The following is a 56,416-nucleotide window of genomic DNA, read 5'->3' on the forward strand; positions in this document are numbered from 1 at the left end:
ATTTTATAGAAGGGAGTCGGTAAAAATTTATAAACCGAACCGATTCTAAAATTGAATAGTGCAGAAATGAAGCTTATTTGATTTTAAAACTTGAAGAGGCTTTATCAAAATGAATAAGATGACTGGGGAAAAGATCATTAAAAGCTTCAGAATTGATGAGATCCAGAGGTTTTCCAAAAAGAGCTTTTTTATCCTTCAGAATAAGTAGCTTGTCGCATAGCTGTAATGCCAGGTTGATCTCGTGAGAAGCAAACAGAATGGCTTTGTTGGTCTCACGACTAAGTTGTTGTAATAATTTTAACACATAAGCTTTGTGATAAAGGTCCAGGTGAGTGGTGGGTTCATCTAAAATTATAAGTGAGGTGTCCTGAGCCAGGGCCCGGGCGATTAACACTTTCTGAAACTGCCCGTCACTTAGTTCATGGCATTTTTTGTTCTTTATATCTTCAATATTTACCAGCCTGATGGCGTGCATCACCTTTTTAAGGTCCTTTTTGTTCAGTCTTCCTATCCAGTTGGTATATGGTTGCCTGCCAAGAGCCACCAGTTCCAGTACGCTAAGATTTTTTGAGATCAGCTGTTCTGTGAGTACCAGACTGATGTTCTTCGAAAGCTCGGAAGCATCGGTTTTTGACAAATCACTTTCAGATATAAACACCTTTCCTCTAAGTATTTGCTGTATCCCACTTAAAGTTCTTAATAAAGTGGATTTTCCTGCGCCATTGACCCCAATTACCGCTACAAGCTCACCTTCTTTTATTTCAATATCGATTCCTGAAACGATGATATGGGTGTCATTTTTCTTTCGGTAACCTATGCTCAGGTTATCGGTTTTCAAAACGATATTTGAAGATTCGGTACTCACTTAAAAATTAAATTTTCTTTTCCTTACCAGAAGCCATATTACTACGGGAGCTCCAATCAGCGAAGTTATCGCATTTATGGGTAAACTGAATTCACTTCCCGGAAGTTGTGCGATGATATCACAGATAAGCATTAAGATCGCACCACCAAATATCACAGCCGGAACCAGAGTTACGTGGTTGGCTGATGGGATTACCTGTCTTACCAAATGGGGAACGGCCAGACCAACAAAGGCAATAGGCCCGGCAAAAGCCGTGATACTCCCAGCCAGTAAACTGGTTGCAATGATGATCATAAAACGGTTCCTTTTGATATTCGTTCCTAGGCTTCGTGCGTATTGTTCCCCCAGCAACAGGGAATTCAGATTCTTTATGCTGCCAATACTGATCAAAATTCCGATAATCCAGAACAAACCAAGGATAATAACTTCATTCCAGCTGAGGTTTCCAAGGCTTCCGTAAGACCAGAAAACATATTGCTGCAGCTGCGATGCAGGACTGAAGTATGCCAGAACGCTAACTATAGCAGCTGTAAGACTCGCAAACATCAATCCTATGATAAGTATTGCCATCGTATCTCTTAAGCGGATAGAAGCCAGGATAACGGCGAATAGAACCAGTAAACTTCCCAGACTTGAAGCTATCACCAGGCTCCATTTGGATAATAGGATAGCAGCGAAGGAGGCTCCAAATATTGATGCTCCCATAAAAACGAGAGCGACTCCCAGACTTGCTCCACTGCTTAATCCAAGCACATAAGGGCCTGCCAGCGGATTTCTGAAAAGGGTTTGCATTAAAAGTCCGCTAACCGCTAAACCAGATCCGGTTATGATCGCTGTAATTGCTTTCGGTAGCCGGTAATTAAGAATGATATATCGCCAGGTATCCTTATCAACCTCAAATCCCAGCAGGGCAGAGGTGACATCGGCAACCGGGATATTTACCGAACCTAAACTGATATTGAACAGTCCGGTGAGAATTACGGCCAGAAACAATATGATAAGCGCGAAAGTATATTTTCTCTGACTCAGCATTATTTAAGCGGTTTGTAGAATACCGGTTTGTGATCATTTAAAAGGTCTGGGTGAAATATTGAAATAAGGTCTTTCAAAATAAGATCCGGCCTTTGCGGACCAAGCTCATAAAATGTGATTCCGCCCGTTTCGCCGCTTGAAAGACTTACACTGTATACGTTCTTATCCCTTACAGCTTTAAACCTTTTATAATGTTCAGATTCATTGTAAAGTTGCTCGTAAGAGATGAATTGACCAGAACTCACCCAGTATTTGGCGTCTTCAGCTTTTTCCAGCACACTTTCAAAGGCAAGAGATAAACTTCCGTCCCCTTCGGTGTCTGAATAGAGGTAATCGGCATTCGCATCTTTTATAAACTGTGCCTGCCATGAATTTCCATAAGGCATATACCATTTGTCGTTGTACATGGATCCTGCAATCACCGTTGGCTTTTCTTCACTGGTTGCTGCCAGTTCCTTTGCACTCAGGTATTCATTTTTTATTTCCCTGAATATTTCCCCGGCTTTTTTTTCCTTTCCGAATAAAGCCCCAAAGAATTTTATCCATTCAGCCTTTCCTAAAGGCGTTGATTCGGTCCAGTCTCCATTATAAATAACGGGAATCCCGGTTTTCTGAATGGTCTCAAAACTTTTATTCGATGCATTTATAGCGAAGCCAATAACCGCATCTGGCGAGAGGTCTATAAGGACTTCGGTGTTTATATTTTCATTCTGGCCCAGTTCCGAAATTTCTCCATTATTAATAAGCTTCCGGGTTCTTTCTGAAGAGATATAATTAAGGCCGGGAAAACCTACTAACCTCTCTTCTTCATTTAAAGCTTCCAGAGCAGGAATATGCGTTGTAGATGTAACCACGATGTTTTTCACGGGAACTTCAACTTTTTGATCATATTTCAGCTTTTCCGGAATTTCAGCATTCTTTTCAGAAAGAAGGTATATGAAGGGATCCTCTGCTTCCGGCCAGGGAGTGTTCACCTTCAAAATGCTGTAATTTTCGAATTTGATGATACTAAATCCTTTTGCATCTTCAATTTCAACTTTCTCGCCTTTCTCAACTTGTGGCGATTCAGTCTTTTTTGAATTTTGGCAGGAAACGAATCCCAGAATAAGAAATATGATAACTATTCTTTTCAAAACCGGTTGTTTGGAGTTCAAAAGTAAGATTATTTAACTTTTTGATCTTACTGCTAAACATATTTGTTTATTTTCGCATTGAAATTTTGGTTCAGCGCCGATTTATTTCTGCGTGGATTAAAAGGGAATCAGGGGAAGTACGATTTAGGAATTTGGAAGTACGAATTTTTCAAATAACTGAATCGCCTTATAAGAAAATTGGAATTTGTAATTCTAATTTCTTAATTCTACTTCATAAGCCTGAGCTGTTCCCGCAACTGTACGCTTTGTCCGCCCGTGGCGGATGGCTGCAATAATTCTTCAAACCACTGTCTGCCTCCGGTAGATGGGAAGGTGAATTGCAGTACGCAAGCCAGGAGACCTGCCTGAATTTCAAACTAGTATCGAGTGACTTTCGGGATAAAGGTCGGCAGATTATGAACAGAAACTTATACCATCTTATTTTCATCCTCTTTTGTTGCTGCTATAGTGCGGTGGCCCAGACTGATTCCATTAACTGGCTTGATGAAGTTCGTTTAAGCGATGTAAAGCTGAAACAGAATTCGGAAGGTCAGTTTGTAAAAGAGCTTGGGGATTCGCTGATCCGTCAGAATGAGCCTTTGCTTACCACTTTATTAAAATTCAATTCTCCTTTCTTTTTCCGGGAAAATGGATACGGAATGGTATCCTCAGTATCGGTGCGTGGAACGGGAGCAGCACAGACAGCTTTGGTTTGGAACGGGATCAATATCAATTCCCAGTTTACCGGACAGACCGATTTTAATACCATCAATACGCAGGTTTTTGATAATATAAGTCTAAGGCCGGGTGGTGGGAGTGTGGTTTATGGAAGCGGAGCCATTGGCGGCACCATTCATCTGAATAATGATTTTAGTTTTGAAGAAGAGCGGGAGAATTATCTGCAACTGGGTTATGGTAGTTTTGACACTTATCAGGCCAATTATAATGGCAGTTTTTCCAATGAAAAGACCAGTTTGAATATCGCTATTTCCGGAATCAGTTCAGAAAATGATTATAAATACCTCGGCACCGATAAGCAGAATGAAAATGGTGATTTTTACAATGTTTCCCTGAACACTTCCCTGGCCGGATGGCTGAATGATGCAAATATTCTGAAGTTCTATTCGAATTATTATCAGGGAGATCGTGGTTTTTCGGGGACTCTGAATCTTCCATCCAACAGTAAATATGAAGATAGAAATTCAAGAAATCTGTTTGAATGGAAATCCTTCCTGGGAAGTTTCACAAGCAGTCTGAAGCTTGCCTGGATACGGGAAGAGTTCAAATATTATGAGAACAGGAATTCTGATAATTTCAGTTTTGGGGAGGCTGATACCGGGATCGTGAAATATGATCTGGGATACGAGGTGTCTTCTCACATCAAACTGAATTTCATTGCCGATTATACCAATATTAATGGGGGAGGTTCGGGTATAGAAAATGCAGAACGAAGAGTCGGAGGATTTTCGGGTTTGTGGAGTCATGAGTTGGGTAAATTGAATTATGAGCTAAGCCTACGGCAGGAACTAACCGATAATTACGATTCTCCTTTACTGTTTTCAGCCGGTGTCAATTTTCGGTTTTCAGAAAATTATCTTCTTCGCATTAATACATCCAGGAATTTTAGGATTCCTACTTTCAATGATCTATTCTGGCAGTCAGGAGGAAATAGGGAACTGGATCCCGAAACTTCATTACAAGGAGAGATCGGAAATGAGATCAGGTTTCAGAACTTTCAGTTCAATCTTACGGCCTATTTCATGGATATTGATGATCTTATCCGTTGGATCCCGGGTGAAGATGGTATGTGGCGCCCTTTGAATACTTCCAGTGTACATAATTACGGAATTGAATCATTCGCCAGCTGGTTTACGAATATTGGTCAGAATCCCATACGAATAAGCGGAAATTATGCATTTACCCGATCTATAAATCAGGAAAGTGACAAACAACTGATTTATACTCCGCAACATAAACTTACATTTTCTGCGGGTTATGAAATTGGAGATCTGTCTTTTTCTTTACAATCTCTTTATAACGGAAGTATCTATACCTCCTCAGACAACAAGTACGAGCTGGATTCTTATAAACTTGTCAACCTGGGAGCAGGATATGCGATCACCAAAACGCCCGAAACAAGACTGGAATTTCGGGTAAATAACCTTTTTAATGAAAAATACCAAAGTCTGCCTTCCCGTATTATGCCCGGAAGGTCCTTTAATACATCACTAACTATCAAATTTTAACTATGAATTATAAGCACTTATTACTATCCTTTGTTTTCCTTTTTAATTCCTGTGAAAAGGATACCGATTGTTGCCCAATGCTCGAAGAAAAAGCCGAATTCCAGTCTGGTATCCTTATCCTGAATGAAGGAAATTATGGACGTGGCAATGCTTCCGTTAGCTTTATTGACAGTGATATGGAAGAAATGCAGAGCAGTATCTTTTTTAATATTAACGGCCGTGATCTTGGAGATACTGCCCAGAATATCAAAATGCATGAAGAATTTGCAATAATAGTTGTGAATGCGTCCAACAAGTTAGAGATCGTAAATCGATATACTTTTGAAAGCATCGCCACGATAGATGTTGAACTTATGAATCCGCGCTATGCAGAAGTGGTAAACGATAAGATTTACGTTAGCAACTGGGGTGACGGGATGGATCCTGATGATGATTTTGTGGCTGTTTTTGAGCTTTCAGATTTTTCATTTCTAAAGTCGATTTCCGTGGCTGAAGGTCCGGAAAAAGTTCTGGCTGCTAATGATAAAGTATTTGTGGCCCATAAAGGAGGTTTTTCTTATAACAATATAGTTTCTGTTATTAATACTCCGAATAATGAAGTTGAGACTGAAATAGAGGTGGGGGATCTTCCCAATTCAATGGTACTGGAAGGAAATGACCTCTGGGTTTTATCAGGTGGTAAACCGTCATATGCAGAAACAGAGACAGCGGGGAAACTTTCCAGGATCGATATTACTAATAATCAGGTTACGGAGGAATTTGATTTTCAGGACAGGAGCCTTCATCCCGATAATCTGAACCTGGAAGGAAATAATGCTTACCTAACCATTGGAAAAACGCTATTTAGCTATGATATGAATACGAAGCAGCCAACTTCTGAATTTAAACTTGAAGAGCCGGCATTTTTATACGGTTTTGGGATCCATAACGGGAAAGTATATGTAGCATCGCCAAATGCTGATTTCACCGGAGATGGTACACTTTATATTTATGATCTGGTGAATGGTAATTTATCCGATCAGTTTTCTGTAGGTGTGAATCCCAATGGCATTTATTTCAATGATTAATTAATAATAAACCCCCACAAAAGCGGGGGTTTATTTGTATTCAGTTCAGGATTATTCTTTTCCAAAGTTTACTCCCGGTTTTTTATCTTTAAGTAAGGGGAGGTCGTCTACATACATTCTTTGATAAACTGGATCGTTAGAGTTGCCGTCATAAGGTAATTCAGAAAGTATTCCTTTTTTCTCGAATGCCTGCTGTAGCCTTGTATTGCTTTGAATATCATTAAGGGCCAGAGCAAGAAGAGGCTCCGATGGATCGCCTAATACACCATAAGTACTAACATACTCCTGCTGTTCAATATCCGGGATCAAACCATCAGGGTAAGCTTCTCCATCTTTATTGGTAGAAGTATATATCAATGGCTGAATTGCATACTTATGATCGGGGTTTACATTTTCTTTAGTCCAGTAAGGTACGTCACCATCATACAATGTAACCGAAGCCTGTACTTTACCAACTGTCTTGGTGCCAACATGTATTACGTCTATATGGGACGCCAGTCCATTTATCACAAGTTCACTGGCAGAAGCCGATGATGCGGTAGCAATAATATATACCTTATCCAGGTTAAGACTATTTATAGGCATAGGAGTGTGATCTTCATGTCCCGGATCTGATTCATCTCCGTCAAAAATCATATCATCAAACTTATCCAGGAGTGCCTCCGGATTCTGACTCTCATACGCTGCCTGCCAATCACTATTCCATTGCTGCCGAATAAGTACTTCACCTTTAAACTGTCCAGTAATCATACTGGCCAGATCTACTGCTGACGTTACTCTTCCACCAGGGTTATATCTTAAATCTAAAACTAGCTCAGTTACACCATCAGCTTTAAACTGTCCAAATGCATCATTCAGCTCCTTATCAAAATCGTGAGTAAATCTATTGTACATTAGGTAACCAACATTTATTCCATCAAGATCTATAGTTTTAGCAACCAGGATAGGATTCTCGGTTAAGGTTACTTTGGTCAGTGTGACAGTTTCATTTGTACTTACAACCCCATTTTCCTGGATTTCTCCATAGGTTAGATTCAGGGTTTCATTTGACAATAATTGATTAATATTACTGGAAGTGAATTTTGTTCCATCTACTTCAGTAAAAACCATACCTCTTTTTATTTCTTTTGCATCGGCTGGGGAACCAGGAACAACATATCTAACGGCAATGAACCAGTTGTTACAGGTTTCGCAAACCGGTCCTGCCCCTATATTCATTCCAGTAGTGGTACGGATGCCTGAAAAACTATTTTCAAGAGCTTCATAATCATCAACCATAAAACTGAATTCATCTACATCTCCATACTTATAAACTAAGCCATCATAAAAAAGATCTTCTGGATTGTTCCAGTCTTCTAAATAAGAATTTAATTCTGCTTGTGTAGTGAAATAATCATCTTGAAGAACCTCTACATTGTCTTTATAGAGATAAATAAAGTTCATCCCCTTCCAGATAAAATCTTTGATTTCCAATTCCAGATTATCCTTAGGTTCTTCTCCGGTTACCGGGCTGTCATCTACATCATCCTTGGAACATGAGACCAATATTCCTCCGGTTAGAATGAACAGTAGTAAATATTTATATACTTTCATAAGTTAAAAATGGGTTATAACAATTTTTTTTCTAAAAATAGCTACAATCTTATAATTTAAAAATTAATTGTAACAAAACTGTTTATGACTCGTCGTAAAGTTGAGAAGGTTTCATAAACCAACCAAAAACCATATGAAAGAACGCACCTTCCTGAATATTATAGATCCTGTTAAGGATAAGATGTATCGCCTGGCGCTAAGGTTACTTACGTCTAAAGAAGCGGCCGAAGACGCCACTCAGGAGGTTATTCTTAAACTATGGAGCCGTAAGGAAAGAATCAAGCATTATGCCAATGTAGAGGCATTTGCTATGACGGTAACCAAGAACTACTGTCTGGACCAGTTAAAATCCAAACAGAATAGCCATTTACGGATAGTTCATCAGAATTATCAAAGTCATGCGACATCGCTACAAACCAAAGTGGAATTGAGTGACGAAATGGACTGGTTGCAAAAGATCGTTGAAACCCTGCCTGAGCAGCAGAAGATGATCTTTCAATTAAGAGATATTGAACAATATGACTATGATGAGATTGCAGAGATCACGGAAATGAACCAGACGGCTATCCGTGTGGCTCTCTCCAGAGCGAGAAAAGCAATCAGAGAAAACTTAATAAAGAAACACAATTATGGAATTAGCTAAAATTGAAAAACTGCTGGAGCGCTATGAAGATGGTAAGACTTCACTGGCTGAGGAAAATTTACTCAGAGAGTATTTCCTAAATGAGAATGTGCCGGAGCATTTAAGATCCTATCAGCTTATTTTCATGTTTTCAGCAAACCAGAAAAAAGAGACAATGCAAAGCAATCCCGGGATCAAATCACATAAAAACCGTAGAAAATGGTATTCCTGGACCTCTATCGCCGCCATTCTCATCGTCGCCTTAGGTGTGTTTTTCTTTAATGATTCGTCACGAATGCTTAATGATAATGATTTAGGAACAATAAGTGATGAAGAACTGGCGCTGGAAAAGACAAAAGAGACCTTAAATATGGTTTCCCAGCTGATGAATGAAGGAACTGCAAACCTTGCGTACCTTAAAGAATTTAATAAGACTACAAACAAAATTTTAAAAACTGATTAATACTAGAAACTATGAAAAGAATAATAATTATATTTCTTATAGGTTTTTCACCTGTGATGAACTTCGCGCAAAATTTTGCTAAATACGAAGAATTATCTGGCGTGGATATGTTCACGGTATCTCCACAGGCCTTTAAAATGGCCAATAAAATAGAACTGGGGGATGATCCTGAATCTTTAGCATATAAAAAATTGATCGATGGGTTGGAACAGATAGAGATCTATAAGACCAGCAAACCCGAAATTAGAAAAATGATGTCTAACGATGTTAACTCCTATCTTGGCAAAAAACCTTTTAGTGAATTGATGAGTGTAAAAGAATCGGGAAACACCATTAAATTCTATTTTGTTGCAGGGAGCACTGACAATTACGTGAAGGAATTACTGATGTTCTTGGAGGGTGAAGAGGACGGTGAACCTATATCTTTAATCTTTAATATTAAAGGAAATATCAATCTTTCGCAATTGTACAAATTAGCCGAGGACCTTAAAGTTCCCGGTGCCGAAGAATTAAAAAAAGCCAATAAAAAATCATAAGCCATGAAAACTATTAAACTTTTACTTGTATTTATCCTTGTGGCTGTGTTTTCATCCTGTGATGACGGAAAATCGCTTCAGAAATATTATGTGGAAAACCAGGAGGATACAGATTTTCTGGCTCTTGATGTCCCGCCAAGTATGTTCGCAAATCTTGAAGCCCTTGATGAAGAGCAGAGAACTACTATGGAAAGTATCAAGAAGGTTAACGTACTTGCTTTAAGGGCAGATCAGCATCCAGAAAAATTCCAAGAGGAAAAGGCCAGACTGGATGAGATTTTTCAGGACGAAAGATACCAGTTATTGATGAAGTATGGCGGAGGTAACCGGAAGGCTGAAATGTATTTTACAGGTGAAGATGATGCTATAGACGAACTCATTGTGTATGGATATGACGATGAGAAAGGCCTTGGACTCGCACGGGTACTAGGGGAGAATATGAACCCCGAGAAGATCATTAAACTGATGAAGTCTCTGGATAAGGATGATATTAATATGGAAGGGATTAAAGGACTTGGCGGGATCCTTGAAGATGAAATTGATAAAAAGGAAGACTCCGTAAAAATGGAGGTGAAAAGTGAAACAGGAGTTGATACTGTTTCTACTGAAAAAGATGCTACTATTAAAGAGTAGATTTAATTAGTTGAAAGTAAAAAGCCCCTTTTAGGGGCTTTTTTAATTTATATCCCTGTATAATTCTGAGGAGTTATTTCATGTAGTTCCTTCTTGATATTGTCTGAGACATCAAGCTGATCTATAAATTCTGAAATACTTTTTTCTGTAATCCTTTCATTTGTTCTGGTGAGCCCTTTCAAGGCTTCATAAGGATTTTTATATCCCTCTCTTCTAAGAATGGTCTGAATGGCTTCTGCAGCTACAGCCCAGTTGTTCTCAAGATCCTCGTTCAGTTTGGCCTCATTCAGTAATAGCTTGTTTAATCCTTTGAGGGTGGATTTGAAAGCGATGATCGTATGTCCAATAGGAACACCAACATTCCTTAACACCGTACTATCTGTTAGATCTCTCTGAAGACGGCTTACAGGAAGTTTTGATGCCAGATGTTCAAATATGGCATTTGCTATTCCCAGATTCCCTTCACTGTTCTCAAAATCAATTGGATTGACCTTGTGAGGCATGGCTGAAGAACCGATCTCACCTTTTTTGATCTTCTGCTTGAAATAATCCATTGAAATATAGGTCCAGATATCCCTGTCCAGATCTATAAAGATGTTATTGATACGCTTAAGGGCATCGAAAAGAGCAGCCATATGATCGTAGTGCTCAATCTGGGTGGTAGGGAAGGAGTGATGTAATCCCAATTTATTCTCCACGAAATTCTGCCCGAATTGCCTCCAGTCAGTTTCAGGGTAGGCAACCTTGTGAGCATTATAATTTCCGGTTGCTCCGCCAAATTTAGCGGCATGCGGAATTTCTTCCAGTAATTTGATCTGTTCTTTAATTCTTACTACAAATACGTCGATCTCTTTCCCCAGGCGGGTAGGGGACGCCGGCTGGCCATGTGTTCGGGCGAGTAATGGAATATCCTTCCACTGAGAAACCATTTCTTCCAGTTTCGCCAGGATTTCATTTAATGCGGGTAGATATACATCGATGATCGCATCTTTAAGGCTTAATGGAATAGCTGTATTGTTAATGTCCTGGGAGGTGAGTCCGAAATGAATGAACTCCTTTGAAGTTTCCATTCCAAGTTTGCCAAATTCCTCCTTCAGGTAATATTCAACAGCCTTTACATCGTGATTAGTTACCTTTTCGATCTTCTTTACTGCCTGCGCGTCAAGAGACGTAAAGTTTTCATACAGCTCCCTGATCTTGGAAAAGTTTTCAGGATCAACATCTTTCAGCTGAGGTAAACCCTGCTCATACAAAGCAATGAAATATTCAACCTCTACTTTGATCCGGTATTTTATTAGTGCTTCTTCACTGAAGTAGGCCGAAAGTTTTCTGGTTTTGGACCTGTAGCGTCCGTCTATGGGTGATACTGCCGATAGGGATGTCATGTTCTATTTTTAAAAATTAAAACAGTAAAGATACCGCTTCAAAATTTACTATAAAACTCCTCCTGCATTTTCATGATGTACTTGCTTTTGATAGGCTGAAAATATGAGCAGTACCGTTCCTCTTTCCGATTCTCAGACCTTGTTATTTCTGTTCAGGAGTCTTTCTACAATTTCTGGAACCCCTTCTACTGCCTTCTTTTCAATAATTTCAAGATTGCCGCTTTCGGTGATGTTTGGTCTGGGGTCAATAAAATAGATGGGAATACTGGGAGGAGCAAAATCTACGAGACCCGCAGCGGGATATACCTGCATTGAAGTTCCTATTACCATGAGTATATCAGCTTTTTTGGTTATTTCGGCAGCCCGCTGGAACATAGGTACAGCCTCCCCGAACCAAACCACATGTGGACGTAACTGGGAATTATGTTCGCAAAAATCACCTATGCAGATATCTTTTCGCCAGTCCATCACAAGGTCCTCATCGAAAGTGCTTCGGGCCTTTAATAACTCTCCATGCAGATGGGTAACGTTTTTACTTCCGGCCCTTTCATGCAGATCGTCTATATTCTGAGTGATTATTTGAACATCAAATCTTTCTTCCAGTTTTACCAGAGCCTTATGAGCATCATTGGGTTTAACTTTAAGCAATTGCCTGCGTCGCTGATTGTAAAAATCCAGCACCAGTTCTTTGTTTTTTGCCCATCCCATAGGGGAGGCTACTTCCATAACATCATAACCCTCCCATAATCCATCGGCATCCCTAAAGGTCCTTATTCCACTTTCGGCGCTTATACCGGCTCCTGTTAACACGCAGATCCTTTCCATATTATTTTAAAGCTTGGACAAAAGTTAATTAAAATAAGATAAACGGTTTTATTTTGATATAAATGGTAACGTGAAGTTAAAGTTAGCCGAAATACAAGGATTTTAGCAAAATTTTCACGCAACAAAAGCAGGGAATTGCCAACTTAGAAAGGAACTTTAATTATGAAATATTATGAAAATGAAGAGAGTATTCTTAATGCTGTTGAGTATTGCAACCCTGGTTGCATGTAGTGATGACGACGATGGAACTACCCCACCATTCGAAGGAGATTCAGAGGTGTATGAACTTAATGCCATAGGTGATTCAGGAGTGTCGGGAGATGCAACTATCACAGAGAATGAGGATGGTTCGTTCGTAGTAGAGCTTGATCTCAATGGTACTTCAGAAGGAAATATGCACCCTGCCCATATCCATTTTAATTCTGCCGCAGAAGGTGGAGGAATCGCAATTAGCCTGGAACCTGTAGATGGAGCTACCGGAATGAGCACCACTACCATTAGTAAAATGGATGATGGGACCTCTATTACCTATGACGAAGTAGTGAATTTTGATGGATATATCAATGTTCACCTAAGTGCTGATGCTCTTCAAACCATAGTAGCCCAGGGAGATATTGGGGAGAATGTGCTCACCGGTGAATCTGTGACCTATGATCTTAATACCAAAGATGTTGAAGGAATAAGTGGTACAGCTACTTTCGAAGAAAGAATAAGCGGAGAAACCCTTATCACTCTGAACATTGAAGGGACTCCCGAAGATGGTTCTCACCCGGCCCACATACATATGGGATCTGTAGCTGATGCACCGGGAGCTATTGCCATTAGTCTAAATTCGGTGGATGGAGCTACCGGTATGAGTATGACGGCCATTTCAGAAACTGATGCGGAAGCAGCGATTACCTATGATGAGCTTATAGTATATGATGGTTATATTAATGTGCACCTAAGTGCTGACCAATTGGATGTTATTGTTGCCCAGGGAGACATAGGAGCAAATGCCGGCAGCTAATCCAGTAATAATTTAATTTTAAAACCCGGCCGTACGCCGGGTTTTTATATTTTTACACTCCTATGATCAATGAGAAACTACTACATTATCTTCAGGATTATCTAACACCAAGAAGAAAAGCACTTTTCGAAAAAGTACTTACAGAGCGTACCAATCATATTACGCTCGTTTGCCAGGATGTCTATCAACTTCATAATACCAGTGCTGTAGTAAGAAGTTGTGATGTCTTCGGTATCCAGAATCTCCATGTTATAGAAGAGAAATTTCCGCGAAGAATTGATAAGGAGATTGCTATGGGTGCTCAAAAATGGGTAGACATTAATCGGTATAATTCAGCCAGGGAATGTATAAGTAGTTTAAGGGAAAAAGGGTACAGGATCGTAGCCACGAGTCCACATCATGATTCCCATTTGCTGGATGATTTTGATATCAGTTCCCCTGCAGCTATTTTCTTTGGAACGGAAAAAGAAGGTCTATCAGATGAGGTACTGGAACAGGCAGACGCTACCGTAAAAATCCCAATGGTTGGTTTTACTGAAAGCCTGAATATTTCGGTCGCGGCAGCCATAACCCTGCATGTACTTACTCAAAAGCTTAAAAAGTCTGATGTAGACTGGCGTTTGAGTGAAGAGGAAAAGGTCCAGATAAGGATGGACTGGACCCGGAAAACTATAAAAAATTCCGATCAGATCATTGAACGCTTTTTGAATCAGTAATAATTTGTAACTTTTTACCGCCCATAATGCCAACCAAATGACATTATTCTTTTATCTGATTATAGCCGTAATAACCTTCTTTGCCTTCTTGCATGCATGGGCGAGGAAAGATTATGACGTGAGCCGTACCGTAGTGATCAATAAGCCAAGGGAAGAGGTTTATAACTTTGTAAGACAGTTAAAAAAACAGCCTTTATGGAACCCCTGGTTTTCCAGAGATCCTGAAGCCGTTATGAAATATAAGGGGGAAGATGGAAAGGTAGGTGCAAGTTTTTATTGGAAAGGGAATAAAAAGGTAGGCGAGGGCATACAGAGAATAGTAAAAGCCAGACAAGGACGAATCTTTGAAACCAAGATCCTTTTTATTAAACCTGTAAAGGTAAATGCGCTTACTTACATTGGAGTAAAGGAACTGGAGCCGGAAAAGACCAAAATGGTGTGGGGCGTGAGGGGTCATCTGGCATTTCCCCTAACCATAATCAGCCTGTTTCATTCTCCCGAAAAAGAACTGGGGAAAAATTTTGAGAAAGGCCTTAAGAATCTAAAAAAGATACTGGAAGAGCGTTGATCAGTTTTTCTGAAGTACTTTATACTCTTCATAACAGCTGCTAATCGCATCAAGTATCTGCAGATCGTTGGCTGACCTCATAAAATCTTCTGAATAATTACAATTATTAAGGATCTCATCAATCTCTGCACGGTTAACCTGAAGCAACGCCATTAAGGTTTCACGGTCAAATTTGTTCCTTAAAAGCTCCCTGATATTCTGATCCTGTTTCATCTGGCGAAGCTTTTTCATCTGGCGTGGCCTGTTCCCGAATATGTTATAAACCAGATCGGCAGGGTTTGATAAGGAACTAAGTGCTTTTGTAACCGCGCTTGGAGAGGAATCTCCTCCTTCGTAACCCGTATTAAGACCCGAAATACTGTATCGCCTGTTATCATAGATAGGAATATTCTTGGCATCGATCTCCAGATAACCCGTAAGGTTCATAGAGTTAACCGTTACTTCTTCCAGCGCGAAACCAAGTTCGGTCATTTTAACCTTCACGTTTCCATACTTCAGCCAGTCGTTCGTAACTCTTACTCGTATAGATCTAAATCCCAGATATGAAAAGTACAATGTATCATTTACGGTAGCCTGGAGTCGAAATTCGCCGTTTTCGTCAGTCACCGCACCTTTAACCTGGTTGAGGTTTACAATATGAACATTCTCAATGGGCTTATCGTTTGCGGCATTCATAACAGTTCCTGAGACCACATCCTGAGCCGATAGATATCCCGAAAAGAGAAGAAAAAATATTAAAAAGGTCTTTTTCATAACAACTGGGCCTAAAAATATAAAATCCTCATAAAAACAATGCCAAACTTATGGATTTAAGTTTGGCATTTATTTATTTGATTAAGCTTTTGCTCTTCTTCTTTTTATAGAATTTTCAATATTCTTATTCCTGCTGCCTTTTCTGCCTTTCTTCTCCCTTTTCTCAGAACCTTTTCTTTTCCCGAAATTGCCCTTGTCATTATAGCTTTTAGGACTACCGTCTCTTCTTCCTTTACGCTTTCCGCGCTTTCCTTTTTTGTCTGAACTCTGGTCCTTGGTAATCTCTACATTCACGAACCTTCCCTGGTGTTGAAATTCTGTAAAGGTTGCCAGAACGAGTTCTGAATGTGTCTCATCTGTATTAAAGAAGGAGAAGCTTCCTTTTACATCTACCTTAAAGACATCGTCCCTTCCAAGATTAAGTGTTTCCTTAAGGAAGTCTTTGAGGCTTTGCCAGTCAAAACCGTCTTTGGAGCCAACATTGATGAAATATCTTGTATTACCTTCAGAAACCTCCGGTCTTCCTCCTGCAGCCTCAGAACTTAGATCTGGAGCTTTTTTATAATAATTATTAAAGCGCGTGAATTCTACCGAAAAGAACTTCTTAATGAGTTCTTCTTTTGAAAATCCTTCAAGTACCTCATTGATGGCTGGTAAATAAGGATCTATATCGTGGTTGATCTCCGTTTTTCGGATATCGTTCGCCAGGTGGAAAAGCTGAATCTTGCAGATTTCCATACCGTCAGGTATTTCCTTTTCCTCGAATTTCTGCTGGATTATCTTTTCTATGGTTCTGATCTTTCTAACTTCACTTTTAGAGATGATAACCATGGATACCCCATTTTTACCGGCCCTACCAGTTCTACCACTTCGGTGAGTATAGGTTTCAATCTCATCTGGCAGCTGATAGTTGATAACATGTGTGATGTCATCAACGTCTATACCTCTTGCAGCAACATCTGTCGCGACCAGCATCTGGATCTGGCGGGTTCTAAAACTTTTCATTACCAGATCGCGCTGATTCTGGCTAAGGTCCCCGTGAAGTGCAGCGGCATTATAGCCGTCTTCGATAAGCTTTTCAGCGACTTTTTGGGTATCTCTTTTTGTTCGGCAAAAAATGACCGAGAAGATATCTGGATTAGCATCTGAAAGCCTTTTTAAAGCTTCATAACGATTACGATGGTTAACCAGGTAATATTCGTGAGAAACGTTCTCAGCACCAGTATTCTTTGAGCCTACGGTTATTTCTACAGGATTGTTCATGAATTTTGAAGCGATTTTAGCCACTTCTTTCGGCATGGTAGCAGAGAACAACCAGGTCTTCTTTTCTTTGGGAGTATGAGACAGAATACTTTTGATGTCTTCATAGAACCCCATGTTAAGCATTTCATCTGCTTCGTCGAGTACACAGTAGTCTATAGAAGAAATATTCGCAAGGTTTCTTCTTATCATATCCTGCATCCTTCCGGGAGTAGCAACGATGATCTGTGCGCCTCTCTGAATGGATCTGGCCTGTTCTGTAATGCTGGCACCACCATATACGGCAACAACGTTTACAGATCTTTTGTACTTTGAGTAGTTTTTAAGCTCATTAGTGATTTGCAAACACAATTCACGGGTTGGTGAAAGTATTAATGCCTGTGTTTTTTTTGAATCAGGATCTATTTTCTGAATAAGTGGAAAACCAAAAGCAGCGGTTTTTCCGGTTCCTGTCTGCGCAAGCGCTACAAGATCGGTTTCCTGCTCTAATAAGATTGGTATTGATTTCTCCTGGACTTCACTTGGAGTTTCAAAGCCCATGTCGTTAATGGCCTGCAACACGTCTGTGTCCAGTCCAAGTTTTTGGAATGCGTTCATTCGTTTTTATGTAAGTATTCGATTATGATATGTAAGTGTTACATAAGAAGCGAATCGACATACTTAAACCTAAACTTCCAGCAACACATCCTCACCCTGAGGAATTTTTCAAGCGGCAAATGTACACTTTTATTTCTGGTTTCGAACTTTTTGATGATTTTTTAAATTAAAAACCTGAAATTCAAATTATTAATATACACTTGTCGTTGAGGGGATCTAGCTTACACCTCTTGTTTACTGGGATAAATATTCAACCAGTGCTCTAAAGGCTCTAGCCCGGTGACTTATTTTGGATTTTTCTTCCAGATTCATTTCAGCAAATGTCTTATCGTAACCTTTTGGTAAAAATACAGGATCATAACCAAAACCGTTGTTACCTCGCTTTTCATTGATAATACTACCCTCACAAATCCCTGTAAAAAGATTCTCATGCCCATTCAGCTTTAATGCGATCACAGTTTTAAAGCGGGCGGTCCTGTCATTGCGCTCTTCCAGCTGATTAAGCAATTTGCTGATATTGGCTTCATCATTCTTCTCATCTCCGGCATACCTGGCTGAATATACCCCGGGAGCGCCGGCCAGGGACTCCACCTCAAGGCCTGTGTCATCGGCAAAACAGTCATATCCGTAATGATTTCTAACATATTCGGCCTTAATGATTGCGTTTTCATCAATCGTGTCGCCGGTCTCTTCTATATCCTCTTTACAGCCTATATCATCAAGCGACAGTAGTTCTATATGCTCCGGAAGCAGGCTTCTTATCTCGATAAACTTGTTCTTATTATGGGTAGCTAAAACTAATTTCATAGACTTTGAATTAACGGTGGTGATATGGTTCGTTCTTTAAGATAGTGAAAGCTCTGTACAACTGCTCTGTAAAGAACAGTCTTACCATTTGATGGGAAAATGTCATTTTTGAAAGAGAGACCCTGGAATTGGCCCTGTTGTATATCTCATCTGAGAAACCATAAGGGCCGCCAATCACAAAGACCAGTCTTTTAAGGCCTGTATTCATTCTCTTCTGAAGATATTCTGAAAAGCTTTCAGAGCTAAATTGTTTTCCATTCTCATCCAATAAAACGATGAAATCTGAACTTTCTATTCCAGAAAGTATGAGTTCTCCTTCCCTGGATTTCTGCTGATTCTCATCCAAGTTTTTGGTCTTTTTGAGATCGGGGATAATCTCAAACTCAAATTTGATATAATGCTGAAGCCTTTTCGAATAGATGCTGATAAGCTCCTCAAGTTCCTTTTTATCTGTTTTTCCTATACAGACTAATTTTATGGTCATCCCGTGATTTTAGTACAGACTTTACTACATTTACAAAAATAAGCAGAGAAAATGATCTCACCGGAACAATTCGAAAAAGAAATTGAAATCATAATAAAAAACGCGATCAGGGAAGATGTTGGAGACGGAGATCACAGTTCCCTGGCCTGTATCCCTAAAAATGCCATTGGCAAAGCCAAACTACTTGTAAAGGATGAGGGAATCCTGGCAGGGGTTGATTTCGCCCGTAAGGTTTTTCAATATGTGGATCCAGAGATGAGAATGGAAGTATTGATGAAAGACGGGGATCCGGTAAAACGTGGCGATATCGCTTTTTTTTTGGAAGGTTCTTCGCAGAGTATACTAAAAGCTGAAAGGCTGGTGTTAAACGCAATGCAGCGAATGAGCGCAATAGCAACGAAGACTGCTGAGTTCGTTAAAAAACTTGAAGGCACCCGTACCAGGATCCTGGATACAAGAAAAACTACGCCTGGGATTCGCGCTTTGGAAAAGTGGGCGGTTAAGATTGGTGGAGGAGAGAATCATCGTTTCGCATTGTATGATATGATCATGCTAAAAGATAATCATATAGATTTTGCGGGGGGAGTGACAGAAGCGATAGAAAAGACAAAGGAATACCTGAAGCAAAATGGACTTGAGCTTAAGATCATAGTCGAGGCTCGAAACATGGAAGAGATAAGGGAGATCTTAAAATCTGAAGGTATCTACAGGATACTTATAGATAACTTTAGTTATGAAGAAACGCGTAAGGCTGTTGAACTTATCGATGGGAAGTGCCTTACTGAGTCCAGTGGAGGCATAACCCTAGAAACTGCGAGAAATTATGCCGAATGTGGTGTAGATTTTATCTCTAGCGGGGCCCTTACGCATTCTGTACACAATATGGATCTTAGTTTAAAAGCCGTTTAAAATGGCTCCAAAAAAAGCGATTCAATCCAAACTCGATGATTTATCTGCATGGTGGAAAAGAGAAACCAAGAAGATAATTCTACCCGGACTGGAAGGATTGTCGCTTTACAATCTCTGGATAATTTATTGGGGCGGAATCATTAAAGGAACATTTTCAACCCGTGCAAGTTCTATCGCATTCAGTTTTTTTATGGCGATCTTTCCTTTCCTGCTTTTTGTGCTTAACCTAATTCCGTATATCACCTTTATAGATGATTTTCAGATCGAGTTTCTTTATTTTGTGGAAACATTGCTGCCCCCTAATACTTCAGACTTCTTTGGGGATATATTCTATGATATAGCGAATACGCCCCGGGGTGGTCTATTATCAGTAGCTTTTGTGCTGTCCATATTTTTAATGACCAATGGTGTTAATGCGATCTTTACAGGTTTTGAATTCAGTTATCATACCCGCACCAACAGGTCTATTCCCAGACAATATGCCGTTGCGGTGGGAGTTTCACTTATACTGGCACTGTTGTTGCTTATATCTGTGATAGGAGCGGTTTATATTACCTATGCGATTAATGACCTGGGAGATTTAGGGATCGTTAATCCAAATGGTTTTGGCGCCGGCCTCATAAAATATCTTGGATTTATAATATTGATCTATACCGCTGTTGCAATTTTGTATTATTTTGGAACGCGGGAAGCAAGGCAGGCAAAGTTTTTTTCAGTAGGAGCATTGTTTACGACTCTGCTTATATTGATCACAACTTTTTTTTTCAGTTTATATATTACCAATTTTTCAAGCTATAATGAATTATATGGATCTATTGGAGCACTTTTGATACTGATGTTTTACATCTGGCTTAATTCCAATATGCTTTTGCTGGGTTTTGAACTCAACCTTTCTTTAATAAAATTGAAAAAGAAATTTAAATAACTTTAACCGAACTTAAACCTTAAAAAAATGAAGAAATTAATTTTCATGATGATCGCCCTTGTGGGGCTGAATTTTGCCTCTGCTCAAACCAAAGTAGGTGGAGTAAACCTTCCTAACCAATTGAATTTCCAGGGCCAGGACCTGCAGCTTAACGGAGCAGGAGTGCGGGAAAAATTATGGATAGATCTCTATGCCGGTGGGCTTTACCTTTCTGAGAAATCCTCAGATGCCTCGGCAATAATGTCGGCAGATAAGCCTATGAGCATAAAACTACATATAGTTTCCAAGCTTATTTCGAGTGAAAAAATGATTGACGCGGTAAATGAAGGTTTTGAAAATTCAACTAATGGGAACACTAAACCTTTAGCTCCCAAAATTGAAAAATTTAAAAGCTTTTTTATGGAAGAGATCAAAAAGAACGATGTTTTTGATATAGTGCACCTTCCAGCCAAAGGGGTGGTCGTTTACAAGAACAATAAAGAACTTGGAACAATTGAGGGTATGGATTTCAAAAAAGCGCTTTTTGGAATTTGGCTGTCAAGCAAACCGGCCGATGATGATCTTAAAGAGGCCATGCTAGGAAAATAAACCAAATGAAAAAGACCCTACTCTCCATATTAATTTGTTTTCTTACTGGATTTTGCCTGAATGCCCAGCAAGTATTGGGTAAATGGGAGAACACCAATCCCCAGGGAAAAGTGAACTCCATCATAGAGATCTATAAGAAAGGAGATAAGATCTATGGAAAGGTGCATCGAATCATGAATGAGGAAGACCGTGACAGGTTATGTACGGAGTGTGAAGGTGAGCTCAAAGATGAACCTATAGAAGGTATGGAGCTTATGCGAGGTCTCAAAAAGGAAGGTGATGAATATACCGGAGGGAAGATCATAGATCCTAAAACCGGTAAAGAATATCGTTGCAAGATCTGGCTCGATGAGGATAATCCGGATGTTCTAAAGGTGAGAGGTTATCTGGCATTTTTCTATAAAACCAAAGTTTGGCATAGGGCCGAATAATATCTAAGATATTTAGAAGCTGTTTTTAAAGTTCTTACTTTGCTTTCAAATAATTCAGGAATATTTATTTTTGGATTGAAAGCTATAAAATAAGTTACTTTAAAAGCAGCTTTTTTTATTGCATAAACCAACCAGTCTTAAATGCCATATTTCGCCGATCTTATTTTACCATTACCTCTGGAGAAACGCTTTACCTATAGTCTCACCCCAGAGGAAGCCGGGTTCATTCAGCCGGGAATGCGCCTTGCCGTACAATTTGGAAAGAACAGGATATATACTGGAATTGTGGCTGAAATTCATCAAAATCCACCGGAGCTTTATGAGGCTAAACCTATACATCAGATCCTGGATGAGAAGCCTTTGCTTACTAAAGAGCAACTTGCCTTCTGGAAATGGATAGCTTCTTACTATTTGTGTGCAGAAGGAGATGTGATGAGAGCAGCTTTACCAGGGGCATTTTTACTGGAAAGCGAAAGTATCGTTAAATTAAGGAAAGATGCGCAGCCGGAGACAGCAGAGCTTAATGATGATGAATACCTGGTGATAGAAGCTTTACAGCGACAGTCATCCATGAAGATCCAGGAAGTTGAGCAGCTTCTGGATAGGAAAAAGGTTCTTCCGGTACTAAATAAACTGGTGATGAAAGATCTTGTAGATCTTAATCAGGAGATCTACGAGCAGTTCAGGCCTAAGGAAGTAAGATATGTGAAGTTGAACCCGGATTATGAACCCGAACCTGAAATGCATCGGTTGCTCGACGAGCTTTCCCGCGCACCAAAACAAAGAGAAATTCTGCTCAGCTACTTTTCTATCACAGCTAAATCTAAAAAGGCTCTGAAGACCAAAAAACTGCTTGAAGAATCGGGGGCTAGTGCAGGGGTTTTGAAAAGCCTTATCGATAAAGGAATATTCGAGGAATTCTATCAGGAAACCGACAGGATTAACTTTACCGGTGAAATTTCAAATCATGAGATTAACCTGAATAAAATTCAGCAGCATGCGTTTGATGAAATTCAGCAGAATTTCAAGGAAGATAAGGTTTGTCTTCTCCACGGGGTCACGTCTTCAGGAAAGACAGAGATCTATATAAAGCTTATTGAAGAAGCCGTAAACCGAGGACAGCAGGCATTATATCTATTACCTGAAATTGCACTTACCACGCAACTTATAAAACGTCTTCAGGATTATTTTGGGGATAAGGTTCTGGTGTATCATAGCAAATATTCCCTGAACGAAAGGGTGGAGATTTACAAACATGTTCTAAATAATTCAGAAAAAGGCAAGATAATAATAGGTGCAAGGTCCTGTATCTTTCTTCCTTTTCAGGATCTGGGATTGATTGTTGTTGATGAGGAACATGAATCCACATTTAAACAGTTTGATCCAGCTCCTCGTTACCATGCACGTGATTCGGCGGTGGTACTGGCAAATCTGTTTAAGGCCAGTATAGTTCTTGGTACGGCTACACCTTCTATAGAGTCTTATTTCAACGCAGAGCATAATAAATATGCTCTGGTGGAACTCACCCGCCGCTATGGTAATGTTTTGATGCCTGAAGTTGAAATTGTAGATATCAAGACCGCCCACCGTAAGAAAAAAATGACTGGCCATTTTTCCGAAAGATTACTGGCAGAAATAAAAGAAAGCCTTAAGGAAGATGAGCAGGTGATCCTTTTTCAGAATAGAAGGGGTTTTTCTCCTATTATGGAATGCAATACCTGCGGGCATTCTCCTCAATGTCCTAACTGTGATGTAAGTCTTACTTATCATAATCATAACAACCAGTTACGTTGCCATTATTGCGGTTATCATATGGCCATGCAAAATCAGTGTATGGCTTGTGGGAGTAATGAAATTACCACAAAGGGCTTTGGAACCGAACAGGTGGAGACGGAGTTAAAAGCATTGTTTCCTAAGCATAGTATTGCGAGAATGGATCAGGATACTACCCGGGGAAAGTATGCCTACGAAAAGATAATTGCGGCTTTTGAAGCTCATGAGACAGATATTCTCGTAGGAACCCAGATGCTTACAAAAGGCCTGGATTTCAGGAAGGTGAGTCTTGTAGGGATTATGAATGCTGATAATCTTTTGAACTTTCCAGATTTCAGGGCTCATGAAAGGAGTTTTCAATTAATGCTGCAGGTTGCGGGGCGTTCCGGCAGGACAAAAAAACGTGGAAAGGTACTTATACAGACCTTTAATCCACATCACCAGATAATTCAGCAGGTTTCAACCGGGGCCTATACCGAAATGTATAAAGAGCAACTTGAAGATAGGTATCAGTATCAATATCCTCCTTATTATCGCTTGATACGGTTAACCCTAAAATGCCGGGATTTTTCGAAAACGAATGAAGCGGCAGACTGGCTTGCCAGGGCTCTTGAAAATGTTTTTGACCGGTATGTCCTGGGTCCTGAATTCCCACCTGTGGCCCGAATAAGAAATGAATATTATAAGAATATTCTTATCAAAATCCCTCAAAAACAATCCCTGGGAAAGACGAAGAAAATGGTGCAGAGAATACTTAACAGTTTCAGGGCTATTGGGGCTTACAGAGCGGTAAGGGTAATAGTGAACGTAGATCCACAATAAAAAAGCCATTCATGGGAATGGCTTGAGATTCTATATAAAGGTGTTAGTTCTATTCCTGGCTGGCGCTTAAGGCTTCTACCAGATCATTTTTCTTATGTCGGCTTAGCGGTAGTTTTTCCTTATCTATTTCTATGTTCTTACTATTATAGCGCTCTATCTTATCAAGATTTACAATATAGGATTTATGGGTTCTTAAGAAACGATCACTAGGAAGTTGTTTTTCAAAAGATTTCATGGTTGCTAGAACCACAAAATTGTCTTTTTCAGTCACAAATTTCACATAATCCCCAAGTGCCTGAATGTATTTTAGTTTACTAAGGAAAACTTTGCGATTTTTTAGATTGCTTTTTACAAAGATAAAATCATCGTCTTCCGGTACCGGTGTCTGATGTTTCAGTTTATACAGATTCACAGCCTTACTCACAGCGTTATTAAACCTTTCTTTCGTAACTGGTTTATGAATATAATCAACTGCGTCATAATCAAAGGCTTTGAAGGCATATTTCGTTTTACCGGTTACGAATATAATCTGTGGTTTATTTGGAAGGTTATCCAAAAGTTCAAAGCCTGAAAGAATTGGCATTTCTATATCCAGAAAGATAAGATCTGTTTCAGTATCAAGAAGGCCGTTTTTGGTCTCTATGGCATTGTTGTATTCTGCTACCAGCTTTAGGTTAGGATGATCCTTGATTAATTTTACGATAGAAAGCCGTTGAAGGCTAGAATCATCTACGACAGCACATTTGAGTAAAACTTCTTCCACGGTTTTTTAGTTAGGCATTAACAATATTACTCATTAAAAATAAGAAATACAAGGTAAAATATTTTTTCACCGATAAAAATAGTGTTTTATCCTTCTTAATAGGCTTTGAAATATCAATTAATAATTCTATTTTTAATGAGTAATATTGTTAATGCCTAACTAAAAAACCGTGGAAGAAGTTTTACTCAAATGTGCTGTCGTAGATGATTCTAGCCTTCAACGGCTTTCNGACTTCCAGGCAATGTGGTTTCATTTTAATTAAGTACTTTCGTATTTGAAATTTTTGAAATCCGATTGGCACCGCTTAAACCTCTTCCTAAAAATATTTTTGCACCCGATTTAATTTAAAGTAAATTTTTATGAACAATTATGAAACTGTTTTCATCTTGAATCCCGTTTTATCTGATGAGCAGATAAAGGAAACAGTTAAGAAATACGAAGATTTTCTTGTTTCGAAAGGGGCCGAGATGGTAGCTAAGGAAGATTGGGGGCTTAGAAAGCTTGCTTACCCAATCCAGCACAAAAAGAGTGGTTTTTATCACTTATTCGAATTTAAGGCTCCCGGAGAGGTGATTGAGCCTTTGGAACTTGAGTTCAGAAGAGAAGAGCGAATGATGCGTTATCTTACCGTTAAGCTAGATAAGCATGCGATCGCCTGGGCTGAAAAAAGAAGAAAACGTAACAAGGAAAAAGCGTAATCATGGCAACATCTATTGAACAACAGGCAAAAGGAAAAAAAGACGGAGAGATCAGGTATCTTACTCCTCTTAATATAGAGACCACCACAAAAAAGAAGTATTGCAGATTCAAAAGATCTGGGATCAAGTATATAGATTATAAGGATCCGGATTTCTTGATGGGCTTTGTGAACGAGCAGGGTAAATTGTTACCTCGTCGTTTAACAGGAACTTCTTTAAAGTACCAGAGAAAAGTGGCTACAGCCGTTAAACGTGCGCGTCACTTGGCATTAATGCCTTACGTAGGTGATTTATTAAAATAAAAAGAGGCAGTTATGGAAGTGATACTTAAAAAAGACGTAGATAACTTAGGATTTACTGATGATGTAGTAACTGTGAAAAATGGTTACGGTAGAAATTATCTAATTCCTCAGGGATATGCTGAACTGGCAACTCCTTCTGCAAAGAAAGTTTTAGCAGAAACTTTGAAGCAGCGTGCCTATAAAGAACAAAAACATATCGATGAGGCTAAGAAACAGGCTGAAAAACTTAACAATCTTGAGATCAAGCTTACTGCTAAAGCTGGTGCAGGAGATAAGTTATTCGGTTCCATTACCAATGGAGACCTGGCCGATGCTCTTGCAAAAGAGGGTGTTGAGATCGAGAAGAAATATATTAGCATCGCAGGTGGAAACATCAAGCGTTTAGGCCAGTACGAAGCAACTTTGCGTTTTCATCGTGAAGTGGTTTCCAACTTTAGCTTTGACGTTGTAGGCGAAGCCTAATTCATTTTACTCATAGCAAAAGCCTGCTCATTTTTTGAGTGGGCTTTTTTTATTATAATTCAGTATGAAATACGCAAGATTAACCAAGGAGCAGTTTGAAGAAATGCATCAGGAATTCATCAATTTCCTGGCAACACAATCTATCACTGCCGATGAATGGGAGAAGATCAAAAAAGAAAAACCCCAGGTGGCCGAAGAGGAAATGGATATATTCAGCGACCTTATATGGGAAGGAGTGCTTACTAAAGTTGAATATCTAGAGCATTTTTCGCCAAACCAGATATTTCTGTTTCAAATTACTGCCGCTACAATAAACCTTATTGCTATAAAAGTTGAAAATGAGGCTATTGATATTACTACCCGTGAAGGTTATAGCTGGTTGCAAAATAACCTAATGGATGACTCAGTAAATATCTATACCTCCACGAAGGCAATGAGCGACGATCGCAATAAAGATATTTTTGCGCTTGTCAAGCAGGGAGCTAACATTACAAAAGGTGAGCTATACCGCTATTTTGAAAACGTAGTTCAGGACTAATAACTAGTCAATTTGAAAATTAGACAATTTGAAAATGGATCTATAATTTAATAAACGAATTAAGCAATGAAGCTATTCTTAATTTGATGCGCATTAAAAGAGAAAAGCCTTTCCTTAGAAATTCACTTTCAAATCTTCAAATTGGTAAATTTTCAAATTAGTTTATTCATAACGAAGCGATTCGATAGGATCTTGCTTCGCTGCTTTTGCCGCCGGATAACTTCCTGCAAGAATGGCTACAAGGACCGTAATGCCGGTAGCCCATAACATCGCTTTCCACGGAGTAGTGAAATTGAAATCCAGGGAATTTGATACTATAAAGCCAATAGTGATTCCAAGGATTATTCCCAGTATACCACCGAGCTGCCCAATCACAAGTGTTTCGAGAAAGAATTGAGTGGCTATCGTATTTTTCTTTGCTCCAAGAGCCTTTCGTACCCCAATCTCACGGGTCCTCTCTGTTACCGTTACCAGCATAATGTTCATAAGAGCAATGGAAGAACCAAAAATAGTAATGATTGAAATGATCCATGCGGCGATATTTAGCGCGCCGGTGATCCTTAGGATGCGATTGATTAGATCATCGCTGCGTTCGAGTCCGAAATTATTTTCCTCCTTTGGACTGAGCCCGCGAATGTTTCTGAAGGTGATAATAGCCTCATCCATGGCCGCGTCCAGTACTTCCTTGTCTTCAACCTTCACGCTCAGGCTGTAATTTATATTAGGCTGCGAAAAAAGAGAACGTGCATGCTGGATGGGAATAAATACACGAAGATCCTGATTGTTGCCAAAAGTACTTCCTTTTGATTCCAGAACCCCGATCACTTTAAATTTGGCTCCCCGAATGCTTATCATTTTATTAACCGGGTCAAAGCCTTTAAAGATCCCATCCTTAAAATCGGAGCCTATCACCGCAACGTTGTTGTTATTCTCAATATCAAAAACATTAAATTCCCGGCCACTTTCAACTTCAAGACCTGAATTTTCCAGATAATATTCATTAACCCCCATCACCGAGATCTCAGGGTCAGTCTTTTCGTTCTCATATTTAATTTCTGCCGTGCTTGTTCCGGTAAATGAAATGGCTGTTTCTGTAAAAGGGAATTCGTACTTTTCTTCAAACTCCTTTACTTCCCTATAGCTAATAATAGGATTGATCTTTCGCTCTTCATTTCCGAAGCTACGGGTCCGGAATTCATAACGCTGGAGATTGAAAGTATTGGCACCCATGGAGGCAAAATCCTTGCTGATGGTATTTTCCAGTGCAGCTACCGCACTTAGAATACCCACAAGGGCTGTTATTCCAATTGCGATGATTAGAACGGTTAGAATGGTTCGTAAGGACTGGCTCCTTATGGAGTTAAGCGCGATCCTGATATTTTCCCGAAAGAGTGAAAACATGTAGCTGATTTTCGATCCTACCGGTTAGACTATAAAATTAGAACTTTGTTACTTAAAATTTCAAATTTGTTTGGGTTCGCTTAAAAATTAAGATATTTGCATTCCTAAATGGCAAATCAGCTTAATACAGATCATGGCACAAAAACCATCCATACCAAAAGGTACAAGGGATTTTTCACCGGAAGAAGTCGCAAAGCGTAACTATATTTTTGAGACCATTCAAAAGGAATTCAAAAGCTTTGGTTTTCAACCTATTGAAACTCCAAGTTTTGAGAATTCTTCTACTCTTATGGGTAAATATGGCGATGAGGGTGATCGGCTGATTTTTAAGATTCTTAATTCTGGGGATTTTCTAAGAAAAGCCGATAAGGATGCATTAGCTCAGAATGACAGTTTAAAGCTGACTCCATCCATAAGTGAAAAGGCACTACGCTATGATCTAACGGTCCCATTTGCCCGGTATGTGGTACAACATCAGAATGAGATCGAGTTTCCATTTAAGCGCTACCAGATCCAGCCGGTATGGAGAGCTGACCGGCCTCAGAAGGGAAGGTTCAGGGAATTCTTTCAGTGTGATGCCGATGTTGTAGGTAGTAAAAGCCTTTGGCAGGAAGTTGAATTTGTTCAGTTATATGATTCTGTTTTCAGTGCACTGGGCCTTCAAGGGGTGACCATAAAAATCAATAATCGAAAAGTGCTTTCTGGTTTTGCGGAAGTGATCGGAGAAGCGGATAAGTTGATAGATTTCACGGTAGCTCTTGATAAACTTGATAAGATAGGCGAGGAGGGAGTTAAAAAGGAAATGCGTGAGAAAGGCATTTCTGATGAGGCTATCAGTAAAATTCAGCCAATATTTAATCTTCAGGGGTCTTTTTCTGAAAAGATCAACGGATTAAAATCAATACTTGAAACTTCCGAAAATGGAAGAAAAGGAATTGAAGAACTTCAGTTCATTCAGAATGCCATTGAAGAAATGCCTCTCAAAATAGCCAAATTAGACCTTGATGTTACCCTGGCAAGAGGACTGAACTATTATACAGGTGCGATCTACGAGGTAACCGCGCCTGAAGCTGTGAAAATGGGTTCTATAGGCGGAGGTGGCCGCTATGATGATCTTACGGGTATTTTTGGCCTGAAAGATATGAGCGGTATTGGAATTTCCTTTGGTCTTGACCGTATCTATCTGGTACTTGAAGAACTTGGTCTTTTCCCTGAGACCGTTATGCATAATACAAAAGTTCTTTTTATCAATTTTGGAGAGAAGGAAGCCATGTATGCCATGAAAGCAGTAGAAAAACTGCGTAATGAGAATATTGTCGCAGAACTCTATCCCGATTCGGCTAAAATGGGCAAACAGATGAAATATGCTGATAAAAGGGATATTCCATATGTGGTCCTGGCAGGAGAAGAAGAAATGGGCCAACAAAAATTCACCTTAAAACATATGAAGTCCGGAGAGCAATCCAGTCTTAATCTGACTGAGCTGAAGCAAAAACTTAGCGGCTAGGAAGCGATGGTTATTTGGTTATTTTAATTATCAAATAGTTAATCTTCTGATTATCATTCATATATTTACTTATTCATGGTAGCTAATAGCTGATTATTATCATGTTCCCAGATCTTTTTTAAATCTATCTTAGGGTAAAAAATCTGGAATATGGCGGCTTCAAATAACGTAAAAAGCTTTTTTGAAGAAATAGGGGATATCGCTTATTTCACAGGTCGTTTTTTTCGCGAGGTATTCAAGCCTCCCTTCGAATTCCAGGAATTATTGCGACAGTGCTATAATATGGGGAATCGCTCTATGTTACTGGTAGGCGTTACGGGATTTATTCTTGGTTTGGTTTTCACCCTCCAGTCCAGGCCTACATTAATGCAGTTTGGAGCAGAATCCTGGATGCCCTCGATGGTGAGCATTTCTATTGTCAGGGAAATAGGACCGGTAATTATAGCTCTTATCTGCGCCGGTAGAATAGGTTCCGGTATAGGGGCTGAACTGGGTTCCATGAGGGTTACAGAGCAGATCGACGCTATGGAGGTCTCCGGGACGAATCCATTTAAATTCCTCGTGGTTACCCGAATTGTGGCTGCAACCTTAATGTTACCATTATTAATTCTTTTGGGAGATGCAATAGCTCTCGTGGGTTCTGCACTGGTCGAAAACATTAAGGGGGAAGTTTCATTTTTATTGTATTTCAATCAGGTATTTGATTCTTTGAAATTTTCAGATATTATCCCTGCTACGATCAAATCCTTTTTCTTCGGCTTTGCTATAGGATTGGTTGGTTGTTACAAGGGATATTATTGTTCCAAAGGAACAGTAGGGGTAGGAGAAGCTTCAAATGCTGCAGTAGTTTATACCTCAATGCTTTTGTTTGTGATCGATTTTATAGCTGTTTTTGTAACCGATATTTTCTTTGGAATCTGATGAATAAGAAGAACAGCATATCACCCATCCTTGAGATAAAAGATCTTAAAAAAACTTTTGGAGGGAACGAAGTTCTTAATGGCTTTAATCTGGAGTTGTATAAGGGTGAGAATCTTGTGGTTATGGGGAAATCGGGAGCTGGAAAATCGGTAATGATAAAATGTCTGGTAGGTCTTATGCGGGCCGATAGCGGAAGTATAAAAATAAAGGATCAGGATATAACAGAACTTAGGCAGGAAGACCTCGATATATTACGTACTCATATAGGTTTTTTGTTTCAGGGAAGTGCTTTATATGATTCGATGACGGTTCGGGAAAATCTCCTTTTTCCTTTAAGACGACATAAGAAAAGACTCCAATTAAAGGAAAGGTCTGAGACTCTTGTTCGTGAGGCCCTGAGCAATGTAGGTTTGGAGCATACCGTAGACCTCATGCCTTCTGAATTATCAGGAGGTATGCAGCGCAGGGTCGCTCTGGCAAGAGCCCTTATCCTGAAGCCGGAGATCATATTATATGATGAGCCTACAACGGGACTGGATCCAATTACTTCCAAGGAGATCATTCAGTTAATGAGGAGTGTACAGGATACATATGATACGTCATCACTAATTATAACTCACGATGTAGATTGTGCCAGAGTGATTTCCAACAGAATGATATTGCTGGTGGACGGTATTAATTATGCCGAAGGAACCTTTTGGGAGTTATCAAGTTCTAAAGATCCAAAGGTTCAGGCTTTTTTTAAAAATTGAGTATCATGGAAAAATCGACTTCACAACGAATAAGATTAGGTGTTTTGGTGGTTTTAGGTACACTGGTACTTGTCGCAGCACTATATTACATAGGTAACAGGCAACACCTTTTTACAAAGAACATTCCTGTTTTTGCGGAATTTGAAAATGTAAATGGTCTGCAAATAGGAAACAATGTCCGTTACTCCGGTATCAATGTAGGGAATGTAAGTAAGATTGAGATGCTGGCGGAATCTCGTATTCTGGTTCAGATGATGGTGGAGGAGTCTACCGGAAAATTCATAAAAAAAGATGCTATTGCCACAGTTGGAACAGACGGTCTGGTTGGTAGTATGGTTGTGAATATTTTGCCTGGAAAGGAGGATTTAGCCTCAATTAAACCTGGAGACACCATAGCCTCTTACAGCCGGATTGGTGCCGATGATATGCTTTCTACCCTTAATGTCACCAATGAAAATGCCGCTCTGCTTACTTCAGACCTGTTGAAGATCACCAATAAGATCCTTGAAGGGAAAGGTACACTTGGAGTCCTGGTAAGCGATTCAACCCTTGCTAAAAATATCAGACAGACGCTTGTGAATCTACAGGAAACCAGCAGGCAAACAACTATCGCAATGAAGAAAATAAACAGGGAGCTCAGTCAGCTTAATGTTGAAGAGAGTCTGGCAGGAACCCTGTTCAAAGACACGGTCACCCGCCAGAGAGTTGAGAACATTATTGTGAAGCTGGATTCCACAAGTAGTAATCTAATGAGCGTTACCCAGAATGTAGAATCCATGATAAGCCGGATAGATAATGGGGAAGGGGCCCTGAATTATCTCACTCAGGATACCGAGTTGGTACGCGACATTGATACTACTTTGTTCCATATAAAACAGTCATCTATTAAGCTGAATGAAAACATGGAGGCATTACGGCATAATTTTCTGTTCCGGGGATATTTTAGAAGACTTGAACGCCAGGAACGGAAAGCAATGAAGAAAGCTATGAAAGATTAAAACTCCGGAGTTGAAGGTCTAATTATGAACTTACTTTATTAAGTACATCCATCTCTTCAGAACTTAATTCCGTTCTAATTGCCGCCTGAAAAGATTTCAGATGTTCAGGTTTGGTAGCACTTGCAATTGGGGCCGTGATGCCAGGGCGCTGCATTATCCACCTTAGGGCCACTGCTGCCTGAGAAATATTATGATGACTAGAAACATCTTTTAGTGCCTGCAATACCTCTTTGCCTTTTTCATTAAAATACTCCTGCAGGAATTTTTCTCGGTCCCTTCCCTCAATATCTTCTTCGGTACTGTATTTCCCCGTAAGGAAGCCACTTGCTAGTGAGAAATAACTGGTCACCCCCATATTGTTCTCATGACAGATTTCCTGAAGTTTTCCTTCAAATTTATTTCTTTCCATAAGACTGTATTCGGGTTGTGAAACCTCATATTTTGGCAGATTTTTATTTCTTGAAGCTTCGAGAGAAGCTTCCAGTCTTTCGGCGGATATATTGGAAGAGCCAATATACCTCACTTTACCCTGATCTATCAGTGTTTGATAGGCTTCTAGTGTTTCTTTCACCGGTGTTTTATCATCATCCCAGTGAGTAAAATAAAGGTCAATATGATCTGTTTGAAGACGTCTCAATGAATCTTCTGCAGCCTTTAAAATGTAATCTTTTGAAATATCCCTTCCATCTTTTCCAGGATTGGAACCAACTTTGGTTGCGATTATCATTTTATCGCGATTGCCACGCTCTTTCATCCATTTCCCTATAATAGTTTCAGATTCACCTCCCTTATTTCCAGGAGCCCAGTGGGAATAGGAATCGGCCGTATCTATCATATTGATCCCCATATCAAGCAGCTGATCAAGAAGTTTAAATGAATCCTTCTCGTTAACCGTCCATCCAAAAACATTGCCTCCAAAAATGATGGAAGGTGCTTTTAATTCAGTATTTCCTAAAGTTTTATAATTCATTGCTGAAGTCTTTTCTCTTAAAATAATAAATCATTAGAGAGCACCATTTGATTTAGGATTTTTTAACTCTTAGAGTTACGGAAGAAGTTGCTGAAGGTTAAAGTTACGTTGAATTTTAATAAAGTTTGGTTAATTGATTGCCTCAGGTGTCTTTAAATTTTGTTCTTCAACATGCTTCTTTCTACTTTTAGAGTATTCATATTAAATAAGTTAACTAGCCAATATTTATGGATGAGATAATAGACCACCCGGAGAAGGGAGCGAGATCTTCTGAAAAAGAAGTTGTAATAATTACAGGAAGCAGTGGGCTTGTAGGTTTTCCGCTTATTGAAAAGCTGGCTCATAATTACCGTGTGGTGGGACTGGACAGACTGGGGCCACCATATCCACCTCTGCAGGCAGAGTGTGTGAATTTTGATATTACTGATGAGAAGGCCATTGATGCAGCTATGGAACGTATCAGGTATGGGTACGGAAGTAAGATAGCGTCTGTGGTCCATCTGGCAGCCTATTATAGTTTTAATACTAAAGATAGTCCGGGTTACGATGAGATCAACGTAAAAGGTACCCGAAAATTTCTAAACCAGTTACAGGATTTTGAAGTAGACCAGTTCATATACGCGAGTTCTAATCTTATATATAAACCTACTGAACCTGGCAGGAAGATCCACGAAGATTCCCCTGTAGAGGCTAACTGGGGTTATCCGGAATCAAAGATCGTTACAGAAGAGCTAATTAAGGAAAACAATAAGGATATTGATACGGTTTTCTTAAGGATCGCGGGTGTTTATAATGAAGAGGGACATTCCATACCAATAGGACAGCAAATCAAACGTATCTATGAAAAAGAACTGGTGAGTCATTTTTATTCTGGAGATCTTAATCACGGAAATGTTTTCGTTCACCTGGAAGATGTGCTGGACGCGGTTTTAAAAACTGTTGAAAGGAGGAATAAACTTCCCCATGAGATAGCTATAAATATTGGGGAATCCAATACACCTACCTATAATGAGCTTCAGGAAACCCTGGGGAAATTAATTCACGGGGAAGAATGGGAAACCTATGAAGTGCCCAAGAGCATTGCAAAAGCTGGAGCCTGGGTACGGGACCTTGTTAGCGATCCCTTTATAAAACCCTGGATGATAGACCGTGCAGATGATCATTATGAGCTTGATATCAGCAGGGCAAAGGAATATCTAAACTGGGAACCAAAGCATAACATAATGGATACTCTTCCCATTATCATTGAAAACCTGAAAAAGGATCCCGAAGCCTGGTATAAGAAAAACAATCTTAAATATGAGTAAAGATGTAAGTTTGATACCGCCGGGATGGGATTATAATCCTGCTACCTGGTCACAAAGGATACCTATCGTTGTTCTGGCGATGATCGGTTTTTTTATTGCCAGCTACCTCGCCCTGTATCAGCTTAATATCATTTCAGATGTATGGGAGCCTTTTTTTGGAGATGGTAGTGTGACTATTCTTAATTCTAAGGTTTCCCATGTGCTTCCTATTCCCGATGCAGCTCTTGGAGCCTTTGGATATCTGGTAGATGCGGTTACAGGGGTCATTGGTGGTACAGGACGATGGAGAAAGATGCCCTGGATCGTGATAGTTTTTGGACTGGCAGTGGGGCCGCTGGGATTTGTTAGTGTTATGCTGGTAGTATTTCAGCCTGTGCTGTTCTCTGCATGGTGTACTCTTTGCCTTTGTTCTGCCGTGATTTCCATAGCTATGATTGGACCCGCAATGGATGAAATGCTGGCCAGTCTGCAATTTATGCAACGCGTAAGAAGGTCTGAAGCTTCTACGTGGAAAGCCTTTTGGGGAGTACAATCTGAAATTGAAAAAGTGAACTGATATGTGGCCAAGAATGATAAATACTATTTTAGGATTATGGCTGATGATCTCGCCTGGTATATTCCAGTATTCATCAGCAGCGGCAGATAACGGCCATATTGCAGGTCCCATAATCGTTACATTTTCTATCGTGGCTATATGGGAAGCAACCAGGGTGGTGCGTAAATGGAATTTTCCCGTGGGTATCTGGCTTCTGGCAGCTCCATGGATTCTGGGATATGAAAATACCCTCGCCATTGTAAGTGATATGAGCGTAGGAGTACTGGTCTTGATCTTTGCCTCCATACCGGGAAAGATCGAAAAGAGCTATGGCGGGGGATGGTCTTCTTTATGGCAGAAAAATCCTGAACATATTCAGAAATCAAAACAGAACTGATTTAGGCTAAGTTTAAAGGTTTTTACCAGTGCCTTAACAGGGAATAGGTTTGATTTTGGGTATTTTAAGTCTAAACCAAAAAATTTGGAGTTATGAAAATTTTTATTTTGAAGGTCTTTATATTTCTATTTTCAGTAAACCTGTTTTCTCAAAAGACGGCTGAAAAATTCACCCTTTCTCCCGCGGGATTTGAAGATTCGGTTATTCGTGAATATCCGGGAAAAACTGACTCAGAACTTTTTCTTGCTGCAAAAATGTGGGCAGAATTCACTGTTTCTAATCCTCAGGAAGCACGAACTAGGGAATTGAAGGATCAGTATCTTGAATATCATGTTTTTGTACCCCAGGCCTTTGCCATAAATGATGACGGCGATGAATATACCTGGGATGCTATGTTTGATGTAGCCTTCAGGTTTGCGAATCAGAAGATCCGGTATGATGTTGAGATCGTGGAGATCACCAGTCCCGGAGCACCTGCATTTCAAATAGTAGGCGGACCTAAGGATTGGGCATTCTATGCGAATAATAATCAACCTTATCCTTTGACCTCAGAAGCCAGAAAGGTGCTGGAGGATATTGTAAATGATTTTATAAGAGGAGTTTCTTCTTATGTGAATCGTGATGCTGAGATACCGGAAAGAGGAAATTAACCAATCTGTTAAGATATAGTCAAACTCCCTTCAGTTTTGAAGGGAGTTTTTTGTCCTATTATCTTGAAGCATTGGTAAATAGAAGAAAATATCGGTATTGTTTAGGATTCAGCTGAACTATCGGCAACACCTTTTACTCTCTCGGCAGTATCAGATTTTGAAAGACTAAGTCTTATTGTACCGTCTGTTTCAGCTTTAAGATCGTGTGGAATGGCCCCTTCAAGATAGACCAAATCTCCTTTCTTAAGCTCATGTATTTCTCCTTTCACGCCAAAGCTAATATGACCTTCAAAAATTTCAACTACAATAGGGTAGGGTGTAGAATGTTCTTTCATTACCTGTCCCTTTTTCATTGCAATCCTGATTTCCCTGCTGGTATCTGTATCCATTAAAACCTTTACAGCGGGTTTATTCTCATTATATTCAAGTTCCTTTATTAATGAAGCATATTTCATAAGTACATGAATTAAGTTATTATTTAGAATGATTCTTAATTATGGTAAAGCTAAGAGGTTGCATACAGTAATTCTATGATAAGAATCAGTTTTTGAAAAAAACATCAGGATTGGAGGGAATCTAAATTAAAAGGTTTTGTAATATTATCCTGTACAGAAATTTTTGAGATTTCAATGATGGAATATCTAAGCCTGGCAAGAGTTATTCACGTACTTGCGGTGATTTTATGGATAGGAGGTGTGGCAATGGTTACTACGGTCATTATCCCGGCGGTAAAGAAAATGAACTCACCAAAAGAACGTATGGAAACCTTTGAAAGGATAGAGGGTAAATTTTCATTACAAGCCAAGATTACCACGCTTCTTACCGCGCTAAGCGGTTTTTTCATGTTGTATGTCATGGATGCCTGGGAACGTTTCCTGTATGTTCAGTTTTGGTGGCTTCATGCAATGGTTCTTGTATGGCTGATTTTCACTGTAATCCTATTTGTTCTGGAACCTTTAGTTCTGCATAAACTGTATAAGAAGCATGCCATTAAAAACCCGGAGAAGACATTCAATTTTATTCATCGTGCCCATTGGATCCTGTTAATGGTAAGTTTGTTAACTATCCTGGGAGCGGTTGCCGGTAGTCATGGCTGGTATTTGGTTTAGAAGCCGTTCACTTTGCCATTATGCAAGCCAGAACTGATCTTTCCAGTCATCTTCACAAAAATTACCGTCTTCATGATGTTTTTTAATTTCCTCAAGTTGCTCTGAAGAAGCGGTTTTCTGAATTTCATTGAAAAGAACCCTTTCCTCGAACTTGATATGAAGGTCCAGTTCTTTTTCTATCTTCTTTAATAGCTTGTGAAGGTCTGATCCCTGTTCAAATAAATTTTCCAGGCGCCGGTGTTCTTCCAGTGCACGTTTTACCAGATCGTGGTTATTGCCCAGGATTGGGAATATATATTCTTCCTCAGCTTGAAAATGGGGATCAAGATAGTTCAATTTGAACCAGTCTGCATAAGCCTTGATCCGGTCGGGATCTATATTCAATTTAAAACCCTGTCGAATCTTCCAGCATAGAAGTAATCCATAATGATGTTCCCGGCTTAGTGGCTGAAGTGCTTCGTGACGTTTAATTGGTTTTCCCATTGGAGTTTTTTAAGAAAAATAAAAATGACAAAACTTTCCTGGCTTGCATATGAGGAATATCATCAAACGCCTAATCCTTTATCACTAAACTGGATCTGGAATTTAGAGTTTCAGGAATAAAAAAATCCCTTCAATTCTGAAGGGATTTATCTTGTAGCGAGACCGAGATTTGAACTGGGGTCCGCCTCTGGCGGATATGAATCCGACTTTTATTTATAGAAAGGTAAAATTTCTCTTCTGATGAATGATCTGCCTTGTCCCGATTTTAGAAACTTTTCTCTTTTAATAGAGTCGGCTTTTGTATTATTAAATTCTACAAGAATTACTTTCCAGGGTCTATATTTTATTGTGAAGCCTTTTTTGGCAAAGTGATTATGAGAGGAAAATCGTTGAATTAAAGAGGAAGTGTATCCGATATAGATCTTATCGAACTTTTTAGAGTAGAGTACATATGTAACAAATTCGGCCATAAAAAAATCCCCACTAACGTAGGGATTTTTCTTTGTAGCGAGACCGAGATTTGAACTCGGGTCCGCCTCTGGCGGATATGAATCCGACTTTTATTTATAGAAAGGTAAAATTTCTCTTCTGATGAATGATCTGCCTTGTCCCGATTTTAGAAACTTTTCTCTTTTAATAGAGTCGGCTTTTGTATTATTAAATTCTACAAGAATTACTTTCCAGGGTCTATATTTTATTGTGAAGCCTTTTTTAGCAAAGTGATTATGAGAGGAAAATCGTTGAATTAAAGAGGAAGTGTATCCGATATAGATCTTATCGAACTTTTTAGAGTAAAGTACATATGTAACAAATTCGGCCATAAAAAAATCCCCACTAAAGTAGGGATTTTTCTTTGTAGCGAGACCGAGATTTGAACTCGGGACCTCCGGGTTATGAATCCGACGCTCTAACCAACTGAGCTACCTCGCCATACAACTAATCGTACATGTTTAAATCCGTCTGAGGCCTTATCATAAAGGGCTTTTCGGGATTTCGCTAATGCGGGTGCAAATATAAAAACAATTTAATTTGGCACAAACTTTATTTTCTAAAATATTTATTTTGATTTCTTTTAATCTTTCCAATTAATATCTATATTGCCCGAAACTAATTAATCAGAAATGGAAGAAAAGATAAAATACGAAATGGAGTTTCCAATTCAAGCTTCTCCTTCATTATTGTTCCAATATATTTCAACCCCCTCAGGTCTAAGTGAATGGTATGCCGATAATGTGAATTCCCGGGGTGAGTTCTTTACGTTTATTTGGGAAGGTAGTGAAGAGAAAGCAAAGCTCGTTAGTAAAAAAAGTGACGAGCGTATAAAATTCAAATGGGTCGACGATGAAGATACTCCTTACTTCTTCGAATTACGCATCCAGGTGGACGATATCACCAAAGATGTTTCTCTAATGATTACTGATTTTGCTGAAGAAGATGAGATAGATGAAGGGAAGATGTTGTGGGAAAATATGGTAGGTGATCTTAAACAGATTCTTGGATCGGCTTAAAATTCTTATTATAAATATTACCTTTGCCCCGTTCTAAAAACGGGGTTTTTTTATGATTAATCTTAACGGAAAAATAGTAAAGGAAGAAGAAGCGAAAATTTCAGTTTTAAATCGTGGGTTTGCCTATGGTGATTCGGTGTTTGAAACAATTAGAGCGGTTAACGGAAAGCTCATGTTCTGGGAAGATCATTACTTCAGGCTTATGGCTTCCATGAGGATTATGAGAATGGAAATACCTTCCACTTTTTCGCCTGAATTCCTCGAAAAAGACATTAAAGAGATCCTTGAAGCAAATGGACTTTCAGATTCTCCGGCGCGCATAAGATTTGCGGTCTATCGCCTACACGGCGGTTATTATACCCCGGCAACCCGGGAGATAGGTTATGTGATCACAACCGAGCCGATGGATAATGCTTTTTATCTTCTCAATGAAGAACCCTATGAGATCGAACTTTTCAAAGATCATTATGTTAATAGTGGTTTACTTTCTACTATCAAGTCCAACAACCGGGCGGTTAACGTACTGGGTAGTATTTTCTCCATGGAAAATGGCTATGCCAACTGTCTTTTGCTAAATGAAAAGAAAAGTGTGGTGGAAGCCCTTAACGGAAATATTTTCCTGGTGAAAGGAAATGAAATTAAGACACCTCCATTAGCTGATGGGGCTTTAAATGGGATAATCAGGAAGCAGCTTATAAATATTCTCGAAAAGACTTCTGAATATAGTCTAAAAGAAGATTCTATTTCTCCTTTTGAACTTCAGAAGGCAGATGAACTTTTTATAACAAATGTCGCTGTGGGGATTCAGCCGGTAAGCAAATACAGGAAAAAACAATTTGAAAACAAAGCAGCCAAGACACTCCTTAGCAAATTGAATATTCAGGCCAGGCTTGGCTAGTTATAGGTAGGATTCTCAGGAGAATTAGACCACAAAACATATTCGCCGCCTAATTCGAGCATTTTATCTTTCCAGAAAGAATTGTATGGTTTTTCAAGAAGATCGGTCTGATCGTCATTCGGGGTAATTATCCATGAGTGAGAGTTTAATTCTTCATCAAGTTGATTAGCATCCCATCCTGAATATCCCAGGAAGAATTTAATCTGCTTCTCATCTATAAGGTCTTTAGATATAAGATCCATTACCACTTCAAAGTTTCCTCCCCAGTAGATACCGTTGGCTATTTCGATACTATCAGGGATAAGGTCTGGAATCTTATGTATAAAATAGAGATTGTCCTGTTCTACAGGACCTCCATTATAGATCTTAAAATTCCCTTTAATTTCAGGAATTAAATCTTTAAGGGTGAAATCGAGGATTTTATTCAATATAAAACCAACCGAACCATTTGCTGAATGGTCGGCAAGAAGAACTACAGATCGATTGAAAGACACATCTCCAATGATTGATGGTTCCGCAACAAGAAGATGGCCCTTGGTTGGTTTTAGCGAGATCATTCTAGCAGTCTTTTTATCTAAACTACTTATTTATTGGTAATAAAGCAATACTCTTCCCAATATTTTGCATAAAAAAAGCCTTCTGTTTAGAAGGCTTTAAGAATTTACTAATGCAATTTGTTAGTTTACAGCTTTTTGAAGATCTGCTCCGGCTTTAAACTTAACTACATTTTTAGCAGCAATTTTAATGGTTTTTCCGGTTTGTGGGTTTCTTCCTTCACGAGCTGCTCTTTTAGATACAGACCATGATCCAAATCCAACTAGTGATACTCTGTCTCCTTTTTTTAGAGATTTCTCTACGTTTTCAAGGAAAGACTCTAATGCTTTTTTTGCTGCTGCTTTAGAAATTCCAGCGTTTTCAGCCATTGCATCAATTAAATCTGTTTTGTTCATAATTTGAATTTTAAATTAATTGTTGGTTAAACATTCTGTTAAACTGGTATACAAATTTATACGGATTTCTTGTCCACGCAAGTAATGACAAGGGAAAAGCCCGTATTTGTTAATAACTTGGTGGTTTTGTTAATAAAGATAATTGTTTTTTACTAAAATGCAACAAATTCAGTGTTAATAAGGCTTTAGAGCATTTTTGCATCAGGTGCGAAATTGAATCCGTTCAAAAGTTCTTTTGATCTCATTTTCCTTTTTCCGGGTAACTGTATTTCATGTATAATAATATGACCGTCCAAAGCAGCTACTTTTATCTGTTTGTCGTTTACAATAACAGTCCCGTTGGGCAGATGATGTTCCTGTTTTATCTTATCTACTTCATATATCTTTACCTGTACCTGCTCTGAAGTATCCTCCATAAAGCACCATGCTCCGGGATAGGGGTCCAAACCTCTTATCAGGTTGTATATTTCATCGACCGGGGCATTCCAGTCTATCTTGGTGTTTTCTCTCGTAAGCTTAGGGGCCGATTTAAGTGAAGAATCTATTGGTTGGGGCTCTTTCATTACTTCATCGCTGCCAATTGCATTTAGCGTTTGTACGACCAGCTCCGCTCCGGTTTCCATCAAACGGTCATGAAGAGAACCAACGTTTTCGGTTTCACTAATTTCCAACTCTTTTTGAAATATAATTTCTCCTGTATCTATCTTTTCATCAAGAAAAAAGGTGGAGACACCTGTCTTTGTCTCTCCATTTATTATGGCCCAGTTAATGGGAGCAGCACCACGGTATTGTGGTAACAGGGAGGCATGCAGATTAAAAGTTCCATATTCCGGTAGATCCCAAACTGACTTTGGGAGCATTCTGAAGGCTACCACTACCTGTACATTAGGATCTAAGTCTTTAAGTTCTTTATGGAATTCCTCAGATTTCAGGTTGGTGGGCTGTAAAACCTTTAGCCCCTGAGACTTCGCATATACTTTCACCGCACTTTCCTTCAGTTTTCTTCCCCTTCCAGCTGGTCTGTCGGGAGCCGTTATCACACCTACTACCTGGTAGCCTGTTTCCAGGATCGCCTTGAGGCTGTTTACGGCAAAATCTGGTGTGCCCATGAACACTATTCTAAGGTCTTTCATTTTTTGTTGATTTTATATTTGTTATTAGGAGTGCGACTCACGATTTCCTTTTCGTTTAATAATCCCAGAACTTTAAGAATAGACTCTTCTTTATATTGTAGTAGGGAAGTGATCTCACGTGAATCCTTGGGTCCTGTCTTTAGTATTCTCAGGATCGCAAGGTAGATCTCGTTCATATCATCTCTGGACATATTGGTGTCTTCTTTTTTACACACCGAACATTTCCCGCAGGTTTTTGGATTCTTTTCCCCGAAATATCCAAGTAATTGTACCTGCCGGCAGATTTTATCATTATTTACAAATTGAAGAACGGCATCGATCTTTTGTTTTTTTACCTTATTATAGTCCCAAATAAAGCTCGCCAAGGGGTTTAATGTGGAAGCGTCTTCCCGAGGCACCAGAAAGCTAATACTCGCATCATACTTTGAAATATTGAACTCTATCACTTCTTTTTGAGCCAGTTCTTCCAGGATCTTTAGCGCTGCATCTTCAGGGATCCCGCATTTTTCGGCCACCGATTCAAGATTAAAAGCTACCATATTATCAAAGACGCCACCATAGTTCCTGAGGATTGTTCTCATAAGATTCGCGTAGCGCGGATTTTCATCCAGGTAATTATCCAGATGATTTCCTGAAAGCAGAATCATGATCTCTGTTTTTTTCTGGTAGTTCTGTGATAACCTAAGAACGCTGCATCTGTCAAGTAGTTGCAGGGCGTTGTAGGCTTTATTCGCATTGAACTGATATTGATGACAGAAACCTGAAAAATTGAAATCATGGCTCGTATTTTCACCTTCCCCGTAAGCTATACTAAAAAACGCGTTTAGTTTTCGATACACAAGTTTTACATCTTCAAATGATGCAAGATTATTAAGAAACTGGTTCTTCAAGACAGGGATGTCCCCGGCATTGGTAAGCACGATGGCCCGCGCAGATTTTCCGTCTCTTCCCGCCCTTCCGGCTTCCTGAAAATAGCTTTCCATACTTTCAGGCAGATCGATATGGATCACGGTTCTAACATCGGCCTTATCTATACCCATGCCAAAAGCCGTGGTTGCAACCATTACACTAACTTTATTAGAAATCCAATCATTAAATCTTAGTGTTTTGTCTTCTTTCCTTAGTCCGCCATGATAAGCGGCGGCAGTGATCCCGTTTTTATTTAGAAAGCTGGAGATTTCCTGTGTCGCGTTACGGCTTCTTACATATATAATGGCAGAATCTCCCTTGAGAAGTTGAGTTAAGCGGAAATATTTATCCTCTGTCTTAATAACTTCATACTGAAGGTTGGGCCTTTCGAAGGACTTTTTATGAATAACAGGTTCCTGAAGTTTAAGTTGCTCGCAGATATCATTAACCACATCTTTTGTGGCGGTTGCTGTAAATGCTGCCATGGTGATTCCAGGCAATAGTTCCCTGATCTCTGAAATATTACGGTAAGCAGGTCTGAAATCATGACCCCACTGGGATATACAATGAGCTTCATCAACCGCAAGGAGATTGATATTCATTTGCTTGAGGCGTTCCCTTACGATATCCTGCTGAAGTCTTTCTGGCGATAGATAAAGGAATTTATAATTGCCGAAAATGCAATTATCAAGATTTCGGTCCAGGTCATCATAAGAAATTCCACCCGTAATGGCCATTGCCTTAATATTCTTCTGTTGCAAGGCGTTAACCTGGTCTTCCATGAGTGAGATAAGAGGTGATATTACTATACATATCCCTTCCCGCATCATGGCGGGCACCTGGTAACAAATAGATTTTCCTCCTCCCGTGGGGAAAAGAGTGAGGCTGTCCTTTCCTTCCAGAATGGATTTGATGACTTCTAGCTGCTGCGCCCTGAACTCGTTAAACCCCCAGTATTTCTCTAATATTTTTAAAGCCTCTTCTCGCAAATATGTCTAGATCTTATTCAATATGAATTCAGTACGTTCAGTAATGGTCATTTTTGGCACCTCTATTGGATCGTAACCATACTTTTTATAAGTAGAATAAAGATAAGACGAAATTTTTAAGGCTTCTTCATAGCTTTCATAACGTTCATTGTCACTGGTATAGATCTCCTTCCAGGGTGGCAGTATAAAGATCTTGTCGTACCGGTACTCTGTACAGGTGGTATGGAAGAGGGCGGGGTAGTCTGTACTGAAATACTCCATATAAGCAAGTACATCCGGAAGACCCCGGTCTATGAACACCTGCTGTTTATCAAATCTATTCGCTTCCAGGAACTGGTCCAGTCTTCCCTCGAGTAGTTTTTGGCTGAACAGAAGGGGCTTTTCCAGGAATAATTGGTCTATACCTTCTTTTTGGGCCTCCAGGGTAACCTGTCTGGAGATCTCATGCAGGCATTTTTCACCTTTTTCCTCCAGTTTATGAATGATGGAAGATTTTCCCGTACCGGGCCCACCGGTAATTACGATTTTTCTAGTTTTCACGCGGCAAATTTCGACATTTGAATTTGATTATAAAAATGCTATCATTCCTTGTATCTTTGCAGTCTTAAAAAGAAGGAGAAAATTATGAGCGAATCGAATAATCCCGAAGAATTTTACGCGAAACTGAAGAAACAGCTACAGGATACATCCCTTTGGCCTTCAGAATATCTATATAAGTTCATTGTGCCTACTAAAGAAGAAAAGATAGAAAAGGTAGAAGGTATTTTTAATAATATGGGGGCTGTTATAAGGACAAAGCAGTCCAAAAAAGGAACCTATACCAGTATCTCCATAAATGTGAGAATGAAGAATCCGGATGCAGTGATTGGAAAATACCGGGAAGTGGCAGAGAAGGTGGAAGGCGTAATCGCCCTCTAAAAATGGAATAAGAAAAGATTTTGTTATGCTTGCTACAGAATATTTATTAATTTGCAGCAGGAGTAAACTTCAGATTAATTACCTAATTAAACTTCAATTTTGACAAACGCATTAGAATATAACTCTGAAAGGAGTAAACTTATCATTCCCGAATACGGAAGGCATCTTCAGAAAATGGTGGAACATGCCGTAAGCATTGAGGATGACAAGGAAAGAAATAAAGTCGCCAGATCGATTATTTCGGTTATGGGTAACATGAATCCCCACCTGCGTGACGTACCCGATTTTCAGCATAAACTTTGGGATCAGTTATTCATTATAAGCGATTTTAAACTGGATGTTGAATCGCCATTTCCGAAACCTACAAAGGAAATGCTGGCAGAAAGGCCGGACAGACTGGAATATCCTGAAAACAATCCAAAGTATCGCTTCTACGGAAATAATATCAAGAAGATGATAGATGAGGCCAAAGATTATGAAGAGGGGGACCTTAAAGAAGCTCTTGTTCTTACCATAGCCAACCATATGAAGAAGTCTTACCTGAACTGGAACAGGGATTCTGTGGATGACGGTGTTATCTTCGAACATCTTAGAGAACTAAGTGGAGGTAAGATAAACCTTAAGAATGCTGATGAAGATCTTAGTGAGGCTTCAGACCTTATAAGGGGAGGAGGCAAGAAGAAATACTCCAAGAACACAAAAAAATCTGGCCGCAAGGGAGGCCGTAAACGCCACTAAACTTAAAATCTTTAATGGGAACATTTCGAATTGAAGGCGGGCATCGTTTGAGTGGGGAGATACATCCTCAGGGAGCGAAAAACGAGGCACTGCAAATACTCTGCGCCGTATTGCTAACAGAAGAGAAGGTTAATATACATAACATTCCTGATATCCTTGATGTAAATAAGCTCATTACTTTACTGGGCAATCTCGGGGTAAAGGTTGAAAAGACCGGGAAGGGAAGTTACAGTTTCCAGAGCGATGAACTGGATATGGATTATTTAGGCAGCGAACAGTTCAAAGTAGATGGCGGTGGTTTAAGGGGTTCCATAATGATCGTTGGTCCGTTGCTTGGACGTTTTGGGAAAGGATTTATACCAAAACCGGGTGGTGACAAGATAGGAAGAAGAAGACTGGATACTCATTTTGAAGGTTTCATGAAGCTTGGGGCAGATTTCAGATATAACAAAGAAGAAAGGTTTTACGGAGTTGAAGCTCCTAATGGCCTTACCGGTGACTTTATGCTTCTTGAAGAAGCTTCGGTAACGGGAACTGCTAATATCGTTATGGCTGCTGTTCTTGCCAAGGGAACTACCACTATCTATAATGCGGCCTGCGAACCTTATCTTCAGCAATTATGCAATATGCTGAATTCCATGGGGGCGAAGATCAGCGGAGTAGGATCTAACCTGCTTATCATAGAAGGAGTAGAAAAACTTGGTGGTTGTGATCACCGAATTCTTCCGGATATGATAGAAATTGGATCCTGGATAGGCCTGGCAGCAATGACGCGTAGTGAAATTACCATTAAAGACGTAAAATGGGATATGCTCGGCATTATTCCCACTACCTTCAGAAAACTTGGGATTACTATAGAAAGGAAAGGCGATGACATGTATATTCCGGCTCATACCCACGGATATGAAGTTCAAAGCTTTATTGACGGCTCTATAATGAACATAAGTGATGCTCCATGGCCCGGATTCACACCGGATCTGTTAAGCATCATGCTGGTGGTTGCGACACAGGCGAGAGGAAGCGTTCTGATACATCAAAAGATGTTTGAAAGCCGTTTGTTCTTCGTAGATAAGCTTATTGACATGGGGGCCAAGATCATTCTCTGTGATCCGCACCGTGCTACGGTTATTGGCCATGATTTTAAATCAGAGCTGAAAGCTACCACTATGACCTCACCCGATATAAGGGCTGGTATTTCCCTTCTTATCGCCGCACTATCAGCCAAAGGAACTTCAACAATCCATAATATCGAGCAGATAGATCGTGGATATGAGAATATTGAAGGTCGTTTAAAAGCTATTGGTGCAAAAATCGAAAGAGTCGATTAACAATTCAAAAACAACATAAAAAAAGCTGCTCAGTGAGCAGCTTTTTTTGTTATTACGATAATAATACCTTATCAGATAATTAAACCTCTTCGGTTTTTGCCTTTTCCTTGTTTTCTCTGTATTGGAAAAGGTTTTGTTCCTTGATCATCTTGGTGGTCTTTTCCGGAAGCATTTCTTCCCAGCCTTCCTTACCTTCGCTGATCATCTTCAGAACTTCGCGTGAATAAATATCCATAATATCCGGGTTGTAGTCTTTAATATCTTCTACACGACCGTTGTATTTGAAGAATTTATATAGCTCCTTCATCCGCGGATGTACTTTAAGGTTTTCACTGGTATTGATCTCTCCTGTTTCAGGATCTTTCAGGGGATATAGATAAACCTTAAGATCTTTGAAGAAGAGTTTACCGAAGGCTTCCAGGATACCGCCGCTCAAATGACGATAATATTTCTCATCAAATACATCCACAAGGTTCTGAACCCCCATGGTAAGTCCCATTCTTTGTTTTGAATAGCGTGAGAAGTATTCCACCACCCTGTAGTACTCCTGGAAATTAGAGATCATTACGGTCTGGCCTAAGGAACAAAGCAGCTCGGCTCTGTCCATAAAGTCCCTTTCATCTATCTCACCTTCCGCCCTTAGGTTAGAGAGCGTAATTTCAAATATGATCTCTGTATTCTCCCTGGAAACCTTACTTTCTTTAAAGAAGAGCTCTTTAGAGCGTTCATACATATCCATATTCACTTTGGTAACGGGTCTAAAGCTACCGCGAAGAGCAAGGATATTCTTTTTATAAAGGATCTTGGCCGGTAGTACGTTGTTTCCGTCAGGACCAAACATTACGGCTTCGGTCATTCCATTTTTGACCAGTTGCAGGCTCATCAATCGGTTATCAACCTTTTCAAACCTGGGCCCCGAGAAATTGATGGTGTCAATCTCTATCTGATCCTTATCTATATGGTCATAAAGATACCTGAGCAGTTTTTTGGGATTATCATACTTATAATAAGCACCATAAATAAGGTTTACACCCAGTATTCCCAATGTATTCTGCTGATGTCTTGCATCGTTTTCATGAAAACGAACATGCAGAATGATTTCGTTATAATCTTCTTTGGGATCTACCTGGTATCTTATTCCAACCCATCCGTGCCCCTTATATTTTTTGGCGAAATCTATAGTGGCCACTGTATTGGCATAGGTAAAGAATAGTTTATTTGGATGTTTCTCCCTGGAAATACGCTGCTCGATAAGATTGGTTTCGTGATGCAGCATTTTCTTTAGCCTTGCCTCGGTCACATACCGCCTGTCATCTTCCATACCGTAGATAGCATCACTAAAGTCCTTATCATACGCGCTCATAGCTTTGGCAATGGTACCGGAGGCGCCACCAGCCCGAAAAAAGTTTCTTACGGTTTCCTGGCCTGCACCAATTTCCGAAAATGTCCCGTAGATATTTTCGTTCAAATTGATGCGCAGGGCTTTGCTGTTTATTGAAGGAACATTCTCAAATTCCTTGTCGCCCATTATAGTAATTGGCATATTTTTTCTTTTAAATAAACAATGTTCTTTGTGTACTTCAAAAGTACTAAAAGCGCTAGGCATACAAAAAAATATATTTACTTTTGTTTTGAAAAATAACAGGCTTTTGCAAGTAATATTTTTAGGAACAGGAACATCACAGGGCATACCCATTATAGGAAGCGACCATCCGGTATGTCTTAGCGACAATCCAAAAGATAAACGTCTTCGCGTATCCGTTCTTATTACCTGGAACAATTATAATATACTTATAGACTGCGGGCCAGATTTCAGGCAGCAAATGCTTGCGAACAATGTAAAGCGCCTGGACGCTATTTTTTATACTCATGAGCATAATGACCATACTGCCGGGCTAGACGATATTCGGCCTTTCTTTTTCAGGCAGGGTGATATTCCTGTCTATGCGCATAAGCGGGTATTAAAAGCCCTTCGTAAAAGGTTCGATTATATTTTTACTACTGAAAATAAATATCCCGGGGCTCCTGGGGTAAAGGAAAATATCATCGAAAACAAAACCTTTAGTTTTCATGGTCTTACCGTAACTCCGGTGGAATTCATGCATAATCGCTTGCAGGTATTTGGATTTAGGCTTGAAGATTTTGCTTACCTCACTGATATTAAATCAATTGAAGATGAAGAGGTGGAAAAATTAAACGACCTTAAAGTTCTGGTGGTAAGTGCACTTCGTGTAGAGTCCCATCATTCCCATTTTAATCTGGATGAGGCTTTGAAATTCATTGAAAGGTTAAACCCGGAAAGAGCTTATCTTACTCATATTAGCCATATGCTGGGTTTTCATGATGAAGTAGAGAAGGAGTTACCGCCAAATGTTCACCTTGCATACGATAATTTAAAAATCAACGTATAGAATGCGAAATAAGATCCTAATGTATCTGTTTATTTTTTCAGTTCTGTTTACTATTTTCATATATGTGAACGATAAAAGAATACTTGATTCCAAACAGGGAGAAATAGACCGACTTCAAAACGAACTTACCGAAACGAAAACCGAACTGGAGAATTTTTCCCAGTCTGATGAAAACGAAGAATATTTTGGCCTTGAAAATAATGAAGATGCCATCACTTATTTTGATAATAAGGGAATCGACACTAAAGACCTTATTTTGAAAATTGAAGATGCCATAATCAGTCAGAATCAGGCAGGGAAAGACAATCCTTTAGTTCCCCAGGACGGCATGGAAGGAGACATGAGGATCAATAAGATCAAAGTGCTTAATCATAAATGGATCATAGCCGACTTCACCGATGGTACTTACTGGGGAGAGGTTTTTCTAACCTATCAGGTTGGGGAAAACGGAAATATACAGTTCACCCCTGAAAAATCTTTTCTCTACCCGATGTACTAGATTCGGGCTTTTAACCATTCCCTGAATTCAAAGAAGTTCTGTGGAGCAACTCCGTGACCTACAGGAAATTCGGAATATGAATTCTCAATGCCCAATTTGTCAAGAAAAGGTTTGGTTTTTCGAGCCCATTCTACTGGTATTACCTGGTCTGCGGAACCATGGGAGCAATAGAATTTAAGTCGGGAAAAATCATTAGATTCATATCCGTTACTTAGAATTCCCTGATTCACATAGCCACTTAAAGCCACTACATTCTTTATCTTTTCCGGAAAGGAGAGGGCTACCGCATAACTTAAAATACTACCCTGGCTAAAACCCAGTAAATTGATATTATCAGGATCTACCGGATAATTTTCAATGATCTCATCTATAAAATCCCTGATCGTATCGCGAGAGGTGATGGCCTGTGCATCATCACTAAACTTTCCGTCGTTGTTATCCCAATGTATGGCATACCATGCATTACCAAAAGGCTGCATGGAATATGGAGCTTTAGCAGAGATAATAAAAAGCTCTTCCGGCAGTTCTTCAGCAAAAGAGAAAAGGTCGTTCTCATCGCTACCATAACCATGAAGCATGATGAGGACCGGGGCTTTTTCAGATTCGTTTTTTGGTTTTCTAACTAAGTGTTGTAGTGAAAATTCTTTGTTCATTATGAAATCGTACTAAACCATTTTTGAAAGAGAGGGCCAAGAAAAGGAACCTCCTTTGCTTCTCCCTGTATCGCCATCACCAGTCCGTATCCCCATAGAACTATGAAGAATACGTAAAAAGCGCCTACTATGAAACCTTCATCGAAAAGGCCCATTAAAGCACCAATCAAATAAAATGTGATGTGAATTCCAAATGCCTGTCTTATATGAAAACTGGCAAAGGGATCTTTGGTGTCCATATTCATGAAATATGAAATAATAGTGCCTATTATCGTAAGATAGGCGACAATCGCGGTTGTTTTTGCCTGTCCTGAAGGATTCATGATATAAAATATTAATTGCTAATGAAGCCTTTTTCTGTAAGGACTCCAAAAGCTTTTCCGTTTAACTCCTTATTTAAAAATATACTGTTTTTAGAAGAGGAAAGAATATCCTCTTTAGAAAAGAGGAAGCTTTCGCCAGGAATAAACAAACTAAGGTCGGCGGGTTCACCTTCTTTTATTTCAAACTCTTCAATTCCAAAACGATTTTTTCCCCGAGTTAAATAACTAATTGCCTGGGTTGGATCAAAAATTGTGCATAGTGCTCCAAAGGCCGATTCCAGACCAATAGTGCCATATAAGGCATTATCGAACTCTACTTTTTTATGTTCAACATCAATAGGGTTATGGTCACTGGTAACCATATCTATCGTGCCATCTTTCAGACCTTTGATAAGGGCCCTGGAATCCTGTTTTGTTCTTAACGGAGGCAATACTTTTGATCTGGTATCAAACTCCTGTAATTCATCATCATGAAGTATGAGGTTGTGGATCGCGACACTGCAGCTTACATCGAGTCCTTTTTTCTTGGCCTCTTTAATTAGTTGTACCGATTTTGCGGTTGAAATGGTGGGGATATGTAGCTTGCCACCTGTATACTCAAGTATATACAGATCTCTCGCTACCTGTAGTTCTTCGGCTAGATTAGGAATGCCTTTAAGTCCCAGCAAAGTGCTGTTCACATTTTCATTTACGATCCCTGAACCGGCAATTTTTTCCTCCTGCGGGAAACTCTGGATAAGAGCGTCAAAGTTCTGCGCATATTGAAGTGCGATCTTCAGGAGGTTGGGGTTGTGCATAGGTAACTTGTAATCTCCAAAACTTACAGCCCCGGCAATCTTCATATCGAGTAATTCAGCAAGGTCTATTCCTTCACTTTTTACTGTTAGAGCACCAACAGGGTAGAGGTGAACCGGGTGCGAAGCAGCTTTGCTCTTTACCGCAGCAATACTTCCGCTATGATCCAGAACGGGATGGGTATAGGGGTTAAGAGCAACAGAAGAGAAACCAGATTTTCCGGCGGTATCAAGACCATTCGAGATAGTTTCCCTGTCTTCATAACCAGGTTCTCCAAAACTTACACTACTGTCAAACCAACCCCTGGATACATGCAGGTTCTTAAGCTGTATTTCCTTATCTGATTTTGAATCAAGGTTTTTACCTATTTTCCTAATTATTCCATTTTCAATGAAAATATCAAGTTTTTTGTTATGATATGAAGAGTTTTCATCCAGGATGGTGACCGATTTTAAAAGTAGCTTCATTTGAGGAATTTTATAAGTAGCATTTCTATAGCTAAAAAGATCAAAGCAAAAATAACAAACCATTTCCAAAGCACATTGATTTGGGAGGCTGCATTTGCTTCAGAAAAATAATCTGATACCGATTCATACATTTTTACGCCATTTTTCTCTGAAATCTCCATGAAATTGAGATCACTTTCCTGCCTTCCGTAATTAAAACTTAAATTCCCTATAACCGAATTCGCATTTGTGATCTGATAGTTGCCGGCTTCCAATGGCAGACTAGAGGTATTTATTTGCACCTTGTTACTGTAATTCTGTTGTTGGGGTATAAGGTCTGTTTCCTGGTTTTGGAGATGTAGTACCTGATCCTTTCCAACTTCTACCGGGATATCTATCCTATTTTCCTGGTCTGTTTGATAGTAAAGCTGGTTCCTCTTTAATGATTGCAGCCCTATCTGGTAGAGCACAGGAACTATGAGAGGTGAATTCTTGAAATTTGAATTAACATCATTCAGGGAGGCTGTAAAGAGGTAAGCAGAGCCTGACTGAGCAAGAAAAGGCTGATAGTCCTCATACCTCAAAATAGCTCTTGCTGATTCCAGGTTATAGGAAGTCATTACCTTGGGATACTCAAAATTTTCTGTTCTGTCTTCAAAGACTTCTTCCAGAAGTGGATGATCATATTCGATACGAGTAATTAATCGGGGTGAATCAATCTTTCCGGATAAGCTGGGGAATCCCAAATTTATAAGCAAAGGATTATAATCCCGTGATTCTTCTGGCGGAATTAGCAGGATTGTGGCACCGTTTTTCTGTGTATTTGTCAGGTTGCTAATGAGGGTATTTGATAGCTGCGAAATTTCATTCAAAACTATCAGGTTGGCCGAATTAAGCTGATTGAAATCAATCTGGGAAGAAGGATACAGGATCGTTTCAAATTCGGGCTTCGAATAGATTTTGGTTAGGAATTCATCTTCTCCATTTGAAATAATAACGACTTTAACCGGCTGACCGCTCGAAATATTGAAATAAAGGTTGTTATCATAACCCAGACCGGAATCTTCAATTTCTATCCTTCCGTCATCAATTGGATCATTTTGCAGGCGAAAACTGATTTCTGCTTCGTTATTCTCTCCAAACTCTATAGTATTTCTGCCAAGTAGCTGTTCACCATCAAAAATCGAAACGGCAACCGGTGGTCCACCGGGATTTTTTGAGCTTAAACTAATGTTCAAAGAGAGATTTTCCGGATTCGAATTGCTTATGAAAGCGGAATCAAGACTAATATTGCTTATTTCGTCAGTTCTCTGGTTTATAAAATGATAATTAATCCCGTTATTTTCAATTTCATCAGGAATATTCAGAGAATTGGGAAAGTCTGAGATCAGGACAAATTCCTTTTCGGTTCCGGGATTATCCTTAAAATAATTTTCGGCTTTCAACTGAATTTCCCTAAAATCTGTTTTTTTTCCGGTAAAATCCAGCTCTTGTAATTCGGCCCGAAGTTCAGATTCAGAACGTTTATAATATTCGGCATCATTAGTAAAAAGAAAATAATCATCCCTCTCATCAATATTTTCAAGCAGTCCATTTACTGCATTCTGAAAAATAGAAGACTGCCCCTTTTTCGCCTGCATGCTGAAAGAATTATCGAGATAAATAAGGGTTTTGGTATCCTCCAGAGCTTTATCGCTTGCCGGGATGAAGGGTTGGGCAAAGGCTAAAATAAGGCAGGTTAATAAAAGGAGTCGGGTGATGAGGATAAGGAACTTCTTAAGTCTGGAACTTTTACGGGTTTCCTGGATGACCTTTTTCAGGAATTTTACGTTTGTAAAATCTTCTTTTTGGAATCTTCGTAACCGAAATAGGTGAACTATCAGCGGAATTATGAGCAGAAACAGGGCGTAAAGTAATTCCGGATGTTGAAAATGCATATTCGGAAAAAGGTTTTCTCAAATATAGAAAATGAAATGCGATTGAACGCTAAATCCTCTTTATTCGGAATTTAAAGTTGCTGCCTTCACCTGGTTCCGATTCAAGACTTATTTTTCCTCCCATGGATTCAATAAGTTTTTTAACGGTTGCAAGCCCAATACCACTTCCTGTATTTCCTTCTCTGTCTGTGGTTTCAAGGGTAGTGAAAAGTTCAAAGATTTCTTCTCTTTTGTCCCTGGGAATTCCAGGACCATTGTCTTTAACTTCGAAACAATAGAATTCTTCGTTCTTTGAGAAACTTATATCTACCTTCCTTATTTCCTTCTTATTGTATTTAAGGGCATTGCTAATAAGATTGAGAAATACCTGGGTAAGGGCCGCCTTATTTACATTGTGAAGCATCACATCATCGGGATAGGTGATCTCTATATTATCCGAAACCTGATAAAGGTCCACGATGCCCTTCAATAGCTTATGAAGGTCTACATTGACATAATCCTTATCCATCACATGATCGCTTCTATAAAAGCTTAGTATGCCATCGATATAGTTCCTCAGGGAATACGAAGATTCTACCAGAAATTCAAGATACTGTTCAGTATCAGAATCAAACTTACCTTTATTCTCATCCTTCAAGAGTTCACTTAATGAAATGATATTAGCCAGAGGGGATTTAAGGTCGTGGGAAACAAGACTGGCAAAGCGTTCCAGTTCCTTATATTTTTGTTTTAGTTGACGCTGAACATCATAAAGCTTGTTCTTCTGTTTCCTGAATTCGAAGAGGTTCATCGTCTGGCTTGCCAGTGCTTCTAAAGCCTGTACCTGTTGTTCTGTGAGTTGTCTTTCTTTAGTGTCAAAAATACAGAAGGTGGCGATAGCATGGCCCTGCGGATTATAAAGGGGAATTCCGGCATAGAACTCCAGTTCCTTGCCATATACTTCAGCCGACTTTACAAATAGTTCAGGATAATCAGATTTATTCACCATTACTATAGGTTCGTCCTGGTGAATTATCTTATCGCATATGGAGTTGGAACGCTCCATATCAGAGAGTGTGGATCCGTGTATTGATTTGGTCCAGATGCGATGCTTGTCTATAATACCAATTTGTGCAATAGGAACATCACATACCACCGTAGCCAGAAAAGTAAGATTGTCATAATCCTGATCTGGCCCGGAATTCAGAATATTATATTCCTTCAAAGCAGCTAACCTTAGCTTTTCATTGAAGGGAATCAATTTATGTTGCATCACCCCAAATAGAAAGTTGATTACAAGTTATTTAAATTTCAGCAAAAAATTGATAAAAAAATCCTAATCTACCTGTTGGGAACGCCTCATACTGAATTCAAAATGGGTTCCCTTATCCTTTTCAGAGGTAAGGCGAATATTGCCGCCAAGGCTTCCCACAAGTTTTTTTACCGTTGAAAGTCCTATTCCATGTCCCTTTTTACCCTGCCTATCCTTATCGGCTACGGTTGTAAAAAGGTCAAAAATATGGGTATGTCTTTCTTTGGGGATCCCTATTCCGTTATCGCTTATACTGAAGTTATAAAATTCACGGTTTTCGGTACAGTCAATTTCAATTATAATCTTATCGCTACTGTTATATTTAATACTATTGCTAATGAGATTCATAAAGATCTGTCCTAATGCTGCACTGTTACCAAAGATCTTCAAATTGTTATCGGGAAGATTTATCTCACAGTTTTGGTCAATCTGAAGAAGATCTATTATGTCTTCAAGAAGGTCGTTCAGGAAAAATTCCTGGTTCAGATCCGCCTCCAGATTACTACTGGAGTAATAATCCAGCAGGCCATTAATGTACTCGCTCAAGGTTAACCCGGAATGTTTCAGATAATTAAGGTAGTTAATACCTTCCTCATCCATTCTGGAAGAATATTTGGCTTTAAGTATATCTGCCGTTAAGATCATATTCGCCAGTGGCATTTTTAGATCATGAGAAACGGTACTGGCAAATTCACGAAGGATACGGTTCGTCTCATCCAGGTCATTCTTTAGTTTTTCAAGAGCCTGATTCTTTTTTCTGTATTCGAACAATAGTTCCACCTGCTTTGCTAAAGCCTTAAGCGATGATTTTTGACTTTCACTGAGGCAGTTTTCCTTCGAGTCGAGAACACATAG

The 56,416-nt window shown here is 39.4% G+C and carries 63 protein-coding genes, 1 tRNA gene and 1 riboswitch (1 of these 65 only partly in view); of the genes, 34 read left to right on the forward strand and 30 right to left on the reverse strand.

The annotated features are described in order from the left end of the window. Positions 1-73 precede the first annotated feature (73 nt). From EZJ28_RS03710 to EZJ28_RS03720, 3 genes are read right to left on the reverse strand one after another with little or no spacing between them, the layout of a single operon-like run. Complete coding sequence (locus EZJ28_RS03710) at positions 74-865, reverse strand: ABC transporter ATP-binding protein (RefSeq protein ID WP_131395076.1); 792 nt, start codon at positions 863-865, stop codon at positions 74-76. Beyond that, on the reverse strand, positions 866-1,897 hold the full coding sequence (locus tag EZJ28_RS03715) for an iron ABC transporter permease (RefSeq protein WP_131395078.1): 1,032 nt from the start codon (positions 1,895-1,897) through the stop codon (positions 866-868). Further along, complete coding sequence (locus EZJ28_RS03720) at positions 1,897-3,030, reverse strand: ABC transporter substrate-binding protein (protein ID WP_131395080.1); 1,134 nt, start codon at positions 3,028-3,030, stop codon at positions 1,897-1,899. Before EZJ28_RS03720 ends, EZJ28_RS03715 begins: the two co-directional genes overlap by 1 nt. A gap of 70 nt (positions 3,031-3,100) precedes the next feature. Further along, positions 3,101-3,414, forward strand: a riboswitch (cobalamin riboswitch). 32 nt (positions 3,415-3,446) lie between these two features. On the opposite strand from EZJ28_RS03720, the gene EZJ28_RS03725 reads away from it, so the two are divergent. Both EZJ28_RS03725 and EZJ28_RS03730 read left to right on the forward strand, forming a co-directional pair. Then, entirely contained in the window at positions 3,447-5,276 is a 1,830-nt protein-coding gene (locus tag EZJ28_RS03725) for a TonB-dependent receptor (RefSeq protein WP_131395082.1), read from the forward strand. Positions 5,277-5,278: 2 nt separating this feature from the next. Beyond that, positions 5,279-6,343 (forward strand): YncE family protein, encoded by a 1,065-nt coding sequence (locus EZJ28_RS03730; protein ID WP_131395084.1) that lies wholly within the window; start codon positions 5,279-5,281, stop codon positions 6,341-6,343. A 51-nt stretch (positions 6,344-6,394) separates the two neighbouring features. Here EZJ28_RS03730 and EZJ28_RS03735 read toward each other — a convergent pair whose 3' ends face one another. Then, positions 6,395-7,936: a S41 family peptidase gene (locus EZJ28_RS03735; RefSeq protein ID WP_131395086.1), complete on the reverse strand. Its 1,542-nt coding sequence runs from the start codon at positions 7,934-7,936 to the stop codon at positions 6,395-6,397. Positions 7,937-8,069: 133 nt separating this feature from the next. Here EZJ28_RS03735 and EZJ28_RS03740 point away from each other — a divergent pair, with 133 nt between their 5' ends. The 4 genes from EZJ28_RS03740 to EZJ28_RS03755 are packed head-to-tail and all read left to right on the forward strand — an operon-like array spanning position 8,070 to position 10,190. Beyond that, the gene (locus EZJ28_RS03740; RefSeq protein WP_131395088.1) at positions 8,070-8,579 is read left to right on the forward strand and encodes an RNA polymerase sigma factor; all 510 of its coding nucleotides are present in this window, start codon (positions 8,070-8,072) and stop codon (positions 8,577-8,579) included. After that, positions 8,566-9,021, forward strand: a complete 456-nt coding sequence (locus tag EZJ28_RS03745) for a hypothetical protein (protein ID WP_131395090.1) — start codon at positions 8,566-8,568, stop codon at positions 9,019-9,021. The genes EZJ28_RS03740 and EZJ28_RS03745 overlap by 14 nt, the downstream gene beginning before the upstream one ends. A gap of 11 nt (positions 9,022-9,032) precedes the next feature. Further along, positions 9,033-9,557, forward strand: a complete 525-nt coding sequence (locus EZJ28_RS03750) for a DUF4252 domain-containing protein (protein WP_131395092.1) — start codon at positions 9,033-9,035, stop codon at positions 9,555-9,557. Between the two features lie 3 nt (positions 9,558-9,560). Continuing rightward, on the forward strand, positions 9,561-10,190 hold the full coding sequence (locus EZJ28_RS03755; protein WP_131395094.1) for a DUF4252 domain-containing protein: 630 nt from the start codon (positions 9,561-9,563) through the stop codon (positions 10,188-10,190). Positions 10,191-10,237: 47 nt separating this feature from the next. On the opposite strand, the gene purB is transcribed toward EZJ28_RS03755, so the two are convergent. Continuing rightward, positions 10,238-11,575, reverse strand: coding sequence for an adenylosuccinate lyase (purB, locus tag EZJ28_RS03760; protein WP_131395096.1), 1,338 nt, complete (start codon positions 11,573-11,575; stop codon positions 10,238-10,240). A gap of 132 nt (positions 11,576-11,707) precedes the next feature. Then, positions 11,708-12,400 carry an NAD-dependent deacylase gene (locus EZJ28_RS03765; RefSeq protein ID WP_131395098.1) on the reverse strand — a complete coding sequence of 231 codons (693 nt, stop codon included), beginning with the start codon at positions 12,398-12,400 and terminating at the stop codon, positions 11,708-11,710. Positions 12,401-12,578: 178 nt separating this feature from the next. Here EZJ28_RS03765 and EZJ28_RS03770 point away from each other — a divergent pair, with 178 nt between their 5' ends. The 3 genes from EZJ28_RS03770 (at position 12,579) to EZJ28_RS03780 (ending at position 14,693) form a co-directional block, all read left to right on the forward strand. Next, a complete protein-coding gene (locus tag EZJ28_RS03770; protein ID WP_131395100.1) occupies positions 12,579-13,409 on the forward strand; it encodes a CHRD domain-containing protein in 831 nt (276 codons plus the stop codon). A gap of 62 nt (positions 13,410-13,471) precedes the next feature. Beyond that, positions 13,472-14,125, forward strand: a complete 654-nt coding sequence (locus EZJ28_RS03775; protein WP_131395102.1) for an RNA methyltransferase — start codon at positions 13,472-13,474, stop codon at positions 14,123-14,125. A 37-nt stretch (positions 14,126-14,162) separates the two neighbouring features. Beyond that, positions 14,163-14,693 (forward strand): SRPBCC family protein, encoded by a 531-nt coding sequence (locus EZJ28_RS03780; protein WP_131395104.1) that lies wholly within the window; start codon positions 14,163-14,165, stop codon positions 14,691-14,693. Here the strand turns inward: EZJ28_RS03780 and EZJ28_RS03785 are convergent, their stop codons facing one another. From EZJ28_RS03785 to rlmH, 4 genes are all read right to left on the reverse strand, one after another. Continuing rightward, on the reverse strand, positions 14,694-15,446 hold the full coding sequence (locus EZJ28_RS03785; protein WP_131395106.1) for a carboxypeptidase-like regulatory domain-containing protein: 753 nt from the start codon (positions 15,444-15,446) through the stop codon (positions 14,694-14,696). Between the two features lie 81 nt (positions 15,447-15,527). Further along, positions 15,528-17,303: a DEAD/DEAH box helicase gene (locus EZJ28_RS03790; RefSeq protein WP_131395108.1), complete on the reverse strand. Its 1,776-nt coding sequence runs from the start codon at positions 17,301-17,303 to the stop codon at positions 15,528-15,530. Between the two features lie 234 nt (positions 17,304-17,537). Beyond that, positions 17,538-18,110: a non-canonical purine NTP diphosphatase gene (locus tag EZJ28_RS03795; protein ID WP_131395110.1), complete on the reverse strand. Its 573-nt coding sequence runs from the start codon at positions 18,108-18,110 to the stop codon at positions 17,538-17,540. 10 nt (positions 18,111-18,120) lie between these two features. Further along, positions 18,121-18,594: a 23S rRNA (pseudouridine(1915)-N(3))-methyltransferase RlmH gene (gene rlmH, locus EZJ28_RS03800; protein ID WP_131395112.1), complete on the reverse strand. Its 474-nt coding sequence runs from the start codon at positions 18,592-18,594 to the stop codon at positions 18,121-18,123. 51 nt (positions 18,595-18,645) lie between these two features. On the opposite strand from rlmH, the gene nadC reads away from it, so the two are divergent. The 5 genes from nadC to priA all read left to right on the forward strand — a co-directional run bounded on the left by nadC (position 18,646) and on the right by priA (position 24,042). Beyond that, positions 18,646-19,503, forward strand: a complete 858-nt coding sequence (nadC, locus tag EZJ28_RS03805; protein WP_131395114.1) for a carboxylating nicotinate-nucleotide diphosphorylase — start codon at positions 18,646-18,648, stop codon at positions 19,501-19,503. A gap of 1 nt (position 19,504) precedes the next feature. Beyond that, entirely contained in the window at positions 19,505-20,428 is a 924-nt protein-coding gene (locus tag EZJ28_RS03810) for a YihY/virulence factor BrkB family protein (protein ID WP_131395116.1), read from the forward strand. Between the two features lie 27 nt (positions 20,429-20,455). Next, positions 20,456-21,016 carry a chalcone isomerase family protein gene (locus EZJ28_RS03815; RefSeq protein WP_131395118.1) on the forward strand — a complete coding sequence of 187 codons (561 nt, stop codon included), beginning with the start codon at positions 20,456-20,458 and terminating at the stop codon, positions 21,014-21,016. 5 nt (positions 21,017-21,021) lie between these two features. Continuing rightward, positions 21,022-21,447, forward strand: coding sequence for a DUF2147 domain-containing protein (locus EZJ28_RS03820; protein ID WP_131395120.1), 426 nt, complete (start codon positions 21,022-21,024; stop codon positions 21,445-21,447). Positions 21,448-21,588: 141 nt separating this feature from the next. Continuing rightward, entirely contained in the window at positions 21,589-24,042 is a 2,454-nt protein-coding gene (priA, locus tag EZJ28_RS03825) for a primosomal protein N' (RefSeq protein ID WP_131395122.1), read from the forward strand. A 49-nt stretch (positions 24,043-24,091) separates the two neighbouring features. Here priA and EZJ28_RS03830 read toward each other — a convergent pair whose 3' ends face one another. Continuing rightward, a complete protein-coding gene (locus EZJ28_RS03830; protein ID WP_131395125.1) occupies positions 24,092-24,805 on the reverse strand; it encodes a LytTR family DNA-binding domain-containing protein in 714 nt (237 codons plus the stop codon). A 359-nt stretch (positions 24,806-25,164) separates the two neighbouring features. Between EZJ28_RS03830 and rpsF the strand changes: the two genes are divergently transcribed. The 4 genes from rpsF to EZJ28_RS03850 all read left to right on the forward strand — a co-directional run bounded on the left by rpsF (position 25,165) and on the right by EZJ28_RS03850 (position 26,805). After that, positions 25,165-25,503, forward strand: a complete 339-nt coding sequence (gene rpsF / locus EZJ28_RS03835) for a 30S ribosomal protein S6 (RefSeq protein ID WP_131395127.1) — start codon at positions 25,165-25,167, stop codon at positions 25,501-25,503. Between the two features lie 2 nt (positions 25,504-25,505). Further along, positions 25,506-25,805 (forward strand): 30S ribosomal protein S18, encoded by a 300-nt coding sequence (rpsR, locus tag EZJ28_RS03840; protein WP_131395129.1) that lies wholly within the window; start codon positions 25,506-25,508, stop codon positions 25,803-25,805. A gap of 12 nt (positions 25,806-25,817) precedes the next feature. Continuing rightward, positions 25,818-26,267: a 50S ribosomal protein L9 gene (gene rplI, locus EZJ28_RS03845; protein ID WP_131395131.1), complete on the forward strand. Its 450-nt coding sequence runs from the start codon at positions 25,818-25,820 to the stop codon at positions 26,265-26,267. Positions 26,268-26,331: 64 nt separating this feature from the next. Further along, positions 26,332-26,805: a DUF6495 family protein gene (locus tag EZJ28_RS03850; RefSeq protein WP_131395133.1), complete on the forward strand. Its 474-nt coding sequence runs from the start codon at positions 26,332-26,334 to the stop codon at positions 26,803-26,805. A gap of 162 nt (positions 26,806-26,967) precedes the next feature. Here EZJ28_RS03850 and EZJ28_RS03855 read toward each other — a convergent pair whose 3' ends face one another. After that, positions 26,968-28,206, reverse strand: a complete 1,239-nt coding sequence (locus EZJ28_RS03855; RefSeq protein ID WP_131395135.1) for an ABC transporter permease — start codon at positions 28,204-28,206, stop codon at positions 26,968-26,970. 133 nt (positions 28,207-28,339) lie between these two features. Here EZJ28_RS03855 and hisS point away from each other — a divergent pair, with 133 nt between their 5' ends. The 4 genes from hisS (at position 28,340) to EZJ28_RS03875 (ending at position 32,384) form a co-directional block, all read left to right on the forward strand. After that, entirely contained in the window at positions 28,340-29,713 is a 1,374-nt protein-coding gene (gene hisS, locus EZJ28_RS03860) for a histidine--tRNA ligase (protein WP_131395137.1), read from the forward strand. A gap of 150 nt (positions 29,714-29,863) precedes the next feature. Next, on the forward strand, positions 29,864-30,634 hold the full coding sequence (locus tag EZJ28_RS03865; RefSeq protein WP_131395139.1) for an ABC transporter permease: 771 nt from the start codon (positions 29,864-29,866) through the stop codon (positions 30,632-30,634). After that, positions 30,634-31,386: an ABC transporter ATP-binding protein gene (locus EZJ28_RS03870; protein WP_131395140.1), complete on the forward strand. Its 753-nt coding sequence runs from the start codon at positions 30,634-30,636 to the stop codon at positions 31,384-31,386. Before EZJ28_RS03865 ends, EZJ28_RS03870 begins: the two co-directional genes overlap by 1 nt. Positions 31,387-31,391: 5 nt before the next feature. After that, the gene (locus tag EZJ28_RS03875; protein ID WP_131395142.1) at positions 31,392-32,384 is read left to right on the forward strand and encodes an MlaD family protein; all 993 of its coding nucleotides are present in this window, start codon (positions 31,392-31,394) and stop codon (positions 32,382-32,384) included. 22 nt (positions 32,385-32,406) lie between these two features. On the opposite strand, the gene EZJ28_RS03880 is transcribed toward EZJ28_RS03875, so the two are convergent. Then, entirely contained in the window at positions 32,407-33,354 is a 948-nt protein-coding gene (locus tag EZJ28_RS03880) for an aldo/keto reductase (RefSeq protein WP_131395144.1), read from the reverse strand. Positions 33,355-33,581: 227 nt separating this feature from the next. On the opposite strand from EZJ28_RS03880, the gene EZJ28_RS03885 reads away from it, so the two are divergent. The 4 genes from EZJ28_RS03885 (at position 33,582) to EZJ28_RS03900 (ending at position 36,243) form a co-directional block, all read left to right on the forward strand. Next, positions 33,582-34,661, forward strand: a complete 1,080-nt coding sequence (locus EZJ28_RS03885) for an NAD(P)-dependent oxidoreductase (RefSeq protein WP_131395146.1) — start codon at positions 33,582-33,584, stop codon at positions 34,659-34,661. Continuing rightward, complete coding sequence (locus EZJ28_RS03890) at positions 34,654-35,217, forward strand: vitamin K epoxide reductase family protein (protein ID WP_131395148.1); 564 nt, start codon at positions 34,654-34,656, stop codon at positions 35,215-35,217. Before EZJ28_RS03885 ends, EZJ28_RS03890 begins: the two co-directional genes overlap by 8 nt. Before the next feature lie 13 nt (positions 35,218-35,230). Then, a complete protein-coding gene (locus tag EZJ28_RS03895) occupies positions 35,231-35,593 on the forward strand; it encodes an SPW repeat protein (protein WP_207388429.1) in 363 nt (120 codons plus the stop codon). Positions 35,594-35,685: 92 nt separating this feature from the next. After that, positions 35,686-36,243: a hypothetical protein gene (locus tag EZJ28_RS03900; RefSeq protein ID WP_131395152.1), complete on the forward strand. Its 558-nt coding sequence runs from the start codon at positions 35,686-35,688 to the stop codon at positions 36,241-36,243. A 101-nt stretch (positions 36,244-36,344) separates the two neighbouring features. On the opposite strand, the gene EZJ28_RS03905 is transcribed toward EZJ28_RS03900, so the two are convergent. Further along, complete coding sequence (locus EZJ28_RS03905) at positions 36,345-36,698, reverse strand: cupin domain-containing protein (RefSeq protein WP_131395154.1); 354 nt, start codon at positions 36,696-36,698, stop codon at positions 36,345-36,347. 174 nt (positions 36,699-36,872) lie between these two features. On the opposite strand from EZJ28_RS03905, the gene EZJ28_RS03910 reads away from it, so the two are divergent. Beyond that, on the forward strand, positions 36,873-37,352 hold the full coding sequence (locus EZJ28_RS03910) for a hypothetical protein (protein ID WP_242670063.1): 480 nt from the start codon (positions 36,873-36,875) through the stop codon (positions 37,350-37,352). 18 nt (positions 37,353-37,370) lie between these two features. Here the strand turns inward: EZJ28_RS03910 and EZJ28_RS03915 are convergent, their stop codons facing one another. The 4 genes from EZJ28_RS03915 to EZJ28_RS03930 form a co-directional block, all read right to left on the reverse strand. Next, entirely contained in the window at positions 37,371-37,835 is a 465-nt protein-coding gene (locus EZJ28_RS03915) for a hemerythrin domain-containing protein (protein WP_131395156.1), read from the reverse strand. Between the two features lie 209 nt (positions 37,836-38,044). Further along, positions 38,045-38,305, reverse strand: a complete 261-nt coding sequence (locus tag EZJ28_RS03920) for a GIY-YIG nuclease family protein (RefSeq protein ID WP_131395158.1) — start codon at positions 38,303-38,305, stop codon at positions 38,045-38,047. A gap of 90 nt (positions 38,306-38,395) precedes the next feature. Then, positions 38,396-38,656, reverse strand: coding sequence for a GIY-YIG nuclease family protein (locus EZJ28_RS03925; RefSeq protein WP_131395158.1), 261 nt, complete (start codon positions 38,654-38,656; stop codon positions 38,396-38,398). 35 nt (positions 38,657-38,691) lie between these two features. After that, positions 38,692-38,765: transfer RNA gene (locus EZJ28_RS03930), tRNA-Met, on the reverse strand. A 191-nt stretch (positions 38,766-38,956) separates the two neighbouring features. Here EZJ28_RS03930 and EZJ28_RS03935 point away from each other — a divergent pair. Next, the gene (locus EZJ28_RS03935; protein ID WP_131395160.1) at positions 38,957-39,343 is read left to right on the forward strand and encodes an START-like domain-containing protein; all 387 of its coding nucleotides are present in this window, start codon (positions 38,957-38,959) and stop codon (positions 39,341-39,343) included. 52 nt (positions 39,344-39,395) lie between these two features. Next, positions 39,396-40,241 (forward strand): aminotransferase class IV, encoded by an 846-nt coding sequence (locus tag EZJ28_RS03940; protein WP_131395161.1) that lies wholly within the window; start codon positions 39,396-39,398, stop codon positions 40,239-40,241. On the opposite strand, the gene EZJ28_RS03945 is transcribed toward EZJ28_RS03940, so the two are convergent. The 5 genes from EZJ28_RS03945 to EZJ28_RS03965 all read right to left on the reverse strand — a co-directional run bounded on the left by EZJ28_RS03945 (position 40,238) and on the right by EZJ28_RS03965 (position 44,762). Beyond that, a complete protein-coding gene (locus EZJ28_RS03945) occupies positions 40,238-40,798 on the reverse strand; it encodes a YqgE/AlgH family protein (protein WP_131395163.1) in 561 nt (186 codons plus the stop codon). The genes EZJ28_RS03940 and EZJ28_RS03945 overlap by 4 nt on opposite strands. A 120-nt stretch (positions 40,799-40,918) precedes the next feature. After that, positions 40,919-41,191 (reverse strand): HU family DNA-binding protein, encoded by a 273-nt coding sequence (locus EZJ28_RS03950; RefSeq protein ID WP_006990442.1) that lies wholly within the window; start codon positions 41,189-41,191, stop codon positions 40,919-40,921. A gap of 185 nt (positions 41,192-41,376) precedes the next feature. Beyond that, positions 41,377-42,324, reverse strand: coding sequence for a methionyl-tRNA formyltransferase (fmt, locus tag EZJ28_RS03955; protein WP_131395165.1), 948 nt, complete (start codon positions 42,322-42,324; stop codon positions 41,377-41,379). Further along, positions 42,321-44,222 (reverse strand): ATP-dependent DNA helicase RecQ, encoded by a 1,902-nt coding sequence (locus EZJ28_RS03960; protein WP_131395166.1) that lies wholly within the window; start codon positions 44,220-44,222, stop codon positions 42,321-42,323. The genes fmt and EZJ28_RS03960 overlap by 4 nt, the downstream gene beginning before the upstream one ends. Before the next feature lie 6 nt (positions 44,223-44,228). Then, positions 44,229-44,762, reverse strand: a complete 534-nt coding sequence (locus EZJ28_RS03965; RefSeq protein WP_131395168.1) for an AAA family ATPase — start codon at positions 44,760-44,762, stop codon at positions 44,229-44,231. 84 nt (positions 44,763-44,846) lie between these two features. On the opposite strand from EZJ28_RS03965, the gene EZJ28_RS03970 reads away from it, so the two are divergent. The 3 genes from EZJ28_RS03970 to murA all read left to right on the forward strand — a co-directional run bounded on the left by EZJ28_RS03970 (position 44,847) and on the right by murA (position 47,206). Then, complete coding sequence (locus EZJ28_RS03970; RefSeq protein ID WP_131395170.1) at positions 44,847-45,140, forward strand: DUF493 family protein; 294 nt, start codon at positions 44,847-44,849, stop codon at positions 45,138-45,140. A 99-nt stretch (positions 45,141-45,239) separates the two neighbouring features. Further along, on the forward strand, positions 45,240-45,878 hold the full coding sequence (locus tag EZJ28_RS03975; RefSeq protein ID WP_131395172.1) for a DUF4290 domain-containing protein: 639 nt from the start codon (positions 45,240-45,242) through the stop codon (positions 45,876-45,878). A 14-nt stretch (positions 45,879-45,892) separates the two neighbouring features. Next, a complete protein-coding gene (gene murA / locus EZJ28_RS03980) occupies positions 45,893-47,206 on the forward strand; it encodes a UDP-N-acetylglucosamine 1-carboxyvinyltransferase (RefSeq protein ID WP_131395174.1) in 1,314 nt (437 codons plus the stop codon). Between the two features lie 79 nt (positions 47,207-47,285). Here murA and EZJ28_RS03985 read toward each other — a convergent pair whose 3' ends face one another. Then, the gene (locus EZJ28_RS03985; protein WP_131395176.1) at positions 47,286-48,749 is read right to left on the reverse strand and encodes a TonB-dependent receptor; all 1,464 of its coding nucleotides are present in this window, start codon (positions 48,747-48,749) and stop codon (positions 47,286-47,288) included. 106 nt (positions 48,750-48,855) lie between these two features. Between EZJ28_RS03985 and EZJ28_RS03990 the strand changes: the two genes are divergently transcribed. Together EZJ28_RS03990 and EZJ28_RS03995 are read left to right on the forward strand one after the other, a co-directional pair. After that, on the forward strand, positions 48,856-49,617 hold the full coding sequence (locus tag EZJ28_RS03990) for an MBL fold metallo-hydrolase (protein ID WP_131395178.1): 762 nt from the start codon (positions 48,856-48,858) through the stop codon (positions 49,615-49,617). A 1-nt stretch (position 49,618) separates the two neighbouring features. Further along, a complete protein-coding gene (locus EZJ28_RS03995) occupies positions 49,619-50,116 on the forward strand; it encodes a hypothetical protein (protein ID WP_131395180.1) in 498 nt (165 codons plus the stop codon). Here EZJ28_RS03995 and EZJ28_RS04000 read toward each other — a convergent pair. From EZJ28_RS04000 to EZJ28_RS04025, 6 genes are all read right to left on the reverse strand, one after another. Further along, positions 50,113-50,769 (reverse strand): alpha/beta hydrolase, encoded by a 657-nt coding sequence (locus tag EZJ28_RS04000; RefSeq protein ID WP_131395182.1) that lies wholly within the window; start codon positions 50,767-50,769, stop codon positions 50,113-50,115. The genes EZJ28_RS03995 and EZJ28_RS04000 overlap by 4 nt on opposite strands. Beyond that, positions 50,769-51,092, reverse strand: coding sequence for a hypothetical protein (locus EZJ28_RS04005; RefSeq protein ID WP_131395184.1), 324 nt, complete (start codon positions 51,090-51,092; stop codon positions 50,769-50,771). Before EZJ28_RS04005 ends, EZJ28_RS04000 begins: the two co-directional genes overlap by 1 nt. Before the next feature lie 11 nt (positions 51,093-51,103). Continuing rightward, positions 51,104-52,354 carry a dihydroorotase family protein gene (locus tag EZJ28_RS04010; protein ID WP_131395186.1) on the reverse strand — a complete coding sequence of 417 codons (1,251 nt, stop codon included), beginning with the start codon at positions 52,352-52,354 and terminating at the stop codon, positions 51,104-51,106. Continuing rightward, entirely contained in the window at positions 52,351-54,270 is a 1,920-nt protein-coding gene (locus EZJ28_RS04015; RefSeq protein WP_131395188.1) for a BatA and WFA domain-containing protein, read from the reverse strand. Before EZJ28_RS04015 ends, EZJ28_RS04010 begins: the two co-directional genes overlap by 4 nt. Positions 54,271-54,319: 49 nt before the next feature. Further along, positions 54,320-55,522: an ATP-binding protein gene (locus EZJ28_RS04020; RefSeq protein WP_131395190.1), complete on the reverse strand. Its 1,203-nt coding sequence runs from the start codon at positions 55,520-55,522 to the stop codon at positions 54,320-54,322. A 63-nt stretch (positions 55,523-55,585) separates the two neighbouring features. Next, on the reverse strand, positions 55,586-56,416 hold the 3' portion of the coding sequence (locus tag EZJ28_RS04025) for an ATP-binding protein (protein ID WP_131395192.1). The gene runs 390 nt beyond the window's last position; only the last 831 of its 1,221 coding nucleotides appear in the window; its start codon lies off the right edge, out of view; it ends in the stop codon at positions 55,586-55,588.

Origin of the sequence: Gramella sp. KN1008, assembly GCF_004332155.1 — a bacterium.
Classification (GTDB): Bacteria; Bacteroidota; Bacteroidia; order Flavobacteriales; family Flavobacteriaceae; genus Christiangramia.

Bases quoted from the DNA above. Each gene is read 5' to 3' on its own strand.
- EZJ28_RS03715 (WP_131395078.1), bottom strand. From the start codon at position 1,897: ATGCTGAGTCAGAGAAAATATACTTTCGCGCTTATCATATTGTTTCTG.
- EZJ28_RS03725 (WP_131395082.1), top strand. From the start codon at position 3,447: ATGAACAGAAACTTATACCATCTTATTTTCATCCTCTTTTGTTGCTGC.
- EZJ28_RS03730 (WP_131395084.1), top strand. From the start codon at position 5,279: ATGAATTATAAGCACTTATTACTATCCTTTGTTTTCCTTTTTAATTCC.
- EZJ28_RS03735 (WP_131395086.1), bottom strand. From the start codon at position 7,936: ATGAAAGTATATAAATATTTACTACTGTTCATTCTAACCGGAGGAATA.
- EZJ28_RS03740 (WP_131395088.1), top strand. From the start codon at position 8,070: ATGAAAGAACGCACCTTCCTGAATATTATAGATCCTGTTAAGGATAAG.
- EZJ28_RS03745 (WP_131395090.1), top strand. From the start codon at position 8,566: ATGGAATTAGCTAAAATTGAAAAACTGCTGGAGCGCTATGAAGATGGT.
- EZJ28_RS03750 (WP_131395092.1), top strand. From the start codon at position 9,033: ATGAAAAGAATAATAATTATATTTCTTATAGGTTTTTCACCTGTGATG.
- EZJ28_RS03755 (WP_131395094.1), top strand. From the start codon at position 9,561: ATGAAAACTATTAAACTTTTACTTGTATTTATCCTTGTGGCTGTGTTT.
- purB (WP_131395096.1), bottom strand. From the start codon at position 11,575: ATGACATCCCTATCGGCAGTATCACCCATAGACGGACGCTACAGGTCC.
- EZJ28_RS03765 (WP_131395098.1), bottom strand. From the start codon at position 12,400: ATGGAAAGGATCTGCGTGTTAACAGGAGCCGGTATAAGCGCCGAAAGT.
- EZJ28_RS03770 (WP_131395100.1), top strand. From the start codon at position 12,579: ATGAAGAGAGTATTCTTAATGCTGTTGAGTATTGCAACCCTGGTTGCA.
- EZJ28_RS03775 (WP_131395102.1), top strand. From the start codon at position 13,472: ATGATCAATGAGAAACTACTACATTATCTTCAGGATTATCTAACACCA.
- EZJ28_RS03780 (WP_131395104.1), top strand. From the start codon at position 14,163: ATGACATTATTCTTTTATCTGATTATAGCCGTAATAACCTTCTTTGCC.
- EZJ28_RS03785 (WP_131395106.1), bottom strand. From the start codon at position 15,446: ATGAAAAAGACCTTTTTAATATTTTTTCTTCTCTTTTCGGGATATCTA.
- EZJ28_RS03790 (WP_131395108.1), bottom strand. From the start codon at position 17,303: ATGAACGCATTCCAAAAACTTGGACTGGACACAGACGTGTTGCAGGCC.
- EZJ28_RS03795 (WP_131395110.1), bottom strand. From the start codon at position 18,110: ATGAAATTAGTTTTAGCTACCCATAATAAGAACAAGTTTATCGAGATA.
- rlmH (WP_131395112.1), bottom strand. From the start codon at position 18,594: ATGACCATAAAATTAGTCTGTATAGGAAAAACAGATAAAAAGGAACTT.
- nadC (WP_131395114.1), top strand. From the start codon at position 18,646: ATGATCTCACCGGAACAATTCGAAAAAGAAATTGAAATCATAATAAAA.
- EZJ28_RS03810 (WP_131395116.1), top strand. From the start codon at position 19,505: ATGGCTCCAAAAAAAGCGATTCAATCCAAACTCGATGATTTATCTGCA.
- EZJ28_RS03815 (WP_131395118.1), top strand. From the start codon at position 20,456: ATGAAGAAATTAATTTTCATGATGATCGCCCTTGTGGGGCTGAATTTT.
- EZJ28_RS03820 (WP_131395120.1), top strand. From the start codon at position 21,022: ATGAAAAAGACCCTACTCTCCATATTAATTTGTTTTCTTACTGGATTT.
- priA (WP_131395122.1), top strand. From the start codon at position 21,589: ATGCCATATTTCGCCGATCTTATTTTACCATTACCTCTGGAGAAACGC.
- rpsF (WP_131395127.1), top strand. From the start codon at position 25,165: ATGAACAATTATGAAACTGTTTTCATCTTGAATCCCGTTTTATCTGAT.
- rpsR (WP_131395129.1), top strand. From the start codon at position 25,506: ATGGCAACATCTATTGAACAACAGGCAAAAGGAAAAAAAGACGGAGAG.
- rplI (WP_131395131.1), top strand. From the start codon at position 25,818: ATGGAAGTGATACTTAAAAAAGACGTAGATAACTTAGGATTTACTGAT.
- EZJ28_RS03850 (WP_131395133.1), top strand. From the start codon at position 26,332: ATGAAATACGCAAGATTAACCAAGGAGCAGTTTGAAGAAATGCATCAG.
- EZJ28_RS03855 (WP_131395135.1), bottom strand. From the start codon at position 28,206: ATGTTTTCACTCTTTCGGGAAAATATCAGGATCGCGCTTAACTCCATA.
- hisS (WP_131395137.1), top strand. From the start codon at position 28,340: ATGGCACAAAAACCATCCATACCAAAAGGTACAAGGGATTTTTCACCG.
- EZJ28_RS03865 (WP_131395139.1), top strand. From the start codon at position 29,864: ATGGCGGCTTCAAATAACGTAAAAAGCTTTTTTGAAGAAATAGGGGAT.
- EZJ28_RS03870 (WP_131395140.1), top strand. From the start codon at position 30,634: ATGAATAAGAAGAACAGCATATCACCCATCCTTGAGATAAAAGATCTT.
- EZJ28_RS03875 (WP_131395142.1), top strand. From the start codon at position 31,392: ATGGAAAAATCGACTTCACAACGAATAAGATTAGGTGTTTTGGTGGTT.
- EZJ28_RS03880 (WP_131395144.1), bottom strand. From the start codon at position 33,354: ATGAATTATAAAACTTTAGGAAATACTGAATTAAAAGCACCTTCCATC.
- EZJ28_RS03885 (WP_131395146.1), top strand. From the start codon at position 33,582: ATGGATGAGATAATAGACCACCCGGAGAAGGGAGCGAGATCTTCTGAA.
- EZJ28_RS03890 (WP_131395148.1), top strand. From the start codon at position 34,654: ATGAGTAAAGATGTAAGTTTGATACCGCCGGGATGGGATTATAATCCT.
- EZJ28_RS03895 (WP_207388429.1), top strand. From the start codon at position 35,231: ATGATAAATACTATTTTAGGATTATGGCTGATGATCTCGCCTGGTATA.
- EZJ28_RS03900 (WP_131395152.1), top strand. From the start codon at position 35,686: ATGAAAATTTTTATTTTGAAGGTCTTTATATTTCTATTTTCAGTAAAC.
- EZJ28_RS03905 (WP_131395154.1), bottom strand. From the start codon at position 36,698: ATGAAATATGCTTCATTAATAAAGGAACTTGAATATAATGAGAATAAA.
- EZJ28_RS03910 (WP_242670063.1), top strand. From the start codon at position 36,873: ATGATGGAATATCTAAGCCTGGCAAGAGTTATTCACGTACTTGCGGTG.
- EZJ28_RS03915 (WP_131395156.1), bottom strand. From the start codon at position 37,835: ATGGGAAAACCAATTAAACGTCACGAAGCACTTCAGCCACTAAGCCGG.
- EZJ28_RS03920 (WP_131395158.1), bottom strand. From the start codon at position 38,305: ATGGCCGAATTTGTTACATATGTACTCTACTCTAAAAAGTTCGATAAG.
- EZJ28_RS03925 (WP_131395158.1), bottom strand. From the start codon at position 38,656: ATGGCCGAATTTGTTACATATGTACTTTACTCTAAAAAGTTCGATAAG.
- EZJ28_RS03935 (WP_131395160.1), top strand. From the start codon at position 38,957: ATGGAAGAAAAGATAAAATACGAAATGGAGTTTCCAATTCAAGCTTCT.
- EZJ28_RS03940 (WP_131395161.1), top strand. From the start codon at position 39,396: ATGATTAATCTTAACGGAAAAATAGTAAAGGAAGAAGAAGCGAAAATT.
- EZJ28_RS03945 (WP_131395163.1), bottom strand. From the start codon at position 40,798: ATGATCTCGCTAAAACCAACCAAGGGCCATCTTCTTGTTGCGGAACCA.
- EZJ28_RS03950 (WP_006990442.1), bottom strand. From the start codon at position 41,191: ATGAACAAAACAGATTTAATTGATGCAATGGCTGAAAACGCTGGAATT.
- fmt (WP_131395165.1), bottom strand. From the start codon at position 42,324: ATGAAAGACCTTAGAATAGTGTTCATGGGCACACCAGATTTTGCCGTA.
- EZJ28_RS03970 (WP_131395170.1), top strand. From the start codon at position 44,847: ATGAGCGAATCGAATAATCCCGAAGAATTTTACGCGAAACTGAAGAAA.
- murA (WP_131395174.1), top strand. From the start codon at position 45,893: ATGGGAACATTTCGAATTGAAGGCGGGCATCGTTTGAGTGGGGAGATA.
- EZJ28_RS03985 (WP_131395176.1), bottom strand. From the start codon at position 48,749: ATGCCAATTACTATAATGGGCGACAAGGAATTTGAGAATGTTCCTTCA.
- EZJ28_RS03995 (WP_131395180.1), top strand. From the start codon at position 49,619: ATGCGAAATAAGATCCTAATGTATCTGTTTATTTTTTCAGTTCTGTTT.
- EZJ28_RS04000 (WP_131395182.1), bottom strand. From the start codon at position 50,769: ATGAACAAAGAATTTTCACTACAACACTTAGTTAGAAAACCAAAAAAC.
- EZJ28_RS04005 (WP_131395184.1), bottom strand. From the start codon at position 51,092: ATGAATCCTTCAGGACAGGCAAAAACAACCGCGATTGTCGCCTATCTT.
- EZJ28_RS04010 (WP_131395186.1), bottom strand. From the start codon at position 52,354: ATGAAGCTACTTTTAAAATCGGTCACCATCCTGGATGAAAACTCTTCA.
- EZJ28_RS04015 (WP_131395188.1), bottom strand. From the start codon at position 54,270: ATGCATTTTCAACATCCGGAATTACTTTACGCCCTGTTTCTGCTCATA.
- EZJ28_RS04020 (WP_131395190.1), bottom strand. From the start codon at position 55,522: ATGCAACATAAATTGATTCCCTTCAATGAAAAGCTAAGGTTAGCTGCT.